The following is a 56,189-nucleotide window of genomic DNA, read 5'->3' on the forward strand; positions in this document are numbered from 1 at the left end:
GGTCAGCGGCTGCGGGAGGTAGCCGTCCTCGAAGAGGTGGTGCTCGGTGAACCAGAGTCCGCCGACACCGCGCCGGTCGGCCTCCTCGCACAGCTCCAGGGTGTGCGCGTAGTGGTCGGCCCAGGGTGGAAGGAGGCGCGCAGATTGCCGGAGCGGTCGGAGACCTGGATGCCGGCGGCGGCCAGCTCGGACCGGCGGAAGCCGAGTCCGGGCACCGAGACGATCGCGGAGCCGGGTGCGGCGACGGGTCGATGACCGAGCGCGGCGAGGCCGGCGCGGAAGCGGTCGGCGAGGGACAGGTCGTGGGCGCCGATCGCCCGCACGCCGAGTTCCTCCACCAGTTCGAGGGAGCGGCGCAGTCCTGCGTAGGTGAACAGGGCGTGGGTCAGGTCGAACCGCCGTGCCGAGTGGGCGAGTTCGGCCACCGGGCCGTAACAGCTGTCCCAGGGCTCCTCGCCGGCGACCCATCCCGCGAGGACCGGTGACAGCCCGCCGAAGTCCTCCGGGACCACCAGGAAGGCCGCACCGTGCGGGCCGAGCAGCCACTTGAAGGAGACGGCGGCGGAGAAGTCGTGGGCGTCGGCGTCGGCCGGGAGCCAGCCGGCGGACTGCGAGAAGTCGACGTAGGTGCGTGCGCCGTGCGTCCGGGCCGCCTCGCGCAGGGCGGCCAGGTCGGCGATCCGGCCGTCGGCGGACTGGGCGGCGCTCACCGCGACCAGCGCGGTGCCGGGGCGGACGGACTCGGCGATCCGCTCCAGCGGGACGGCGCGGACCTTGAGGTCGCCGCGGACGTGGAACGGGTTGAGCACGGAGGTGAAGTCGTCCTCGGCGGTGAGCACTTCCGCGCCCGCGGGGAGCGAGGCGGCGATCACGCCGGTGTGCGCGGCGACCGAGGCGCCCAGCGCCACCCGGGTGACCGGGACGCCGGCCAGCCGGGCGTACGCGGCCCGGCAGGCCTCCACGTCCTCGTACAGCGGGGTCAGCGGCCTGCCCTCGGCCCGCAGCACCGCCGCCTCGTGCAGGGCGGCGACGGTACGGGCAGGCAGCAGGCCGTTGCTCGCCGTGTTCAGGTATGTGGTCTTCGGGGTGAACTCGGCACGGACGAGGCTCTCGAAGGTCTCCATGGGTCCACTGTGGGACCCCGGGAACCCCTCGTCCATTGCCGACTTTTACGTGATTGCGCTAAGGAGCACTTATGGATCGGCTCTCACCTGCGGGTTTCACCGCTGCGGGACCGCGCACCCGTCCGGGCCGCAGGCCTCCGCGCCGCCGTCGTCGATCAGCGTGAGCGGGGAGCGGGCGCCCCAGGCCTGGGTGAGGGCCTGGGTGAAGACCTCGGCAGGCTGGGCCCCGGAGACTCCGTAGGCGCGGTCGAGGACGAAGAAGGGCACGCCGTTCGCGCCGAGCTGAGCGGCCTCGCGCTCGTCGGCGCGGACCTCGTCGGCGTAGCGGGCCGGGTCGGCGAGGACGGCGCGGGCGGCCTCGGCGTCGAGTCCGGCCTCGGCGGCCAATTCCACGAGCCGCTCGTCGCCCTCGGCGAAGACGGACCGCTCCTCGGCGAAGTTCGCCCGGTAGAGGAGCTGGATCAGCTCGTCCTGGCGGCCGTGCTCCTTGGCGAAGTGCAACAGGCGGTGCATGTCGAAGGTGTTGCCGTGGTCGCGGTCCCGGGTGCGGTAGTCGAGTCCCTCGGCGGCGGCCTGGGCGCCCAGGTTCTCCTCGCCGGACTGCGCCTGCGCCTCGCTCATCCCGTACTTCTTGGTGAGCATGGCCAGCACGGGCTGGACGTCACCCTTGGCGCGACCCGGGTCCAGTTCGAAGGATCGGTGCACCACCTCGACCTGGTCACGGTGCGGGAAGGCCTCGAGCGCCTTCTCGAAGCGGGCCTTGCCCACATAGCACCAGGGGCAGGCGATGTCGCTCCAGATCTCGACGCGCATGTCTCGGCTCTCTCCAGGTCGTGCGGCTGGTACGGAACTCCCCCGCGGGAGGTCCGCACGGAGGTTCCCTCCGGCGAGTGCATGAACGTTCAAGCAGGACGTTTCATTCCCCGGTCACCGTGTACCTCAGCCAGAGGTGGTGCTCGCCCTCGGCGGGCGGGTTCTCCGGGTCCGGGCTCCAGCCCTGCCGGGCGTAGAAGGCCTGGGCCCGCCGGTTGTCGACGTGCACGTCCAGCACGGCCGTGCGCCGCCCGTCCGCCCGCCACTGCTCGACGCAGGCCGTGTGCAGGTCCGTACCGATCCCGGAACGCCAGTGGTCGGGGTCGACGTGGAACTGGAACAGCTTGACCGTGTGCACGGGCGCCCCCTCCGGCGTACGGAAGGACGCGAGGCCGACGAGCCGGCCCTGCTCGACGACGCACAGCACATGGCCGTCGGGCCGCTCGATGGCCGTGCGCCAGGCGGCGAGCCAGTCGGTGCCGTCCTGCGGGGTCCCGTCGGGGTAGTACGTCGCCCGGGCGCGCGCGTGCAGCGCGACGACCCGCTCCGCCTCGGCGGGGACGGCGGTGCGGATCACCCGGTTTCCCATGACACGTTCTCCGATCATGCAGGAGAGGACGAGGCGGCCCCCCTCCCCGGTTCCGACCGGCCGGACAGGTTCTAGCTTCCGTCTCGCAGGTCGTCCGGCCACTCGGTCCTGAACTCGAGGTGGTCGTACGTCACGACGCACCCCTCACCCATCGGCGACTGCGTCATGAAGCCGATCAGGGCGGCGCCCGACTCCTTCTCCTCGCCCAGCGTGAACAGGCGGACGAAGATCCACCGACTGCCGTCCCGGGAGGCGTGGAAGGCGAAGGCACGGCCGGTCCGGCTCACCCGGAGCCAGACCGAACTCCCCTCCACGGTGAAGGAGTTGGCGTCGTCGGAGTGCCCTCGGGTGACCACCGTGCAGACGGTGGCCACATCCGGGGAGTACTCCAGGCACAGCTTGGCCCACGCCCGCTCACCGACATGGACGTACAACACCCCAGCGTCGAATGCCTTGTTGAACCCGACGGTGACGCGTGCGATGAGCTGGAAGTCGCCCTCCGGCGCCCCCAGCAGCCGTGGCGCGTCGGCGGCGGGTTCCACCCCGTCCCCGGTGGGCGGCACGAACCGGTCCTGCCGGGCCCCGGCCCACCCGGTGAGCACCCCGTCCTCATGGGACCAGTGCCCGTCGGGCCCGTAAGTACGGAGGGGGAAGGGCAGTTCGGGAAGCGAGACGTCCATGACCTCATCATCTCAGGGGCCCCGCACCCCCAGGGGTGCGGGGCCGCATCGACATGCGGCTCCGCCGCGGGGCGCGACCGGCCACAGGAGACCTGTACCCGACAGTCCACCGCACCCCGACGACGCTCGCTCGGAGCGCTAACGCTCCAGACGCCCGTTGAACCTGCGGGGCAGCCCCAGCTCGTTCTCGTCCCGAAGCTCCACGGGCAGCAGCGCCGCGGGAGCGTTCTGGTAGGCGACCGGCCGCAGCCACCGCTCGATGGCGGTCCCGCCGACGGAGGTCGACGTGGAGGTGGTGGCCGGGTACGGGCCGCCGTGATGCTGGGCCGGCGCGACGGCGACGCCCGTGGGCCAGCCGTTCACCAGCACGCGTCCGGCCAGCGGGGTCAGCTCGGCGAGGATCTCCCCGCCCCGGCCCTCGCCCGCGGCCTCCTCCTCGGACAGCTGGACGGTCGCCGTGAGGTTTCCGGGCAGGCGCGACAGCACCGCCCTGACCTCGCCGTCGTCGTCGTAGCGGGCCACGACGGTGACCGGCCCGAAGCACTCCTCGAGCAGCAGGTCGTGCGCGCCCTCTGCGGTCAGCCGGGAGGCCGGCACGGTCAGGAACCCGGCGCTGACGGTGTGCTCCCCGCCCGCACCGGGCGTCACCGGCGACTCCACGTCGGGCAGCCCGGCCCGCTCGGCGACCCCGGCGATGAAGTTGTCGCGCATCCGGTGGTCGAGCAGCACGCCCGCGTCGGTGTCGCTCACCGCGTCCGTGAGCGACTTGACCAGCCCGTCGCCGGCCGCGCCGGACGGCACCAGCACCAGTCCCGGCTTCACACAGAACTGCCCGACGCCCAGGGTCATGGACCCGGCGAGGCCGGCGCCGATGGCCTCGGCCCGCTCGGCGGCGGCCGCCTCGGTCACCACGACGGGGTTCAGCGAGCCCAGCTCGCCGTGGAACGGGATCGGCACCGGACGGGCCGCCGCCGCGTCGAACAGCGCGCGCCCGCCCCGGATCGACCCGGTGAAACCGGCCGCGGCGACCAGCGGGTGCCTGATCAGCTCGACGCCGGCCTCGAAGCCGTGCACGAGACCCAGCACGCCCGCCGGGATGCCGTGCTCGGCGGCGGCGTTGCGCACCACCTTCGCGACCAGCTCGGACAGGCCCGGGTGGTCGGGGTGGGACTTGACGACGACCGGGTCGCCCGCCGCGAGCGCGCTGGCGGTGTCACCGCCGGCGACGGAGAACGCGAAGGGGAAGTTGGACGCCGAGTACACGGCCACCACCCCGAGCGGCACCTTGTAGCGGCGCAGGTCGGGGATGGGCGGGGTGGCGGTGTCGTCGGGGTGGCTGATGACGACGTCGAGGAACGCGCCCTCGTCGACGATGTCGGCGAACGCGCGCAGCTGGTAGCAGGTGCGGGCGAGCTCGCCGGTCAGCCGGACGGGGCCGAGCGCGGTCTCCGCGTCGGCCACCTCCACGAGCGTGTCCCTGGCCGCCTGGAGCCGGTCGGCGGCGGAACGCAGGAAGGCGGCGCGGACGGTACGGTCGGCGAGGAAGCCGCGCGCCTCATGGGCGGCGCGGACGACGGCGTCGACCTCCTGGGCCGTGGCCTCCACCGCGACCTGTTCACGCTGCTTCCCGGTTCGGGGGTCGACACTCCAGACTGGTGCTGCTGCCACCGCGGGTCCCTCCACGCTTGGTTCTGACCACGTTTGGTACTGGCTCATTCACCAGGGTCGTTCGATATACTGAACGTTGTCTCTGATGATGAATATGCTGTCGGAGCGTATTTCCCGTCGAACGAAGGGGTCAAGGGCGATGTCGGCTGGCGAGACGGGGGGCGGGGCGCAGGTCAAGTCCGCGGTGCGGACGGTTGAGCTGCTGGAATACTTCGCCGGCCGCCCCGGAATGCACTCTCTGGCGTCGGTCCAGGAGGCCGTCGGATATCCCAAGTCCAGTCTCTACATGCTGCTGCGCACGCTGGTGGAGCTGGGCTGGGTGGAGACGGACGCGACGGGCACGCGGTACGGCATCGGGGTGCGGGCACTGCTCGTCGGCACGTCCTACATCGACGGCGACGAGGTGGTCGCGGCCGCCCGCCCCACCCTGGACCGGCTCTCGGACGACACCACCGAGACCATCCACCTGGCCCGGCTCGACGGCACGAACGTCGTGTACCTCGCCACCCGCCAGTCCCAGCACTACCTGCGTCCCTTCACCCGGGTCGGCCGCCGGCTCCCCGCCCACTCCACCTCGCTGGGCAAGGCGCTGCTGAGCACCTGCACCGACGAGCAGGTCCGCAAGCTGCTGCCGGAGACGCTGCCGGCGCTGACCGAGCACACGATCACGGACCGCGAGAAGCTCATCGAGGAGCTGCACCAGATCCGTGAGCAGGGCTTCTCGGTGGACCGCGAGGAGAACACGCTGGGCCTGCGCTGCTTCGGCGTGGCGATCCCGTACCGCACGCCGGCCCGGGACGCGATCAGCTGCTCGGTGCCGGTGGCGAGGCTCACGCCCGCGCACGAGCAGCTGGTGAAAGACGCGCTGTTCGACGCACGCGACCGGCTGACACTGGCCACCCGTAGGCTCTGAGGCATGCTGATCACCCTGCGCCAGGTCCACGACAGCGATCTGCCCGTGTTCTTCCGGCAGCTGAACGACCCCGAGTCCCTCCGGATGGCCGCGTTCACCGCGAAGGACCCGGCCGACCGGAACGCCTTCGACGCCCACTGGGAGAAGATCCGCGCCTCGTCCGCCGTACCGCGCACGATCCTGGCCGACGGGGACGTCGTCGGCAGCGCGGCGGTGTACGGGGAGGCGGGCGAGCGGGAGGTCACGTACTGGGTGGACCGCGCCTACTGGGGCCGGGGCATCGCCACACAGGCGTTGCGGGCGCTGGTGTCCGAGGTCCCGGAACGGCCGTTGTTCGCGCGGGCGGCGGCCGACAACGCCGGTTCCCTGCGCGTCCTGGAGAAGTGCGGCTTCCGGCCCACCGCCCGGGCCACCGGCCACGCGAACGCGCGGAGCGGGGAGATCGAGGAGATCGTGCTCCGCCTGGAGTCCTGACCTGAACCGGCCGCAGATGAACCGGCCGCAGATGAACGGCCGATGAGAAAACGGGGCGGATGGGAACGATTGCCTCCATCCCGTTCGTCTTTCTGTTCGCAATGAACAAGACGATCAGGCGCGCCTCGGTCTTCGCGCTGCTGCTGGTGTTCGCCCTGCTGCTCCGGGCGACCTGGGTGCAGTTCTACGAGGGCCGGGCACTCGCGGACGACAAGCTCAACCGGCGCAACGCGATCGAGACGTACGCGGAGCCGCTCGGGAACATCATCGTGGCCGGAAAGGCGATCACCGGATCGGCCGTCACCACGGGCGGCGACCTCAGATACAAACGCACGTACACGGACGGCGAGCTGTACGCGGCGGTGACGGGCTACGCCTCGCAGAGCTACGCCCCCACGCAGCTGGAAGGCATCTACGCGGACCTGCTCAACGGTACGGACACCCGTCTGAAGACCGCGCTGGACACGGTCACCGACAAACGGGCGGACCCGGGCAACGTGCTCACCACGATCGACCCGGACGTGCAGAAGGCGGCGTACGACGCGCTCGGCGGCAAGAAGGGCGCCGCCGTCGCGATCGACCCGACGACCGGCCAGATCCTCGCGGTGGCGTCGACCCCGTCGTACGACCCGTCGACGCTGACCGACGCCAACACCGCAGGTACGGCCTGGAAGAAGCTCACCGCGGACTCCGACAAGCCGCTCACCAACCGGGCGCTGCGGCAGCCGCTGGCACCGGGCTCGACGTTCAAACTGGTCGTGGCGGCCGCCGCGCTGGAGGACGGGCTGTACTCGTCGGTGGACGAGAAGACCGACAGCCAGGACCCGTACACCCTGCCGGGCACGCGCACGGTCCTGAAGAACGAGAACACGTCCGCGCCCTGCGAGAACGCCACGATCCGGGTCGCGCTGCAGTACTCCTGCAACAACGTGTTCGCGCACATGGCCGTCCAGCTCGGACAGGACAAGCTGCGGGCGACGGCCGAGAAGTTCGGCTTCAACGACGACGGCCAGGACGTGCCGGTGCGGGCGTACCCGAGCGTGTACCCGTCCGACATGGACGAGTCCTCCACCGCCCTGACCGGCATCGGCCAGTTCGACGTGACCGCGACCCCGTTGCAGATGGCCATGGTGTCGGCCGCCATAGCCAACGGCGGCAAGCTCGTCTCGCCGCACATGGTCTCGCAGATCACCGACGGCGGCGGTGACGTCCTCGAGGACTACGACGACGAGGCGTCGAGCACGCGGATCGTCAGCTCCTCCACCGCCGAGCAGCTTCAGTCGGCGATGCAGACGGTCGTCGAGAAGGGCACCGGCACGAACGCGATCATCGATGGTGTCACCGTCGGCGGCAAGACGGGCACGGCCCAGAACGGCGAGAACAACAGCAAGGCGCCGTATGCCTGGTTCACGTCGTACGGGAAGTCCGACTCCTCCGGCAAGCAGGTCGCGGTCGCGGTGGTGGTCGAGCAGTCGGACGCCGCGCGGTCCGAGGTCAGCGGGAACGGGCTGGCCGCCCCGGTCGCGAAGGCGATGATGAAGGCGGCGCTGAAGAGCTGAGGTCGACTGCGCGACCGGCCCGCAGGTCCGCTGTGGCCGGTCGCGCAGTTCCCCGCGTCCCTTCGGGGCGCTCTACTTCACGCCGAGGATCTGCTCGATGGGGTCGATCGCGAAGTAGACCACGAACAGCGCCGAGGCCCCCCACAGCAGCCAGTGGACCTCCTTCGCCTTGCCGAGCACCGTCTTGATGACGACGTACGCGACGAAGCCCGCGCCGATGCCGTTGGTGATCGAGTAGGTGAACGGCATCACGGCGATGGTCAGGAACGCCGGGATCGCGATCTCGTACTTGTCCCAGTCGATGCTCTTGACCTGGGTCATCATCAGGAAGCCGACGGCGACCAGGGCGGGGGCGGCGGCCTGGAGCGGGACGATGGTGAGGAGCGGCGTCAGGAACAGGGCGAGCGCGAACAGTGAGCCGGTGACCAGGTTGGAGAAGCCGGTGCGCGAGCCCTCGCCGACGCCGGCGGCCGACTCGATGTAGGAGGTCGCGGAGGAGGACGAGGCCGCGCCGCCCGCGACCGCCGCCGCGCCGTCGATGAGCAGCACCCGGCCGAGGTGGGGCACGTCGCCCTTCTCGTCCAGCAGTCCGGCCTCCGCGCTGATGCCGACGACGGTGCCCATGGTGTCGAAGAAGTCGGACAGGACCAGGGTGAAGATCAGCAGGACGACGGTGATGACGCCGGTCTCGCCGAAGGCGCCGAACAGGCTGAAGTGACCGATCAGCCCGAAGTCGGGGGTGTCGACGATCTTGTCGGGCCACGAGGGCGTGGTCAGGCCCCAGGACTTGATGTCCGCGACCGAGTTGATGACGATCGCGAGGACCGTCATCGTCACGATGCTGATCAGGATCGCGCCCTTGACCTTGCGGGCCAGCAGACCGATCGTCAGCAGCACGCCGAGGCAGAAGACGAGCACCGGCCAGCCGGTGAGGGTGCCGGTGCCGCCGAGCTGCACGGGGACGGTCGTGTTCGCGACGTCGGGGATGCGGCTGACGAAGCCGGCGTCGACGAAGCCGATGAAGGCGATGAACAGACCGATGCCGACGCTGATCGCCTGCTTCAGCGGTTGCGGGATGGCGTGCATGACGGCCTCGCGCAGACCGGTCACCACCAGCACGCAGATCAGCAGGCCCTCGAGCACGATGAGGCCCATCGCGTCGTCCCAGCTCATCAGCGGGGCGATCTGGAAGGCGACGACCGCGTTCAGGCCGAGGCCCGCCGCGAGGGCGAGGGGCAGGTTGCCGCCGACGCCCATGATGATCGTCATCACCGCGGCCACCAGAGCGGTGGCGGTGCTGAGTTGGACGGCGTCGAGCTGGTGCCCGAACTTGTCCTTGGCGCTGCCCAGGATGATGGGATTCAGGACAAGGATGTAGGCCATGGTGAAGAACGTGGCGAAGCCGCCGCGTATCTCCCGGCCGAAGGTGGACCCCCGCTCGGAGATCCTGAAGTACCGGTCGACGCTGTTCGCCGCGGGTGGCGCGGTACCGGGCCGGTCGGCCGTCGTCTTCGTCTCGGACATGGCTGGTGCTCCTAGGGGCCTGAATGATCTGGGTGCGGATGCTGGCTGGATTGTTCCCGTGTTGAACCGTCTTCAGGTTTTCGCCGTGTTACGGAATCGGACTCCGGACTCGTTCGGCCTGCCACCTGACGTTCGAACCCCCGTACCAAACCGAGTAGTCGATCACTGCTACGCTTCCCGATCTCGCCCCGGCCACCTCCTCGGGGCATCCCCATGTCATTCACATGACACACACAGGCACACCAGTCGTTCCGAGAAGAGGTCAGCCGTGGGCACAGTCGTCGACGACGCCGCCTCCGTGGAATTCCATGCCTTCTTCGACCGCCACTACGCCGAACTGTCCCGTCTCGCCCACCTGCTGACCGGTGAGGCGGACGCCGCCGACGATCTCGCGGCGGACGCGCTGCTCGCGCTGTGGAACCGCTGGGACCGGGTGCGCGCGGCCGACCATCCGGTGGCGTACGCCCGTGGCGTCGTCGCCAACCTCGCCCGCACCCGCATCCGCAGCGCCGTCCGGGAGCGCCGCAGGATCGCGCTGTTCTGGTCGCAGCGCGAGGAGAAGACCGAGAACCCCGACATCGCGGGCGTGGTGGACGTCCAGTCGGCGCTGCGTAGACTTCCGTTCCGCAAACGGGCCTGTGTGGTGCTGCGGCACGCCTTCGATCTCTCGGAGAAGGACACTGCGCTCGCCCTGGGGGTTTCCGTGGGTACGGTGAAGAGCCAGACCTCGAAGGGGATGGCCGAGCTCCAGAAGCTGCTCGGCGCCAAGGGAGCTCCGCTCAAGGTGCCCGCGATGGTGCGCACCGGCGAGGCCTCGGCCTCAGGAAGGGACCGATGACGATGCAGCGGGACGTGCACGGCGAGCTGCGCGCCCGGCTGCACGAGGCGGCCGAGGCACACGAACCCGACCGGGCGTACATCCTGGCCCGCGTCGAGCGCGGCATGGCGGGACAGGCACAGGGGCCGGAGCGGTCCGACCACCGGGCGAGCCGCCCGCTCCTGTGGGGCTGGGCACGGATCGTGGGCGCCACGGCCGCGGTCGCGGGCATGCTCGCGGTCGGCGGCTACGCGGTGGCGTCCGCCGTGAAGGACGACACCCCGGCGCAGCAGACGGTCTCCGTCTCCTCGCCGCCGGTCGAGTCCCCGGACGCGACGAGCCGGCCGCCTGCCTCGCCGAAGGCCACGCCGAGCTCGGGCGGCGGCGCGAAGGACCCGGCGAAGCCGAGCGCCTCCCCGTCGAAGAGCTCCGCGGCGAAGCCCTCCACGCCCGCGGCCACGCTGCTGCCGGCGACGACCGACACCGAGGACGGCCCGCTGTGGTCGGACGGTTCGGTCGACCCGCACAGCAACGACTTCTGGGCGCAGAGCAACATCACGATCAAGACGTCCGAGGCGCTCACCGGACTGACCGTGCAGTTGAAGGTCGCTCAGACCGGCGGGGTCTCGTCGGCGGGCGCCTGGCGCTCCCTGCCCGAGGGCGACTTCACGTTCTCGGTGGCCGAGCGGGACGGCTTCCTGGTCTACACCTGGGTGCTCAAGGAGGGCCGTACGGTCGCCAAGGGCGAGTGGGTGTTCGCCGGGCAGTACGACCATGACCGCGGCGGCCGTGACGCCAAGGACGACACCTACGCGGTCACGGGCCGCTCGGACGGGCAACAGGGTTCCGTGGGCGGCGACTTCGCCTCCCACGAGGACGACGAGGGCGACTCCTGACCCCCAGGGACCGGCCTAGTTCATCGTCGAGCCGATGAGGGTCGAGCCGGTGGTCAGGAAGGTCGTCGCGGGCAGCGAGCCGTCCGGCTTGCGGGCGCCGTACGCCGTCGTCGCGTCCGTCGAGGTGAACGCCGGCGTGGACACCCCGCCGTCCCAGCTGTTCGCCGCGGAGACGGCCGACGAACCCAGCTTGTCCGCCCCGCCCTTGTTGCCGACCGCGAGATTCCTGGCGAGCCGGGCCTTGCCGGTGGCGAAGTAGAACCCGGCCTCGGTGTTGGCGTAGGCGGTGTTGCGGTTCAGCACGATCGCCCCGGTGTTGGAGTTCTCGGTGAACCCGTTCAGCGTGTTGTCCCAGGCCGCGTCGTTGTTGACGACATGCGCGACGGCCACGCCTCCGCCGCCCAGTTTGAAGCCGTTGCCGTTGCCCTCGAACGCGGAGTCGCTCCACCGGTTCTTTCCGTTGCCGAAGGCCCACGAGTGCTCGATGGTGACCGCGGTGGAGAACTGCCACAGGTCGAGGCCGTCATCGGAGTTGTTGTACAGCCGGGCGCCGGTGATCCTGTTGCCCGTCCCGGAGCCGAACTTGACGGCGATGCCGTCCGCGTTCTGGCCGTGGCCCGCGGCGTCGTAGTTGCCGTGACTGTCCAGGTTCTGCACGAGGTTGTTCACCGTGTTGTCGCCGCGCAGCGTGAAGCCGGAGTCGCCGTTGTTCGCGGTGACGAGGTTCCTGAAGATGCCTGCGGTCGACGAGGTGACGACGAAGCCCTGGGCCGGGGAGGACTGGAAGGTGAGGTTCTGCACGGTCCAGTAGCTGCCGTAGATCCCGGCGAGCCAGGAGCCGGCGGGCAGCTTGGATCCGTCGATCCTCACCTTCTCGGTGCCGTACGCCTGGAGCGTGATCCGGGCCGAACTGGTGCCGCTCGCGGTCGACTTGAGGGTGGCTGTGGGGTAGTACGTGCCGCCGCGGACCTGGATGACGGTGCCGGCGACGGCGTTCCGCACGGCTGTCTCCAGCTGGGCGGTGGTGGAGACGGTGACCGTCGACGAGGCGGCTTCGGCGCCGCCGTCGGACAGACCGAGGTAGACGCCGCCCGCCCCCGCCGAGACCGCCACCGCGGCGGCGATCGAGAGGGTGCGGGTCCTGCGGTGGCGTCCGGTGCTCATGCGCACGGGGCGTTCCTTCCGGTGAGGCGGCGAGGGAGGAATCGGGCCGGAGGGGTCGCCCCGGCCCGATTCCGCACCTCAGTCGTCACCGTGACCGCAGCAGGTTGCCGCGCCACCGAAAGAGATCGAGAAAGTTGCGTCAGCCGACGTAGTACGTCGGGTTCGGCAGCTTGTACGTCCGGTCGGCGTAGCCGCCGTCGAGGTCGGAGTACTGGTCGCCGAAGTTGGCGATGATCTCGTAGCCGAGGTCGTGCTCGATGTGCTTGCGGGTGCCGGACTTGTACTGGACGGTCGTGCAGGTCCAGGCGCCCGGGGTGGCGCAGCCGCTCAGGTACGACGGCGGGGTGGCCGCGTTCTTGAGGAACATGTGGTCGGCGTCGAGGTTGAGGTCGGCGCCGACCTTCTTCAGGTTCTCCACTGCGGCGGAGCGCTGCGCCTCGGCGAGGCCCGAGTTGTAGAAGACCTCGACGCCCTTCTTCTCGGCGTACTGCACGAGTTCGGGGCTGCCGAACACCGCCGGGCGGTCGGCCTTGTTCACGTACGCCGCCCAAGTGGCGGAGCTGTACGTGTAGTTGTACCGCTTCTCGTAGTCGAGGCTGAGCAGCAGCGTGTCGTCGATGTCGAAGACGACCGCGGGCTTCTCGCCCTTCTTCACCGCCTTGCGGGCGGCCTGGTCGATGTACTTCTTCGCGGCCTTGTCGATGCTCGCGAGGTCCTTGGCGTACGGGCTGGCCGGCGACGCCTGGTACACGCCGTTCGCGTCCGGCGCGGTGCCGTAGTAGGTGTCGATGTCCTTCACCAGGAGCCCGATGTTGTAGGGCTCGTGGGTGGAGTTGGCCGTGGACTGGCCGGCCGTGGCCGCGCCGGCGCCGTAGAGGGCGGCGCCGGCGACGGCGCAGGCCGCGGCGACGGCCGCGATGCGCAGTGGCTTATGCATGACACGTTTTCTACGCGCGTCACACGGCTGAGCGCGAGACCCGTTGCCCGATCGATACCCGTCCACGGGCAAAAAACGGGTCAAGCGATCGAGGCAGACGATCGGGCTGGGCGCCCGGACTGACCGGCGAGGGCCCCGCCGGTCAGTCCATGGTCGCTCCGATGGTCGTCGAACCCGTGGTCAGGAACGTGGTCGTGGGCAGGGTGCCGCTCGAACTGCGCGCGTTGTACGTGGAGCTCGCGTCGGTGGACCTGAAGGCGGGTGTGGAGATGCCGGAGTCCCAGTTGTTGCCGGCCGAGGTGACCGACGACCCCTTGCTCACCGAGCCACCGCCGTTGCTGACGGCCAGGTTCTTGCCGAGCTTGGCGGAGCCGGTGGCGAAGTAGTAGCCCCACTTGCTGTTGGCGTAGGCGGTGGTGCGGTTGATGACGATGGCACCGGTGTTGGAGTTCTCGGTGAAACCGTTTCCGGCGTTGCCCCAGGCGGCCGAGTTGTTGACGACGTGCGCGACCACCTCTCCGTCGCCGCCCAGTTTGTAGCCGTTGCCGTCGCCCGCGAACGCCGAGTCGGACCAGCGGTTGACGCCGTTGCCGAAGGACCAGGTGTGCTCGATGGTCACGGGCGAGGAGAAGGACCAGAAGTCGATCCCGTCGTCCGAGTTGTTGTAGAGGCGGGCGCCGGTGATGAGGTTGCCGGTGCCGGATCCGTACTTCACGGCCACGCCGTCGGCGTTCTCGCCGTGGTTCGCGGCGTCGTAGTGGCCGTAGGAGTCGATGTTCCTGACGGTGTTGTTGACCGTGCCGTCCCCGGTGAGCGTGAAGCCGGAGTCGCCGCCGTTGATGGTCTTGATGTTGTTCCAGTTGGTGCCGGTGCAGGACTGGCAGACGACAGCGCTGTCCGGGGAGTTCTGGAAGGTGATGTTGGAGACGTTCCAGTAGTCGGCGGTGAGTTTGAAGATCCAGTCCCCGTCGGGCAGCGACGAGCCGTCGATCTTCACGGTCTCCGAGCCGTACGCCGTGAGGGTGACGGGCGACGAGGAGGTGCCGTTGGCCGTGGACTGGAGGGTGGCCGTCGGGTAGTAGGTGCCCGCGCGGACCTGGATGACCGTGCCGGCGGTGGCGTTCTTGATGGCGTTGGACAGGTCGGTGGAGTTGCTGACCACCACGGTGGCGGCCTGCGCCTGGGTGGGCAGGACGGCGAGTCCGGCGCCCAGGGTGAGGGCGGCGACGGCCGTGAGAGCGGTACGACGAGACATGGAGTGCGGGTCCTTTCCGTCGTTCAGCGGGATGGGGCAACGGGTTGGGTCAACGGGACGGGTCGGGCAAAGCGGCGCACAGGACGGTGTCGAGCCAGTCGAAGACCTCGTCCTGCATCCGGTCGACGAAGACATGGCCGAGGTCGGGCCAGCTCTTCAGGTGCAACCGCTCCTCGGCGTGACGGGAACGCCAGACGCTGCGCAGCCGGTCGTGGGCCGCGCGGACGCCGTCGGCGGGGAAACAGCGGGTCGAGCCCGCCGTCGAAGAACAGCATCGGCCTGGGTGCGGCGATGCTCGCCACGTCGGGGAAGTCGAGGTACCGGGGGAGCCCGGGGTGGAGCATGCAGCACGAGGACTGCCCTCGCGGGGTGTTGTTGCCGGGCACCATCATTTCCTTCGGGCCGGTCATCCAGCAGACGGCCGCCGCTGCGGCGAGGTCGTCGCTGAGCGCGGCCGCCTGCCAGGCGCGGAAGGCGCCCATGGAGAACCCGACGGCCGCGACCCGGCGCCGGTCGACCCGGTCGAGGCCGGCCAGGAATCCGGCCGCCCGGGCGTCCTCGCGGGCCATGACGAACGCACGCCGCCCCACCGCCGGGTCACGGGCGCCCATACGGCCTCCAGTCTCCGAGGTACGTCCGCCGGGTGTGGGCGGCCGCCTCCTCGGTGGTCAGCTGCGGCCGGTTCTCCGGCACCGAGATCACCGCGCCGGGGCCGGAGTTGGCGTGTTCGCGAAAGCGCATGGTCTGCCAGGGGTAGGCGTCGCGCATGTTGGTGTACGGGGTCACCGCGTCGATGCCGGGGCCGATCCAGGTGTCCCGTACGACCAGTGCGGGCCAGGCGGTCGTCTCGTACGTCGGCACCCAGGGCCGGGCGATCTTGTACGCCGCGTTCTCGGCGCCGGAGGTGATCCGGCCGCGCAGGGCGAGGAAGCCGTAGGGGTTCGCCCGGGCGGTGGCGGGGGCGAAGACCATGCCTTTGGGGGCGAAGTTCACGTCCCGCTGGAGGGTGTGGAAGTGACAGGCGTCGAAGACGGCCCGGCCCCGCCCGAAGACGAAGTCGACGTCGCCCTCGACGTAGCAGCGGTGGAAGTACTGCCGGTCGAAGGCGTCCAGCGCGGTGGTGTCGGCGAACAGGGTGTCCTGGTGGGCCAGGAGGCGCACGTTGTCGAAGTGCGTGCGGTCGCCGGTGACGTGGGCGGCCACCGCCTGGGTGCCGGTGATCTCCGGGTGGTCGGCGCGCAGCCAGTCGTTGGCGAGGGTGAGGTCGCGGACGGTGAGGCCGGGCGCGGCCGAGGTGAAGGTGGCGGAGCCCGCGGTGCCGTAGGTTCCGGACCCGTCTGGCTTCGGCGTGCCGTTGGCGTTGTCGAAGACGAGGACGACGGCACGCGGGTCGCGGGAGGCGCCGCGAATCGTCAACTCGCCCTTGTCGGAGGACACGTTGACGACCTCCCGGTACGTGCCCGGGTGTACGACGATCGTCCGGCCGGGCCCGTCGACGGCGTCCACGGCGGCCTGAAGGGAGTCGCCGGGGCGGACGTGCAGGATGCGGCGGGACTGCGCGTGAGCGGGAGTCGTGGCCGTGGCGGCCAGGCCGCTCACGAGTCCCGTGAGCCCCGCGAGGAGGGTGCGCCGGTGCAGCATCTCAGCACTCCCCCTTCCAGGGCTCCCAGTCACCCAGGCAGGCCGCACGGGTCGCCGACTCGGCCTGTCCGGCCGTGAGTTGGGGGCGGTTCTCCGGGACCGTGATCCGGGCTCCCGGCCCGGTGTCGCGGTACTCGGCGAACCGCTGGTTCTGCCACGGGAAGGAGGCCGACATGTTGGTGTAGGGCGCGACCGCGTCGATCCCGGCGTCCAGGCGGGTGTCGCGGACGGTGAGCATCGGACGGGCGGTGGTGTCGGAGCTGGGGACCCAGGGGCGGGCCAGTTTGTAGGCGGCGTCGGGCGCCTCGCTGCTGATCCGGCCCCGGACGACCAGGTACCCGAGTGGGTTGGGACCCGCCGTCGAGGGGGCGAAGACGAAGCCGTAGGGGGCGGCGGCCAGGTCGGTGCGGTTCAGGGTGCGGAAGTGGCACTGCTCGTAGACGGCTGTCGCCCGGCCGAAGACGAAGTCGACGTCTCCCTCGACGTAGCAGTGCGCGTAGTACTGCCGGGCGAAGGTGGCGAGGGCGGGGGAGTCGGCGTACAGGGTGTCCTGGTGGCCGAGGAAACGGCAGTGGTGGAAGGCGGAGCGGTCGCCCTGGACCTTGATGGCGACGGCCTGGGTGCCGGTGATGTCGGGGTGGTCGGCGCGCAGCCAGTCGTTGGCGAAGGTGATCCAGCGGGCGGTGAAGCCGTCGGCCTGCACGGTGGTGGTGGCCGACCCTGTGGTGCCGTAGGTGCCCCCGCCGGGCTTGGCGGTGCCGGCCGCGTTGTCGTAGACGATCACGACGTCGCGGGGGTCCTCGGAGGCGCCGATCCAGGTGGCCTCGGTACGGGTGACGTCGAGGGCGACGGTCTCCCGGTAGGTGCCGGGGGCGAGGACCAGGGTCCAGCCGCTGCCGGTGGTGGCGGCGACGGCGTCCCGGACGCCGGTGAAGTCGCCCCGGCCCAGCGGGTCGACGTACAGGGTCCGCGGGGTGAGGCGGGCGGCCGGCGAGCCGTGGCGGCCGAACGGGCCGCGTCGCGCGGTGGCGGCCCGCGCGGGTGCGGCGGCGAGGCCGAGGGCGGCGGCCGTACCGGCGGTCGCCGTCAGGAATCCCCTTCTGGAGAGCGGGGGTCGCCAGGATCGGGCGTCCTGGGATGCCCGCAGTTCTCGGGGGTGTAGGGGCTTGGGCATGCGGCGGCTCCTTGGCAGTGCGGCTCTGCTGAGGGGGCCGGGGCGGCGACGGGCGCCGCCCGCCCCGGCCGTCGTGGGAGGGGTCAGCCCAGGCCTCCGGCGCCCGCGCCGCAGCCGACGATCCGGGGGACCGCCTTCGCCGGGTCGACCTTGGTGCGCAGGGTCGGCGTCCAGCCAGCGCCGGACTCCAGGACCTCGGCCGGGATCTCCGCGTTGTGCACGGCGATCAGATCGGTGAGCGTGCCGTTGACGTAGTTGTCGTCGGCGGTCAGCGGCGACACGGTCCACCGCTTCAGCACCTTGGCCGCGCTGACCCCTGCCGGCAGCGTGAACGCGTTGTGCTGGGCGACGAGCCGGGACTCCTTGCCGATGCCGAAGCTGTAGGCGAAGGAGTCGTCGGCGACGAAGTGGTTGTTGTAGGAGTCGACCTGTCCGAAGCGGACCCGGGGTGCGCGCTCGACCAGGTTCGAGAACTGGTTGTGGTGGAAGGTCACCTTCAGGTGCCCCCGGTCGCCGACGGCCGTCGACTCGCTGTCGCTGTTGCCGACGAGGATCGTCTTGTCGTGGTCGGTGAAGACGTTCCAGGAGGCGGTGACGTAGTCGGCGCCCCGTACGATGTCCAGCTCGCCGTCGTGCTGCTGGTACAGCATGCCGAAGTAGGTCGGCGCGGCGCTGTCCGGGTGCGATCCGTCGGTGAACGTGTTGTGGTCCAGCCACACGTGCGTCGAGCCGTAGACGACGGCCGTGTCGTACTCGGAGTTCCAGTTGCCGTTCGTGCCGTCGGTCGGGTCCCACTGCGGGAAGCAGTCGATGGGCGACTCGAAGGCCAGGTTCCGGATGATCACGTTGTCGACGGCCTTGATCTGCAGGCTGACGCCCTTGAAGCCGGCGTTCTTCCCGATGCCGACGATGGTGGTGTTGGCGGGGACGTTCGCCTTGATGGCCGTGTCCTGGGCGGCGGCGGAAGCGCGCCGCAGCCCCTCCGGGCTGCCGTCGGGCTCGGCGCTCAGGTCGGTGTCCAGGCCCCAGGTCTCGGGCGCGTAGGCGGCGAGGTAGGCGTCGAAGTCGTAGCCGGGCGCGGCGAAGGCGTCGCATCCCTCGGCGACGGCGTCGATGACGCCCTTCACCTTGATGATCTTCGGCGCGCTGCCGCCGGCGGCGAGGGCGGCCTTGAATCCGGCCCAGGTGGTGACGGTGTACACATGGTCGGCGTCGGCGGCCGACCCGCCGGTGGTTCCCGTCCCGTAGGAGGCCCAGCCATCGTTCGCGGCCAGGACCTGCCGGCCGAGGTCGCGGGACGCGGAGCGGGGGTGGGCATCGGCCTGGGCGGACGCCGTGCCGGTGACGGACAGCACCAGCGCGGTGCACCCCACCAGGACACCAATGACGCGGCCATGACATATCTGTGTACGCACTGTACGGGTCTCCTCTTGTGACGAAAGGCGTGCGGGTCCCGCGCGAGCGGTGCGGCCCTACGCGAGCGGTGCGGGCCAGGTGATCCAGGACGTGGGGATCTCGTCGTGCAGCCGGACGACGTCACGCGGCCCGAGCACCCGGGTCCGCAGCAACTCCCGCACGACGAGCCGCGCCACGGCGATCGCACCCGGCGGATTGAAGTGCGTGTTGTCCTGCTCGGTGTCGGTCCAGTTGAAGTACGTCTTCGTCTCCTCGACGCCGAGTTCCTGCCACAACGCGAGCGACAGCGCCTGGAGGTCGAGCAGCGCCACCCGCTCCTCCTCGGCCAGCGCGCGCATGGCGGCCGGATACTCGCCGTGCGTCGGCACGGCGTTCCCCGCGGCGTCGAACCTGCGCCGCTCGACAGGCGTGGCGAACACCGGCCGCGCGCCCTTCGCACGGGCGCCGTCCACGTACATCCGCAGGTAGTCCTGGTAGGTGGTCCAGGGCTCGGTGTAGCGGGTCGGATCGGTGGTCTTCTCGTCGTTGTGCGCGAACTGGACGAGGAGCAGGTCCCCCGGCCGGATCGCGGCGAGGACGGCGTCGAGCCGCCCCTCGTCGATGAAGCTCTTCGAACTGCGGCCGTTCACCGCGTGGTTGGCGACGGGCCGGTCCTTGTGCAGGAAGAAGGGGAGCGCCATCCCCCACCCGGTCTCGGGAGCGGCGTCGGAGTACTTCTGGGCGGCGGTGGAATCACCGGCGATGTAGATCGTCCGCTTGCGTCCCTCGGCGTGGGCGACACCGCCCGCCGCTACGCCGAGGGGGATGGCGGCCAGTGCCGCCGCGGTGACCTGCCTGCGGGTAAGTGACACGAACGTGCACCTCTCGTCCTTGAGGGGCGCGGGGAACTGCGCGACCAGCCACGGCGGGCCGGCAGTCCCCCACGACCGCAACCACCTGGGCAGTTATCCGTGGTTCTTCTTCCAGTCGGCCTGAGCCGTGTTCAGCTGCTCGGCCAGCGTGTCCAGGAAGTCCTTCGCGCTCAGCTTCCCGAGCAGCACCTTCTGGAAGTTCGGCTCGTTGTCCGCCTTGGAGATGGTGTTCCAGTCGGGCAGGTAGTAGGGCAGCTGCACGATCTTGGTGCTGGTGCCCGCCAGCGCCTCGGCGGCCAGCTTCGTCGGCTCCGACGACTGCACCCAGCTGTCCTTCGCCGCCTCCGTGTTCGCCGGGATCGACCCCGCAGACTCGTTCCACTTGCTGTTCGACTGATGCGAGGCGGCGAACTCGATGAACTTCCAGGCGGCGGTCTTGTTCTTGCTCGCCTTGAACAGCCCGAGCCCGTCGACGGGGTTGGACACCTGCACCCGCGTGCCGTCGTCCTGCGTGGGCGCCGGGATGCCCTTGAACTTGCCGGCCAGCGCCTTCTGGTGGTCGCCGTAGGAGCCCAGGTTGTGGCTCAGCATGCCGATGGTGCCGGAGTCCCACTGGGCGACCATCTTGGTGAAGTCGTTGTTGACGTCGGCGGACGGGGTGTCCTTCTTGAACAGGCCGACGTACTTCTCCAGCGCGGCCACGTTCCTCGGGTCGTTGACCGTGGCCTTGTCACCGTTCCAGAACTCGGTGACACCGCTCTGCCCGTAGGTGGCGTCCAGCGCCTGGGCGATGGACCCCGCGCCGCCGCGGATGGTGTACCCGAACGCGTTCTTCTTCTTGTTCGTGAGCTTGTCGGCGGCCTCGTAGAACTTCGTCCAGGTCGTCGGGGCGTCGAGACCGGCCTGCTGGAACAGGTCGGTGCGGTACCAGAGGGTGCCGTTGTTCGCGGAGGTCGGCACCGAGTAGGTCTTGCCGTCGATGCCCGCCGCCTTGACGCCGTCCAGGAACTTCTGGTTGAGCTTGCCGTTCAGCGTGCTCTCGGAGATCCGGCTGTCCAGCGGTTCGAGGGCGCCCTGCGCGGCGACCTCGGCGAGCATCGCGGTGCCCACGCCACCGACGTCGGGCAGACCGCCGCCCTGGATGGCGGTGTCGTACTTGGACTGGACGCTGTCGGCCGGCACACCGACGTAGTTGACCTTGATGTCGGGGTTCGCCTTCTCGAAGTCGGCGATGATCTCCTTCCAGACGTCGGTACGCACACCGCCGTTGTTGTCCCAGAAGGTGATCTCCCCCTTTCCGGAGCCCTCGCCTCCCTTGTCCCCCGCGCCGCCGCTGCCGTCGTCGCCGCAGGCGGTGGCGGTCAGCGCGAGCACGGAGCCCAGGGCGACGGCCAGGGCGGCGCGCCTGCTTCTGCGGATGCTGCTCTTCATGTGTTCGGCTCTCTTCTTCTGGATCCCGACGGAGGTGTGAAGTTGTGGGGGGAGTCAGTTGTGGGGGGAGTCAGTGGGTGGCGCCGGCACGGCCGTACGGTTCCCAGCCGTCCGTGCCCCTGAGGTAGTCGGCGACGGTGTGCGCCTCGGCGTCGGCGTCGCTCAGCTGCGGCCGGTCGGCCGAGGCCACCGCTCCCGGACCGTGGTTGCGGTACTCCGCGAACCGTGCGTCCCGCCACGAGAAGCCGCTCATGTCGGTCCACGGCGAGGACTTGACCGCCGCCGGCAGCTCGGTGTCCCGGATGAGCACCTGGGCGACCGCGGCCGGCTCCCCGCCCGGGTGCCACGGCCGCCCCAGGTGGAAGGACTGCTCCGGCGCGTCGCTGACGACCTTCGACCGGGTGATCAGGAACCCGCGCGGATTGCCCGTCCACGTCGAAGCGGCCGTCAGATAGCCGTTGTTGGAGGTCGACCCCCGGCTCAGCAACCGGATCACCGACCGCTCGATCACGGTCGTGGCCCGTCCGTAGACGAAGTCGACGTCGCCCTCGATGTAGGAGTCACGGACGTACACCCGGCTGACGGTCGTCAGCTTGGGGCTGTCGGTCATCAGCGTGTCCTGGTTGCCCAGGAAGGCGGTGTTCTCGAAGACGATGCGGTCGCCGGTCGTCTTCATGGCGAGGGCCTGCTCACCCTTGAGTTCGACCGCGGCCTCGTCGAAGTCGTTGCTGAAGGTCAGGTTGCGGGCGGTGACGTCGTTCGCGGCGATCCGGACGGTGGCGCTCCCCGTCGAACCCCCGTACTCGGCGGGCGTGTCGTAGACGATGACGGTGTCCGAGCGGTCGCGTCCGGTCCCCCGGAGCACGATGTTCGGCTTGGTGGCGGGGATCAGGACCTTCTCGCGGTACGTGCCCGGCGCGACGGCGACGGTGACGTCGCCGGAGTTGCCGTCGGGCACGGCGTCGACGGCGGCCTGGACGGTCGGGTAGTCGCCCGGGACGTACAGCGTGACCGCGTCACCGATCCGCTTCTGCGGCCCGGAGAACCGGGTGACCAGGGCGGGAACGGCGGCCGCGGGGTCCAGGCGGTACGCGTAGAACGCGCGCGGGTCGAAGGCCGCGCCCCACTCGTCGGTCCGTCCGCTCGTGTTGCGCAGGATCGACCCGCGCTGCACCAGCTCGGCGGTGGCGTCGGCCTGGTAGGGGTGCTGGATCCCGTCGAAGTAACTGTTCTCGATGACCATCTTCGTGTGGCCGCGCGACCAGTTCCCGTACGTCCACACCGGGTCCCCGTCGGCCACCTGCGCCGAGAGGTAGTTGTTGTAGAGGTGCGCGTACGCGCAGTTGTCCGCGGACGGGTTGCGCTGCTTGGTGCCCGTGAACCAGTTGTGGTCGATGGTGATCTGGGTCAGGACGTCGGTCGTCCAGCCGATGCCGAACGCCTTGTTGTGGGTGTCGAACCGGTTGGCGGAGACGGTGACGTACTGGCTGTTCCTGCGGATGTCGAGCAGTCCGTCGCCCATGTGCGTGAAACGGTTGTGGTCGATCCACACGTGGTCGGCGGTGTCCATCTGGATGGCGTCGAAGTCGGTGGTCTTGCCGTCCCAGTCGCCCTCGACGTACGAGTCGCGGATCGTCAGGTTGCGGATGATCACGTTGTGCGTGCCGGGGTCCAGGTGAAGTTCCCCGTGCACGATCTCACCGGTGTCGCCGACTCCGATGATCGTCTTGTTCGAGGTCACGACGATGCCGGAGCCGAAGGGCTGGACGGCCACCGCGCCCTCGACCCGGATGACGTACGGCTCCTCGGCGGCCGCGTACCTCGCGAGCGAGGCCTGGTCGGTGACGGTGACGACCTTGCCGCCGGCGCCTCCGGTGGTGCCGCCGGCGAGGGAGGCGAAACCGTGGGCACGGTCGGTCCAGCGGGGTGACGAAGGGGCCGGGCCGAGGGCCGTCCGCGGCGTGTCGGCGGCCCTCGCCTGCCCGACGGCACCGAGGCCGAGCGCCGCCAGCAGGACGACGACGGCCGCCAGGACCGTACCCGGCCCCGGCAAGCGCTTGCTATGGAAGTGCGTCATTGCGGCTCCCAAGAGGCGTACAGAACAGGTGGGTTAGAGCGGGCTGATCCGGAACTCGCTGAACGTGGCCGCTCCCGCGTGCCCGGTTCCGGCGGGCGCGAGGGCGAAGAGGCCGAGCAGGGCACCGACCCAGCGCCAGGGCGTGGCGGCGAACACGGGACCCGAGCAGCGCAGGCCGTCGCCGGTGTCGTACGCGAAACGGCAACGCGCTCCGGTGCCGATCTCGATCCGCAGGCGCGCCCGTCCCCGGGGGGCGAGCCTCGGGTGGGCCGCGTCCCGTTCGCTCTCGGCGACCGCTTCGGCGAACCGGTGCACGAGGTGGACCGCCCCGTCGGTACCCCGCTGGAGCCCGATCCAGCCGAAGGCGTCCCCGAGGACCGCGAGTCCGGCGCGTGCTCCCGGCTCCTCGCTGAGCAGCTCCAGTTCCACCTCCACGACGGACGGGAGCCCGGGCAGCCGTTGTGTGAGGACGCTCGGCAGCCTGCGCAGGTCGTGTGCGTCCGCCGTGCGCACGCAGGTCAGCCGCAGTCCGTCCGCGGAGTGCTGGGTGGCGAGGCCGTCATGGGGGTCCCCCCGCTCGAGCGAGGACGAGAGTGGGGGAGGGTTGGCGGTCCACGACCACTGGCGGCCGAAGCGTCCGCCGGGGAAGTCGTCGTCGGTGGCGGGTGCGGCCGGCGGTCCCGCGGGCAGGCCGGGCCGCCGGTGCTCGAGCACGGGGGCGCCCTCGTCGCCGATCACCGGCCAGCCCGCCGCACTCCCGGATTCGCCCCAGCGCATCGGCTGGAGATGGACGACACGGCCGTACGCGCCGCGCTGCTGGAAGTGCAGGAACCAGTCCTCGCCGGACCGGGTGCGCACCCAGCCGCCCTGGTGGGGGCCGTTGACCTCGGTGTCCTTCTGCTCCAGGACGATCCGCTCCTCGTACGGGCCGAAGAAGTCCCGGGCCCGGAAGGCGCCCTGCCAGCCGGTCTCCACTCCCCCGGCGGGCGCGAGGATCCAGAACCAGCCGTCGTGCCGGTAGAGCTTCGGCCCTTCGAGGGTGAACCAGCCGGGGATCCGGTCCCCGTCGACGATCACCTTGCCCTCGTCGAGGACGGCCGTCCCCTCGGGGTGCATCCGGTGACCGGTGAGCCGGTTCTTCACCCCGGCACGGGACTTGGCCCAGGCGTGGACCAGATAGGCCTCGCCCGTCTCGTCGTCCCAGAGGGGACAGGGATCGATGAGCCCCCTGCCCTCCTTGACCAGCTGCGGCCGGGACCAGGGCCCCCTGATCTGAGGGGCGTTGACCTGGAAGATGCCCTGGTCGGGGTCGCCCCAGAAGATCCAGAAACGGTCGTCGTGGTGCCTCAGCGACGGCGCCCACACCCCGCAGTCGTGCCGCGGAGACCTGAACTCGTCGGCCGGTTCCAGGCGTTCGAGGGCGTGGCCGACCAGTGTCCAGTTGACCAGATCGCGCGAGTGCAGCAGGGGCAGGCCGGGGGCGCGGCCGAAGCTGGAGGCGGTGAGGTAGAAGTCGTCGCCGACCCGCACGACGTCCGGGTCGGACCAGTCTGCGTTCAGGACGGGGTTGGTGTACGTCTCGTACGTCACTGGCTGACCGCCTTCCGTACCAGTGCCGCCGCCTCGTCCCGGTCCAGGCGGCCGTCGGCGACGACGGTGACGATCCGGCGTACGGCCGTCTCGCCGGGCGGGACCGCCAGCCTCGCCTCCGAAGCCAGCGAGGAGCCGACGCCCGGGTACTCGGCGGTGCGGACGAACCAGGGGTCGCGGCGGGTGGCGGCGGTCGCCCCGGCGAAGACGAGGGTCCAGTGCGCGCCGGCCAGGGCGAGCCAGTCGGCGCGGGCTCCGTGGACGGATGCCTCGCCCTCCGTGCCGGCGGTGAAGACCTCGGGGGCCGCGTCCTCCTTCCGGGCCCGCCAGAAGAAGCCGCCGTAGGCCGCTCCGGGGCGCCCGTTCGTCGCCGGGCTGCCGAGGGACAACGGGCCGGAGGTGACGTTGGTCAGGGAGAAGGTGAAGTCCAGCGCCCAGGCGGAGTCGGTGAGTTCGGTGGCCGCGACCGTACGGCGCTCACGCAGCAGCTCCGTTCCCGAGGCGACCCAGCGCAGCTCCTCCACGAAACCGTCCGGGTCGCGGAGCTGGAAGGAACTGTGCCGCTGGGCGCCGTGGTTGTCGAGCTCGGCCGGACCCCGGCCGCGGACGTAGGTGCGTCCGCCCCAGAAGTTGTGCCCCTCGACGTCGGGTACGGCTACACCGACGCCGAGGTGGTGTGCGTGGTCGGCCGGGCTCAGTTCGGTGACCGCCGTGCCCGCCAGGGTGGTGACGGGGTGCAGATAGGGGCGCGGGGAGAGCCCGGCGGGCAGTTCGGGCCGGGTCACGTAGCGGGCGACCGGGCGGCCGGCGACACGCAGGACGACCGGTGCGTCGGGTGCGGCTGCGGTCATCAGGGGCTCACCTCTTTCGGATGCGCGGTCGTGAACGCCCAGGGGGCGCCCAGTTCGGAGTAGAGGGCGAGAGTGTCGGCGGCGGCCGCGACGAGGCCGTCGACGCCGGGGACGACCCGACGCTCCTCGCCGGGCAGCAGGCGCCAGTCGTCGTCGGGCACCTGCACCGGGTCCGGGGCGACCCGGATCGCCTCGACGACCCGCATGAACGACTCGGTCACGTCGGGCGGGACCAGCAGTTCCGTTCCGTCGGCGAGGTGCTCGACGAGGTTCTCCAGCAGGTCGGTGCGGCCGTACTCGAACTCCTCGGGGCCGTGGCCGGCCCGCTGGAGCAGGACGCGGTCCTGCTTGTACCAGTACGTGATCCGGCCGCGGCTGCCGTGCACGATGACGTACGGGTCGTCGGGGTCCTCGGCGCACAGCGTGGCCGCGACGACGATCTCGCGGCCGTCGGCCGTGGTGACGCGGACGCAGGAGGTGTCGTCGGACTCGATGGCGTTGGCGTGCGCCAGCTCGGTCTCGATGCCCGTCACGTCGGTGGCGCGGGTCGCGCCGGCCAGCGCGAGGGCGGTGGCGACGGCGTGCGCGAGCGGGTTGGTGAGCGCCCCGTCGATCACGTCGACGCCGTTCATCCGCCGCTTGCCCGCCCAGGGCGCCCGTCGGTAGTACGCCTCGGGCCGGGCCCAGGCCCCGGCGCCGCCGACCCCGGTGACCTCGCCGACCACCCCGTCCTCGATCAGCGCGCGGATCGCGGGCACGGCGTGCGAGCCCAGCGACTGGAAGCCGATCTGGCAGACCACGCCCGCCTCGGCGACCCCGTCCGCCATCCGGCGGAACTCGGCGTAGGAGGGCGCGGGCGGCTTCTCCAGGAGCAGGTGCACCCCCTTGCGCGCCGCGATCAGGGCCAGGTCGGTGTGGGTGGGGATCGGGGTGCAGACGACGGCGATCCGGGCGCCGGTCGTGTCCAGCAGCGTGCCGAAGTCGGCGCACTGCTCGGGCGTGCCGAGGCCCTCGGGGATCTCCGCCGGGGTCAGCGGGGTCAGCTCACAGACGCCCGCCAGGCGGACGATGCCCTTGTCCTGGAGCCGGCGGATGTTGTCCAGGTGCCAGCGGCCGTGGCCGCGCGCGCCCGCGAGGACAATCGGTACAGCGGTGCTCGAAGTGCTCATGGGATCCTCCCTGCGCCCGCGCCGCGTGCCACCTCGCGGTCGGCCACCGCGGCGCTGTCGATCTTTCCGTGCAGGGTAGGCGTCCAGCCGACGTCCGCCGTGAGGTCGCGCTCGCTGCCGCTGTTGTAGGCGTTGTAAATCGCGAGGAGGTCCACGGGCCGGCCATTGAACAAAGTGCCGCTCTGGTGCAGGGCGGTGCCGTTCCAGCTCTTGACCAGGTCGGCGACCTCCACGTGGCCGGGGGTGTGGAAGGCGTTGTTCTCGGCGTAGAGGGCCGACTCGGTCGACACGCCGAGCGAGTAGCGGTACTCGGCGCCCTCGGGGACGACGTACCGGTTGTCGTAGAGGTGCACCTGCCCGAAGCGGACGCGCGGTGCGCGCTGTACGACGGACTCGAACTGGTTGTGGTGCAGGGTGACCCGGAGCTTTCCGCGGTCGCCGGTGGCCGTGTCGCCGCTGCCGATGAGCATCGCCTTGTCGTGGTCTGCGAACCGGCTCCAGGAGACGGTGACCAGGTCGGAGCCGTTGGTGATGTCGAGCAGGCCGTCGTGGCGCAGGTAGTTGCGGGCGAAGTAGGTGGGCTCGGCGGAGTCGGGCCGGCCCTGGTCGGAGGCGGTGACGTGGTCGACCCAGACGTGGGTCGCGCCGGTCAGCCAGATGTTGTCGTACGCCGTCTTCCAGTCGCCGAGGCCGCCGGTGTTGGGCTGCCAGACGGGGAAGCAGTCGTAGGCGTCGCGCAGGTCGAGATTGCGGAGGATGACGTTGTCCGCGTTCCTCACCTGGAGACTGGCGCCCTTGAGGACGGCTCCGTCGCCGAGGCCGATGATGGTGGTGTGGGAGCCGACGGGCAGCACGATCCGCTCGGCCTGCGCGGCGGCCGATGCCTGGCGGGCCTCCTCCTGCGCGCCGCTCGGCTTGGCGGAGCCCCAGGTGCGCGGGTCGTAGGCGGTCAGGTACCGCTTCAGGCGGTAGCCGTCGGTGGCGTAGTCGGCGCAGTCCAGGTGGTCGCCGTCGTCGTCGGTGTTGGCGTCGATCGTCCCGGCGATCCTGATGATCTTCGGGGTGTCGCTGCCGCCGTCGAGGGCGCGGACCAGTCCGGCGCGGTCGGTGACGGTGTGGACGTGGGCGTCGTCGGCGGCCGCGCCTCCGGTGGTGCCGGTGCCGTACGCGGCCCAGCCGTCGTCGGTGGCGAGGGTGTCACGGGAGGCGTCCCGGGCCTCCGCCTGCGCGGGGACGCAGAGCAGCCCCAACGCCGCTGCCAACAACGTGATCTGACGGATCCTCACCCCTTCACCGCCCCCGCGCTGAAGCCGGTGATCAGCCACTTCTGGATGAAGGCGAAGACGAGCACCACGGGTACGGCGGCGATGATGCCGCCCGCGGCCAGCGCGCCCAGGTCGACGCTGTCCGCGCTCATCAGGGTGTTGAGGCCGACGGGGATCGTCTGCTTGGTCTGGTCGGACAGGAACATCAGGGCGAACAGGAAGTGGTTCCAGGCGTGCACGAAGGCGAAGGAACCGACGGCGATCAGCCCGGGCCGCAGCAGGGGAAGGACGACGATCCGGAAGGCGGTGAGCCGGTTGCACCCGTCGACCCAGGCGGCCTCCTCCAGGGAGTACGGCACGTTCCGGATGAAGCCGCTGATCAGGATCATCGACAGGGGCAGCTGGAAGACCGTCTCGGCGAGGATGACACTGCCGAGCGAGTTGATCATCTTGAGCTCGGCGAAGATCTGGAAGAGCGGCACGAGGAGCAGCGCGCCCGGCACGAACTGGGTGCACAGCAGGGCGAGCATGAAGCCGCGCTTGATCCTGAAGTCGAAGCGGGCGAGGGCGTAGCCGCCGGCCAGGGCCACGCCGGTGGTGAGCAGCAGGGTCGCCACGCCGGTGAGCACGCTGTTCTGGAAGTAGACGGCGAAGTCCCGCTCGTTCCAGACCTTCTCGAAGTGGTCGAAGGTCATCGGCCAGGGCACGAGCGAGGTCGAGCCGGCCGGGCGGAGCGCGAAGAGGAGGATCCAGTAGAAGGGGACCAGGGTGAAGACCAGGTAGATCCCGAGGGGGAGATAGATCTGCCAGCGGGGGGCCTCGTCCCAGGCACGCCTGTGCCGGGACGGGCGCCGTTCGGGCGCGCCGGTCACGCGCACGGGGACGGGTGTGACCTCGGTGGCCTCCTTGGTGATCACTTGTCGCCTCCTCCGAACTTGCTCAGCCGCAGATAGACCATCGAGCAGAAGAGCAGGATCACGAACGCGACCGTGGTGAGGGCGGACGCGTAGCCGAAGTTGTGTGCGTCGACGCTGGTGTTGGCGATGTAGAGCGGGAGGGTGGTGGTCTCCCCCGCCGGGCCGCCGCCGGTGAGCGTGTAGAGCAGGTCGACGTTGTTGAACTCCCACACCGCGCGCAGCAGCGTGGACAGGACGATGGCGTCCTTCAGGTGGGGCAGGGTGATGTGCCAGAACTGCTTGATCCGGCTCGCGCCGTCGACCTCGGCGGCCTCGTACAGGTCCTTGGAGACGGACTGGAGGTCGGCGAGGATGAGGATCGCGAAGAAGGGGACGCCTCGCCACAGGTCGGCGATGATCGCCGCCGGGAAGACGGTGGAGGTGTCCGACAGCCAGCTGGTGCCGTACTCGCCGATCCCCATGTCCGCGAGGTAACGGGTGATGCCGGTCTGGGAGTTGTAGAGCAGCACCCAGATCGCGGAGGTCAGCACGCCGGACACGGCCCACGGGGAGAAGACCAGCGCCCGGCCGAGCGAGCGCCCCACGAAGGTCTGGTTGACGATCAGCGCGAGTGCCAGACCGAACAGCAGCTGGAGTCCGACCTCGACGAAGACCCACTTGGCGCTGAAGGTCAGCGTGTCCCAGAACTGGGGGTCGTCGGTGAAGGCGTGGACGAAGTTGTCGAAGCCCGCGAAGCCGTTGCGCCACGGTTTGGTGGGGTTGAAGTTCTGGAGGCTGTAGTAGAAGACGCTGATGACCGGGTAGGCGATGAAGCCCAGCATCAGCAGGGCCGCCGGCGCGATCAGCAGGTACGGCAGTCTGCGGGGCGTGGCGGAGGCACGGCGCCGCCGGGGTGGCGCGGGCGGCTTCGCCACGGCTGCGGCTTGGGCCATGACTGTTCTCCGTTCTCAGTGCGTCTCTCGGTGCGTTGTGCGTTCGTGTGGGTCGTGCTCTCGGTGCGTCGTGCGTTCGTGTGCGTCGTGCTCTCGGTGCGTCGTGCGTTCGTGTGCGTCGTGCTCTCGGTGCGTCGTGCTGCGTGTGCGTGCTTCGCGCTTCGCGCGGGTTAAGCGCTTTCTCCGTGCACATGCGTGGGCCGGGTCGTGCTGCTGTGGTTCAGCCCGCGTACGGGTCCGCGACCTTGCCGGGGCGGGCCAGGAACTCGAAGTCGCAGCCGGTGTCGGCCTGGGTGATCTGCTCGTTGTAGAGCGCGCCGTAGCCGCGCTCGTACCGGGCGGGCGGCGGTGTCCACTGCGCCCGGCGCCGCTCCAGCTCCTCGTCGTCCACGTTGAGCCGGAGGGAGCGGGCCTCGACGTCGAGGGTGATCGAGTCCCCCGTGCGCACCAGGGCGAGCGGCCCGCCGACGTACGACTCGGGCGCCACGTGCAGGACGCACGCGCCGTAACTCGTCCCGCTCATCCGGGCGTCGGAGATCCGCACCATGTCCCGCACACCCTGCTTGAGCAGGTGGTCGGGGATGGGCAGCATGCCGTACTCGGGCATGCCCGGGCCGCCCTTGGGGCCGGAGCCCCGCAGCACCAGGACGGTGTCGGCGGTGATCCCCAGCCCGGGGTCGTTGATGGTGCGTTGCATGGTCCGGTAGTCGTCGAAGACGACCGCGGGACCGGTGTGCTCGAGCAGGTGGCGCTCGGCGGAGATGTGCTTGATGACGGCGCCGTCCGGGCAGAGGTTGCCGCGCAGGACGGCGACCCCGCCCTCGCTCGCGACCGGGTCGTCCCGGCGGCGGATGACGTCCTCGTCGTGCACCTGGGCGCCGGCGAGCTGCTCGCGCAGCGTGTCGTACGAGACGGTCGGGCGGTCCAGGTGGAGCAGGTCCGGGATCCGGGAGAGGAAGCCGGGGAGCCCGCCCGCGAAATGGAAGTCCTCCATGAGGTACTTCTGGCCGCCGGGCCGCACGTTGGCGAGCACCGGGACGGTCCGGGCGACGCGGTCGAAGTCGTCGAGGGTGAGCTTGACGCCCGCCCGGCCGGCCATGGCGATGAGATGGATCACGGCGTTCGTCGAGCCGCCGAGACCGAGGACGGTCGTCACCGCGTCCTCGAACGCGTCCCGGGTGAGGATCTCGCTCAGTCTGCGGTCCCGGTGGACCAGTTCGACGATGCGCAGACCCGCGGCGGCGGCCATCCGGTCGTGCCCGGAGTCCACGGCCGGGATGCTCGACGCGCCCGGGACCGTCACGCCCAGCGCCTCCGCGGCGGCCGTCAGCGTGGACGCCGTACCCATCGTCATGCAGTGGCCCGGCGAGCGCGCGAGGCCGCTCTCCAGCTCGGCCAGCTCGCAGTCGCCGATGAGGCCGGCCCGCTTGTCGTCCCAGTACTTCCACATGTCGGTGCCCGAGCCGAGGACCTCGTCGCGCCAGTGCCCCGGCAGCATCGGCCCGGCCGGCACGAACACCGTCGGCAGGTCGACGCTGGCCGCGCCCATGAGCAGCGCCGGTGTCGTCTTGTCGCAGCCGCCCATCAGCACGGCCCCGTCCACGGGATAGGAGCGCAGCAGCTCCTCGGTCTCCATCGCGAGCAGGTTGCGGTAGAGCATCGGGGTCGGCTTCTGGAAGGTCTCGCTGAGCGTGGAGACCGGGAACTCCAGCGGGAAGCCGCCCGCCTGCCACACGCCCCGCTTCACGGCCTGCGCGCGGTCGCGCAGGTGGACGTGGCAGGGGTTGATGTCCGACCAGGTGTTGAGGACGGCGATGACCGGCTTGCCGAGGTGCTCCTCGGGGAGGTAGCCGAGCTGGCGGGTGCGGGCGCGGTGGCTGAAGGAGCGCAGGCCCTCGGCGCCGTACCACTGGTGGCTTCTGAGGTCCTCCGGACGTTTGCGGGCTTGATCGTCGAAGCGCTTCATATGGACCATCCGGCAGCTATGGCGGCGACCTCGGCGCGCTCGTCCTCGGGCAGCGGCCGGCTCGGCGGGCGGACCTCACGACGGCACAGGCCAAGGGAGGAAAGGGCCTCCTTGACCACGGTGACGTTGTTGGCGGAACCGTTGGCGGCGCGCAGTTCCTCGAAGCGTCTGATCTGTTCCCACACCTTCATCGCGGCCGGGTAGTCCCCTGATCGAAGCGCTTCGATCATGTTCAGCGAAACGGCGGGGGCGACGTTCACGAGCCCGGAGGTGAAGCCGGTGGCGCCCGCGGAGAAGTAGGAGGGGGCGTACGGCTCGGCGAGACCGGCCACCCAGACGAAGCGCTCCAGACCCGCGTCCCGCGCGAACGCGGCGAAGCGCGAGGCGTCCGGGACGGCGTACTTGACGCCGATGACGTTCGGACAGGCGTCGGCGAGTTCGGCGAGACGTTCGCCGCGCAGCTGCGCGTTGCGGATGTACGGGACGACGCCCAGCTCGGGCACCGCCGCCGCGATCTCCCGGTGGTAGTCGACCCAGCCGCTCTGCGACACGTACGGATGGACGGGCTGATGGACCATCACCATCTGCGCGCCCAGCTCTCGGGCGTGCCGGGCGGAGGCGACGGCGGTCGGCACGTCGTGTCCGACCCCGACCAGGATCGCCGCCCGTCCGCCGGCCACCTCGATGGTCAGCTCCGTGACCAGGCGGCGCTCCTCGGGGGTCAGTGCGTAGAACTCGCCGGTGTTGCCGTTCGGGGTGAGGGTGGTGATCCCGCCGTCGAGCAGCCGGCGCAGCAGGGCCCGGTGGACTTCGCCGTCGACGGAGCCGTCCTCGGCGAACGGGGTCACCGGGATGGCCACCACGTCGGCCAAAGCCGCACGCTGGGTCTCGAACGCCACGCTGCTCATTCCTGACCTTTCTCTGCCCGGGGCCCTTCCGGGGCCTCCTGGGCGGTCTCGGGGAACGCCCGGTGCACGAACGACGCGATGTGGGCGTGCAGGGCGCGGGCCGCTCCGTCGGAGTCGCCGGCCAGGGCGAGCCGCAGGATCTCGCGGTGCTCGCCGGCCTCCCGTTCCCAGGAGGGCGAGGCGGCCCAGGCGACGGCGGACACCAGGGCGGCCTGGTCGCGCACCTCGTCGAGCATCCGGCCGAGCAGCGGGTTGCCGCACGGCAGGTACAGGGCACGGTGGAACGCACGGTTGGCCAGAGACCGTTCGGCGGTGTCGGTCGCCCGGTCGGCCCTGGTCAGCGCCTCGCGGGCGGCGTCAAGGGAGGCACCCAGCCGCACAGCCCGCTTGAGCGCCTCGGGCTCGAGCAGCAGGCGTACGTCGTAGACCTCGCGCGCCATGTCCGCGTCCACCATGCGCACCGTGACGCCCTTGTACTGGCTCATGACGACCAGTCCGGTGCCGGCCAGGGTCTTGAGCGCCTCGCGCACCGGGGTCTTGGAGACCCCGAACTGCGCGGCGAGCTCGGTCTCGACCAGGGCCTGGCCGGGCGTCAGCCGCCCGGTGAGGATGCGGCGTTTGATCTCCTCCAGCACGTACTGCGTGCGGGACGGGATCGGCGTGGGCACAGAGGTCATGCGCGCCTCTCGGGTGTCGCGTGTCTGATCGCGGATCTCGTGTATCGCGTCTCATATATGACGTACGAAGTACGACGCGTTGAAGGTAGGAGCGGCCCTGTGTTTCGTCAATGCTTCTGACAAAGGAAGTTGAGGTTGCGGGACGAGACCGCCGGGGCAGAGCGCCCCGAGTGGGGTCAGAAGGGGAGGGTCTCGCCCTCGCGGGCGGTGCGGGCGGGGGCTCCGAAGGCGACGGTGGCCCGGGCGGTCGCGGCCTCCCGGGTCAGCGTGGGCCCGACGTGGGTGATGTACAGCTCGCGCACCCCTGCCCTGCGGGCGGCGTCGCCCGCTTCCTCCGGCGTGAGATGAACCTGCCGTTCCCGTTCGCCTTCGCGATGACTGTCGATGTCCGCCTCGCACAGGAACAGATCGGCGCCGGAGGCGAGTTCGGTGAGGGCCTCGCACGGCCCGGTGTCGCCCGAGTACGCGAGGACGCTCCCCTGGCACTCGGCCCGCAGCCCGTACGCCTCGGTGTCGTGCACCACCGCACGGGAGGTGAGACGCAGGTTCCAGTGCCGCACGGTGTGCCCGTCGAACAGGGCCCTGAAGTCGAAGACCCCGCTCAGGAACCGTACGTCCGGCCGGCCGAAGAAGCCGGCGAGACGCCGGGCGCAGTCGAGCGGCGCATAGACCGGGATCGGGGCCGGCGGGGTCATCCCGCCGTAGGCGAGGGCGTAGGCGGCGGCGAGGAGGTCGGCGCTGTGGTCGGCGTGGAGGTGGGAGATCCAGATCGCGGTGAGCCGGTCGGGATCCGTGTGCCGCTGCAACTCCGCGAACGTCCCGGGCCCCGCGTCCACCCACACCTCCGCCCCCGCGCCGCGCAGCAGGTAGCCGGAGCAGGGGCGGCCCGGCCCCGGGTGCGGAGAGGCGGTACCGAGGACGGTGAGGCTCAGGGGCATGGTGGGGAGCGTACGTTTCGCTTCCGCGGGACGCGCCCTGATTGCGTGCGTCTACGGCAACCACGGGTGGCCGTCCACGTCCCGGCTAGCGGGTCCACGCCGGGTCGCGCCCGCTCAGTCCGACCGCCCGGTCGAGCAGCGGGGCGTCGTCCGGGACGGGGACCACGGGGCCGAACACCCCGCTCCCGGGCTCACCCTGGGCCGCGGCGGCGGCGAGGAACCCGTACGCCGCCGACAGCGCGGCCGGGTCGGGCGTGTACTCCTGGCCCGTGGCCCGGGCCAGGTCCCAGCCGTGGATCACCAGCTCGTCGGCGGCGACGGCGCCCGCGACCGCGCCGGGCAGGTCCACGCCGCCCGCGCGGGTCATGCCGGTCCAGGCGGCCGGGTCGCGCCAGGCGTCGGCGAGCGCGTCGAGCGCCTTGGCGAGTTCCTCGCGCCGGCCGGGGCCGATCTCCGGCGCCGCGGCGTCCGGCGGGGTGTCCGTCGTGGGGCCCAGGTCCTTGCGGGCGGCGTCCCGGAAGGCGACGGCGAGGCCGGTGAGGTGCCCGAGCATGTTGCGGACGGCGCAGCCCGGGCAGGGCGTCCCGTCCGCGAGCTGCTCGTCGCGGACGCCCTCCGCGAGCCGAGCCAGAATCAGGGTCTGCGGGCCGAGGTCGAGGGTGCTTGTCGTGTCGGTCATGAAGGGTGGACCGGTCACGTCCCCGAAACTCATCGCATCCCGGCCGGTGACGGTTCTGCCGCTGCTGCGCGGCTCTCAGCGGGCGGCCAGCGCCTCGCGTACGGCCGCCAGGTCCCCGTCCGACGCCAATCCCGCGTGATACAGCCGCAGTTCGGTCGCCCCGAGCTCGCGCGCCCGCGCGAGGTCGGCGGTGAGTGTCCCCGGGCTGCCGCCCATGCCGGAGACGACGCCGAAGTTGGCGGCGACGACCGCGCCGCCCCGGCCCTGCCCGGCGAAGGGGGCCAGCAGGCCGGGCCCGTCCGCGCAGGGCACGACGACCCCGTCCGCGACGGACAGGATGTGCCCGGGGTCGACGCCCGGGTTGGCGCCGACGTGGTAGCTCACGGGGTCGGCGTGCAGCAGGATCTGGAAGCCGTCGGGCGCGGCGTCCCGTACCGCCCGCACGGCTGTCTCCTGGAGCGTGCGGGCCCTGTCGTCGCGCCACGCGCGCGTGGCCGCCGCCGTCTCCTGCCCGAGCAGCTTCTCCACCCCGGTCCAGCCTCCCTCGCCGTCCGGCGCCCCCCGCCACAGCGGCTCAAGCGCCTCCCGTACGGCGACGGCGAGCGCGTCGGCGTCCAGGCCCTGTTCGCCGTAGCCGGCCCGGCAGGCGGGGCAGAAGCAGAGCGCCATCAGGTACTGGCCGGCGTCCCCGAGGCCGACGCCGCCGGTCTTGTCGTGGGCGTGCAGGTGCTGGAGCCCGTACCAGCCGAGGGACTCCAGTTCGGTGCCGCCCGCGCCCGGGCGTACGGCGGCCTCGGCGGCGAGGTCGACGAGGTACGCGCGCGTGTCGGGCTGGGCGATGCAGGGGGCCCACGGGTAGCGGTCGCCGTAGGCGTTGACGACCGAGGTGTCCGGATGGTCGGCGCCCAGCCGGGAGTTGTGCGCGAGGACCACCCAGGTGTGCACGTCGAGCCCGGCCCGCGCGAGCGCTTCGGCGGCTTCGCCGTAGGCGTCGCCGGGGGCCCAGTCACCAGCCGGGTACGGGCGCAGGGCGCGGCCCTTCCAGCGGTCGCCGGCCGGATCGGTCGGGTACAGCACGGCCGCGTGCTCGGCGGTGACGATGCGGTGGCGCGGGTGGCGGGGGGTGAGGGCGCGGGTGGAGTGGTAGGCGGCGGCGAGGGTCACCTGTTCCACGCCGAGCGCGGCGATCCGGGCCGGCGCCTCGGGATCGCCGGTGACGTCCCAGGGATAGACGAATGTCGACGCCCTCACTTACCTGTCCTCCTCCAGCAGCGCGTAGCCGCGTTCGATCACCTGGGCGAGCTGCTTGACGTGATCCTCGCTCGGTTCGTGCAGCGGCGGGCGCACTTCGCCCACGTCGAGGCCGCGCAGCCGGACCCCGGCCTTGACGAGGGAGACGGCGTAACCGCGGCCCTGGGCCCGCAGTTCGACGAACGGCCGGTAGAAGCCGTCGAGGAGGCGGTGGGCGGTGGTGTCGTCGCCGGTGGTGAGGGCCCGGTGGAAGGCGAGGGCGATCTCGGGGGCGAAGCAGAACACGGCCGAGGAGTAGAGGGTGACGCCGAGTGCCCGGTAGGCGAGCTGGGTCTGTTCGGCGGTGGGCAGGCCGTTGAAGTAGAGGAAGTCGCCGGGGACCTCGGTGCGGACGGCGCTGATGGTCCGCTGCATCAGGTCGAGGTCGCCGAGGCCGTCCTTGAGGCCGATGATCCCCTCGGTGCGGGCGAGTTCGACGACGGTCCGCGGGGTGAAGACGGCGTTGTCGCGCTGGTAGACGACGACCGGGAGGGCCGTCGCGGCCGCCACCTCCCGGTAGTGGCGCAGCAGTCCCTCCTGGGCGGCGACGACGAGGTAGGGCGGCATGGCGAGCAGGCCGTCCGCCCCGGCCGACTCGGCCAGTCTCGCGTAGCGCACGGCGAGCGCGGTCCCGTAGCCGGCGCCCGCGACGACCGGCACCCGCCCGGCGGTCTCGGCCACGGCCGCCCGCACACAGGCCTCGAACTCCTCCGGGGCGAGCGCGTGGAACTCCCCGGTCCCGCAGGCCGCGAAGACGGCGGCGGCACCCGCCTCGACGCCGCGGCGGACGTGCGCGCGGTAGGTGTCGAGGTCGAGGGAGCCGTCGGGGCCGTAGGCGGTGACGGGGAAGAACAGCGGTCCGCTGGGAACGCGGAGGCGGTCGGCGAGCGGGGCTGACGTCACGGGCTCTCCCGGGTCCATAACGGGTCCATATCCTTGAGCGGCGTCCATATTCCTGAACAACCTCACGCTAGGGTGCCCGATCGAGCCGGGTCAAGCGTGCAATCCCCCGAGACACCAGCACTTTTGCCACACGCGCGGGACACTTGACGGGTGCGGCCGCCGCTCCATAGCGTGTCCATGAATGTGAACTACGGCCACACATGCGTCCGCCCTACAGTGATCCCCTCTCACCGCGATCCAAGGAGACCCGAGGATGCCCGCTCCGCGCACCGTCCTGCTCACCGGCGCCGCCGGCGGCCTCGGCACCCTGATGCGGGAGCTGCTGCCCGCCTACGGCTACGAGCTGCGTCTGCTCGACCTGCGTCCGGTCGGCGACGCGCCGGAGGCGATCGTCGCGGACCTGGCCGACCGGGAGGCGGTCCGCGAGGCGGTGCGGGGCGTGGACGCGATCATCCACCTCGCGGGCATCTCCCTGGAAGCCCCCTTCGAGAAGATCCTCGCCGCGAACATCGCGGGGACGTACAACCTGTACGAGGCCGCCCGCGAGGAGGGTGTGCGGCGCGTCGTCTTCGCCTCCTCCAACCACGCGGTCGGCTTCACCCCCCGCCCGAGGGGCGGCGCACCGCACGACGCGGGCGAACTGATCCCGATCGACACCCCGCACCGCCCGGACACCTTCTACGGCCTGTCCAAGTCCTTCGGCGAGGACCTCGCCCAGCTCTACTGGGACAAGCACGGCCTGGAGAGCGTGTCGGTGCGCATCGGCTCCTGCTTCGCCGAGCCGACCAGTGTGCGCATGCTGTCGGTGTGGATGAGCCCGGCCGACGGCGCCCGCCTGTTCCACGCGGCCCTGACCGCCGAGAACGTCGGCCACACCGTCGCCTACGGCTCCTCCGACAACACCCGGCTGTGGTGGGACCTGAGCACCGCGCGGGCGCTCGGCTACGACCCGCAGGACGACTCCGAGCCGTACGCCGAGAAGCTGATCGCCGAGCAGGGCGAGCTGGACCCCGAGAACATCGCCCACGCCTACCTGGGCGGCCACTTCGTCAGCGACCCGCCGATCTGGCCGTACTGACCGGAAGGCGGACCTCGCGAACGGCGGGCGGGCACCGAACGGGCCCACCGCCGCCGTATCCGGGCACCCGCCCTGCCCGATCCCACCCGCCACCCGGCTGCTCCCCAGGTCCGAGCCGGGCGGACCGCGCCGGAAACGGGCCCACCCGGGCAGCATCGGGCCCGCAACAGGCCTGGTCAGTGCCGCGCGCCCGCTGTAGAACTTCCCCCATGGGTCCCACCGGGCCCGAACGGGCAGGACAGCGGGAGAGCGAGGTGACGGCATGAGCCAGAGGACGGCGGAGGAGCGCCAGCGCGAGATCGTGCGCACCGCGCGCGCCACCGGCTCGGTCGACGTCGCCACGCTCGCCGCCGAACTGGGCGTGGCCAGGGAGACCGTACGGCGGGATCTGCGCGCCCTGGAGGACCACGGCCTGGTGCGCCGCACGCACGGCGGCGCCTATCCCGTGGAGAGCGCGGGCTTCGAGACGACGCTGGCCTTCCGCGCCACCAGCCATGTACCCGAGAAGCGCCGGATCGCCGCCGCGGCGGCCGGGCTGCTCGGGGACGCCGAGACGGTCTTCGTCGACGAGGGCTTCACCCCGCAGCTCATCGCCGAGGCGCTGCCCAGGGACCGGCCGCTGACCGTGGTCACCGCGTCCCTGCCGGTCGCGGGCGCGCTCGCCGAGACCGAGAACGTGTCCGTGCTGCTGCTCGGCGGCCGGGTCCGCTCCGGCACCCTGGCCACCGTCGACCACTGGACGACGAAGATGCTGGCCGGCTTCGTCGTCGACCTCGCCTACATCGGCGCCAACGGCATCTCCCGCGAACACGGTCTGACCACCCCGGACCCGGCCGTCGGCGAGGTCAAGGCGCAGGCCGTGCGGGCTGCCCGGCGAGTGGTCTTCACCGGCGTGCACTCCAAGTTCGGGGCGGTCGGCTTCTGCCGGTTCGCCGAGGTGGGCACGCTGGAGGCGATCGTGACGAGCACGCTGCTGCCGACGGCCGAGGCCCACCGGTACGCACTGCTGGGGCCTCAGGTCATCCGGGTCTGAATCCCCCGAACCACCCATTCCCGAGGGCACCGCCACGCCTCGGGGCGCCCGATACATCCCACTACGCCCAGGAGCGGTCCATGCGCACCCAGAGCCGACGGAGGCCGCGAGCCACGCTCGCCGCGGTCGCCGCAGGGACGCTGCTCGCCCCGTTGCTCTCCGGCTGCTGGGCCGGAGCCGGCGGGGCGGGTTCCGGCGGCGACTCCCTCAACGTCCTCATGGTCAACAACCCCCAGATGGCCGAGTTGCAGAAGCTCACCGCCGACCACTTCACCAAGGAGACCGGCATCAAGGTCAGCTTCACCCTGCTGCCGGAGAACGACGTCCGCGACAAGATCAGCCAGGACTTCGCCAACCAGGCGGGCCAGTACGACGTGGCGACCCTGTCGAACTACGAGATACCGATCTACGCCCGCAACGGCTGGCTGCACGCGATGGACCCGTACGTGGCGGCGGACCCCGCCTACGACGAGCAGGACGTCCTGAAACCCATGCGCGAGTCCCTCACCGGAGACGACGGAAAGCTCTACGGCCAGCCCTTCTACGGCGAGTCGTCCTTCCTGATGTACCGCAAGGACGTGTTCGCCGCGCAGGGCCTGACGATGCCCGCACACCCCACCTGGCAGCAGGTGGCCGACCTCGCGGCGAAGACGGACGGGGCCGAGCCCGGCATGAAGGGCATCTGCCTGCGCGGGCTGCCCGGCTGGGGCGAGGTGATGGCGCCCCTGACGACCGTCGTGAACACCTTCGGCGGCACCTGGTTCGACCAGGACTGGACGGCGCAGCTCGATTCGCCCGCCTTCGAGAAGGCGACGAAGTTCTATGTCGACCTGGTCCGTGACCACGGCGAGTCCGGAGCCGCTCAGTCCGGCTTCGCCGAGTGCCTCAACAACATGACCCAGGGCAAGGTCGCCATGTGGTACGACGCCACCTCCGCGGCCGGTTCCCTGGAGGCGGCGAAGTCCCCGGTCAAGGGCAAGGTGGGCTACGCCCCGGCCCCCGTGGAGCGGACCGGCGCGTCCGGCTGGCTCTACACCTGGGCCTGGGGCATCCAGAAGGCCTCCCGCAACGCCGACAAGGCCTGGAAGTTCGTCTCCTGGGCGTCGGGCAAGAGTTACGAGCAGCTGGTCGGCGAGAAGACCGGCTGGTCGAACGTGCCGGCCGGCAAGCGCGCGTCGACCTACGAGAACGCGGCCTACCGCGAGGAGGCGGCCGCCTTCCAGGACATGACGAAGCAGGCCATCGAGGCGGCGAAACCCAACGACCCGGGAGTGCAGCCGCGGCCCGCGCCCGGCATCCAGTTCGTCGGCATCCCCGAGTTCACCGACCTCGGCACCAAGGTCTCCCAGGAGATCAGCGCGGCCATCGCCGGACGCCAGTCCGTCGAGTCGGCCCTGAAGAAGTCCCAGCAGCTCGCCGAGCGGATCTCCGAGGAGTACGAGGGACGATGACCGCGACGACGACGGCCCCCGTGACCGCACCCACCGTACGCACCCCGCGCGGGCCCTCCACCCGCCTGCGCGCCTGGGCGACCCGGGCCCCGCTGCTCCCCGCCCTGGTCTTCATGATCGTGGTGACCCAGCTCCCGTTCGTGGCCACGGTGGTGATCTCCTTCTTCGACTGGAACGCCCTCTACCCCAAGGCCCGCCGCTTCACCGGGCTCGACAACTACCACCAGGTCCTGACCGACGCCGACCTTCGCCACTCCGTGTGGACGACCGTCCTGCTCACGGCGACCGTGGTGCTGGTCAGCCTGCTGCTGGGACTGGCCCTGGCCCTGCTGCTGGACCGTCGGTTCCGGGGCCGGGGCGTGGTCCGCACGCTGCTGATCGCGCCCTTCCTGGTGGTGCCGGTGGCGGCCGCCCTGCTCTGGAAGCACGTCCTCTACAACCCCGAATACGGCCTGCTCAACGGCCTGTCGCACTACGTGGGCGGCCCCCAGCCGGACTGGATCTCCGACACCCCGCTGCTCGCCGTGGAGGCCTCCCTCGTCTGGCAGTGGACGCCGTTCATGATGCTGATCCTGCTGGCCGGCCTCCAGAGCCGGGACCAGCAGCAGATCGAGGCCGCACGGGTGGACGGCGCGAGCGACTGGCAGATCTTCCGCCATCTGACCCTCCCCCACCTGCGCCGCTACCTGGAGCTGGGCGCCCTGCTCGGCTCGATCTACATCGTCCAGAACTTCGACGCGGTCTTCACCATCACCTCGGGAGGCCTCGGCACGGCGAACCTCCCCTACACCGTCTACCAGAGCTTCTACCAGGCCCATGAGAACGGCCTCGCGTCGGCCGCGGGCGTCCTGGTGGTCATCGGCTCGATCGTCATCGCGACCTTCGCCCTGCGGGTCGTCTCGTCCCTGTTCCGCGAGGAGGTGTCCCGCGCATGAACGTCGTACGCCGACGCGGCCTCGGGCTGTTGGCCTGGGTGACCGGCATCGTGTTCTTCCTGCCCGTCGCCTGGATGGCCCTGACGTCCTTCCACTCGGAGCAGGACGCGGCGACCAACCCGCCGTCCTTCGCCGCGTCGCTCACCCTCGACGGCTACCGCGAGTTCTTCGGCACAGGCGGCGGCGCGAGCCCCTGGCCCGCGCTGGTCAACTCGACGGTGGCGTCCCTCGCGTCGACCCTGTTCGTCCTGCTCCTCGCCCTCCCGGCGGCCTACGCGCTGTCGATCCGGCCGGTGAAGAAGTGGACGGACGTCCTGTTCTTCTTCCTGTCGACCAAGATGCTGCCGGTGGTGGCGGGCCTGCTGCCGATCTACCTGTTCGCGAAGAACGCGGGGCTGCTGGACAACATCTGGCTGCTGGTCGCCCTCTACACCTCCATGAACCTGCCGATCGCGGTGTGGATGATGCAGTCGTTCCTGGCCGAGGTCCCGGTGGCGGTCATCGAGGCCGCGCGGGTGGACGGGGCACGGCTGCCGACGATCCTCGCGCGCGTGGTCGCCCCGATCGCCCTGCCCGGGATCGCGGCGACGGCCCTGATCTGCTTCATCTTCAGCTGGAACGAGCTGCTCTTCGCGCGGGTGCTCACGGGTGTGGTCGCGGAGACCGCCCCCGTCTTCCTGACCGGCTTCATCACCAGCCAGGGCCTGTTCCTGGCGAAGGTGTGCGCCGCCTCGCTCGTCGTCTCCCTGCCGGTGCTCGCCGCGGGGTTCGCCGCCCAGGACAAACTGGTCCAGGGCCTGTCCCTGGGAGCCGTGAAATGAAGGCCGCCGTCATCGAGTCCGTGGGCCACGCCGTCGTCACCGAGGTCCCCGACCCGACGCCAGGGCCGCGCGAGGTGGTCGTGGAGGTCGCCGCCTGCGGTCTGTGCGGCACCGATCTGCACATCCTCCAGGGCGAGTTCGCGCCGAAGCTGCCCCTCGTGCCGGGGCACGAGTTCGCGGGCGCGGTCGTGGGGGTCGGCACGCAGGTCACCGAGGTGTCCGTGGGCGACCGGGTGGCGGTGGACCCGTCGCTGTACTGCCACGAGTGCCGCTACTGCCGCACCGGCCACGACAACCTCTGCGAACGGTGGGCCGCGATCGGCGTCACCACGGCGGGAGGCGCGGCCCAGTACGCGGTGGCGCCGGTGGCCAACTGCGTACGGCTGCCCGAGCACGTCCGCACCCAGGACGCGGCGCTGATCGAGCCGCTGTCGTGCGCGGTGCGCGGCTACGACGTGCTCCGGTCGCGGCTGGGCGCGCATGTGCTGATCTACGGCTCCGGGACGATGGGACTGATGATGCTGGAGCTGGCCAAGCGCACGGGCGCCGCGAGCGTGGACGTGGTGGACCTGAATCCGGCGCGGCTGGAGACCGCCCGCCGGCTGGGCGTCTCCGGGACGGCGGCGAACGCGGACGAGCTGGAGCGGCCGCGCGGCTGGGACCTGGTCGTGGACGCGACGGGCAACGCGGCGGCGATCCAGGACGGTCTGGGGCGGGTGGCGAAGGCGGGAACGTTCCTCCAGTTCGGCGTCGCCGACTACGCGACCCGGGTCACCGTCGACCCGTACCGGATCTACAACCAGGAGATCACCATCACCGGTTCGATGGCCGTCCTGCACAGCTTCGAGCGGGCCGCCGAACTCTTCGCGAACGGGGTGCTGGACCCGGAGGTCTTCATCAGCGACCGGATGCCTCTGGAGGAGTACCCGCGGGCGCTGGAACAGTTCGCGGCGGGGGTCGGCCGCAAGATCGTGGTGGTGCCGTAGGCCCGCGCACCTGCCATGTCCCTGCCCGGGCCCGTTCGGGTCCGGGTAAGGGAACGGCAAAGTGGTCTCGCTCGTTCACCCGGCATGACAGCTATGACCCCCGGCTCGAACATCCCTCTCCCCACCGCGCGCGTGACGGTGGACGTCGCCGCTCCGGTGCGGCTCGACGTTTCGGGCCTGCTGCTCACCGCCGACGGCAAGGTGCGCTCCGACGACGACTTCATCTTCTACAACCAGGCGAGCGGTCCCGGCGTGACCTACCGCTCCGGCGGCGGCACGGCCCCCGACGCGATCATCGTCGACACGGCCGCCGTCCCGCCGGGCATCGAGAAGATCGTCGTCACCGCCAGCCCGGACGCCGCGGGACAGACGTTCCAGGGCGTGGAACCGACGGCGACGATCCGCAGCGCGGACGACAACGGCGTGCTGGCCACGTTCACGCCCCCGCAGCTCGGCTCGGAGACGGCCCTGGTCGTCGTGGAGATCTACCTCCGCAACGGCGCCTGGAAGGCCCGCGCGGTCGGCCAGGGGTATTCCAACGGCCTGGCCGGCATCGCCACCGACTTCGGGGTGACGGTGGAGGAGCCGGCACCGGCCGCTCCCCCGCAGCAGGTCGCCCCGCCGCCCGTGCGGCAGTCCCCGGTGACCCCGGCGGCCCCGCCGATGCCCCCGGCGCCGCCCGCCGCGCCGCCCGCCGCGACGGGGAAGATCAACCTGGACAAGGGCCGGGTCAGTCTCCAGAAGAACCAGACCGTCTCCCTCGTCAAGGGCGGCCGCCCGCTGCTCTCGCAGGTCAAGATGGGCCTGGGCTGGGAGCCGGCGTTCCGCGGCAAGGACATCGACCTGGACGCCTCGGTCATCGCCTACGGCCCCCAGCGCAACCACATCGACAGCTGCTACTTCGGCAAGCTCTCCATCGTGAACGGCGCGATCAAGCACTCCGGCGACAACCTCACCGGCGAGGGCGGCGGGGACGACGAGGTGATCGTCGTCGACCTCGGCCGTATCCCGCAGGAGGTGTCCGGTCTGGTCTTCACGGTGAACTCCTTCTCCGGCCAGAAGTTCACGGAGGTCGCCAAGGCCTACTGCCGTCTCCTGGACGCCGCGACCGGCGAGGAGCTCGTCCGCTTCGACCTCACCGGCGCCGAACCGCAGACGGGCGTGCTGATGGCCAAGCTGATCCGGCAGTTCTCCGGCGAGTGGGAGATGACGGCCATGGGGGACTTCGTGAAGGCCCGCACCGTACGGAACATGGTGAAGCCGGGCGCCCAGGCCCTGTAGCCGCGTCCGGCCCCGGCCCGCAGTCGCTCAGCCAAGGGCGCCCGCCGCCACGGGGGCGCCCGCTGTCGTCACCGCGCGGGCCGCAGCCCCTCCGTCAGCAGCGACACATACCGGCGGATGGCGCTGCGGTCCCCCTTCGCCAGCTCCGACGCCGTCGCCACCCCGTGCGCGAGGCGCAGGACGTCGATCGGCTCGACGTCCGCCCGCAGGGTGCCCTCCCGCTGCGCCGCCTCCACCAGCCGGGCCGCCGCTTCCTTCATGTTCGTGCCGCAGGCGGTGACCGCGGCCGCGCTGCCGTCCGTGACGGCTGAGCCGAGCAGGGACTTCATACCGCGGACCTGGATCGTGCCGACGCACAGCTCGTTGAGCCACTCCACCAGCGCCTCGCCCGGCGGGAGTTCCCCGCCGAGCTCGTCGGCCCGCACGGCCAGCGCCTCGATCCGGTCGACGTAGGCCGCCTCCAACAGCGCCTGCCGCGTGGGGAAGTGCCGGTACAGCGTGCCGGATCCGACGCCCGCCCGCTTGGCGATGTCGTCGAGGGAGGCGCCCTCCCCATGCTCGGCGAAGGCCTCCGCCGCCACCTTCAGCAAGCGCTCGTAGTTGCGGCGAGCGTCCGCACGCATGGGCCTGACCTGCGTCATCCAGTTACTCCTTGCGAACCGGGGACTCTCTCCGTATTTTGGCAGACACTAAACGGAGAGGGTCCCCGCTTAGTGCTCTCGTCTCCGCGGGTCCACGACCAGGGTCTATTCGTGCTGCCCGCATGTTCCACCACATCACGCGGGGACACCAGACAGGGAGCACCCCATGTCCACGCCGTCCCCTTCCGCCTCGCCTGCCGACGCCTCGGCCACTGACGCCTCGACCGCTTCTTCCCTTCCACCCGCGCCACCCGGACCGGCCGCCCGGCCGCGCCCGGGCGGGCGGCGTCCCGGCGCGGCCGCCGGCCAGGACGTGGACGACGGCCTCGGACCGGAACCGGAACGGGAACGGGAACGGGAACCGGAACGGGAACGGGAACGGGAACGGCGCCAGGTCCTCAGAACAGCGCGCTGTACGCGTTCAGTGCCGGCTGCCCGCCCAGGTGCGCGTACAGCACGGTGGAGTCGCGGCCGATCTCGCCGCGCGCGACCAGGTCGATGAGCCCGGCCATCGACTTCCCCTCGTAGACGGGGTCGGTGACCATGCCCTCGGTGCGCGCGGCGAGCCGCATCGCCTCCAGGGTCGTCTCGTCCGGGACGCCGTAGACGCCGGCGTGGTACCGCTCGTCCAACTCGACGTCCTCGACGGTCAACTCGCGCTTGACACCGATGAGTTGGCCGGTGCCGTGGGCGATGCGGGCGATCTGCTCACGGGTCTCGGTGGGCTTGGCCGAGGCGTCGATCCCGATGACACGCCGGGACCGCCCGCCCGCCTCCTCCAGCGCGGCGAACCCGGCGACCATGCCGGCCTGGGTCGATCCGGTCACGGAACAGACGATCACGGTGTCGAAGAACATGCCCGACTCCCGCTCCTGCTCGGCGACTTCGCACGCCCACCCGGCGAAACCGAGTCCGCCGAGCGGATGGTCGGAGGCCCCGGCCGGGATGGCGTACGGCTTCCCGCCCGACTCCTCGACCTCCCTGAGGGCCAGTTCCCAGCTCTCCTTGAAGCCGATCCCGAACCCGGCCCGCACCAGGCGCACATCGGCCCCGGCCAGCCGGCTGATCAGGATGTTGCCGACCTTGTCGTACACCGAGTCGGGCCACTCCACCCAACTCTCCTGCACCAGAACGCACTTGAGTCCCGCGCGGGCGGCGACGGCCGCGACCTGACGCGTGTGGTTGGACTGCACCCCGCCGATCGACACGAGCGTGTCACAGCCCTGCGCGAGCGCGTCGGCGACCAGGTACTCCAGCTTGCGGGTCTTGTTCCCGCCGTACGCGATGCCGGAGTTGCAGTCCTCCCGCTTCGCCCAGAGGGCGGTTCCGCCGAGGTGGGCGGTGAGCCGTTCCAGCGGGTGGACCGGGGACGGGCCGAAGAGGAGGGGGTAACGCTCGTACGAGGAGAGGGACATGGGGCCTCCTGGAGCAGTGGGCCGCCTGGGGCGGTGGGCCGCCTGGAGCAGTGGGCGGGTCGGTCGGTCACTCGGCCACCGGTCACTCGGCCGCTCGTTCCTCGGAGTCGGCGAGATCCGCGAGGGTGCGCCAGATCTCCGCCGTGACGCGGACGGCCTCGTCCACGTCGCCTTCGGCGCAGGCCTCGATCAGCCGGCCGTGCAGTCCGGCCGAGCGGCAGGTGCCGCCCTCGCCGAAGCGCCGTCGTTCCAGCCGCCGGATGAGGGGGGTGTAGCGGGCGATGGTGGCGGCGGCCGCGCGGTTGCCGGCGGCCCGGACGAGGATGTCGTGCAGTGCGTCGTCGGCGCGCAGGGCGGCGTCCACGTCCCCGGCCCGTACGGCGGTGGCGAACCGTTCGTTGGCCGCGCGCATCCTCTCCACGTCCGCCGCGAAGAGCCGGGGCACCGCCACCCGGGTGGCCAGCTCGTGCATCGCGCCCACCACGGCCGCCGCGTCCCGTACCTCTGCGGCCACCACCGGGGTCACCCGCGTGTAGCTCTGCGGCTTGCTCTCCAGCAGCCCCTCGTCGACCAGCCGGGCGAACGCCTCCCGTACCGGCGCCCGGGACAGCCCGAGCCGCTCGGCGAGATCGGCGTCGCGCACCACCGCGCCGGGGGCGATGTCCCCGGCCACGATGGCGTCCCGGATGGCCGCGTAGGCGCGGTCCCTGAGCAGCGTGCGTGGTACAGCCTCCATGAACTGACATGTTAGATATCAGTTCGCGTCGCAGGCAAGGGCCGACCGGCACCGGGCGAGCAGACGCACGACTTCCTCGCCGCGCCGCACCCGGTCGGCCGGATGGTCGAGCAGAGCGACATCGTCGACGCGGTCGTCTACTTGGAGAACGCCCCGTTCGTCACCGGCGAGATCCTCCGCGTCGACGGCGGCATGAGCGCCGGCCACTGACCGGCGGACAGGAGCACAGCCATGAGCAGCGGTACGACGGACGACGAGGTGATCCTGCGCGGTGTCCTGGACCGGTGGAAGGCCGCCGTCGACGCGCACGAACCCGGGCGGGTCGCCGCCCTCTTCACTCAGGACGCGATCTTCCAGGGCCTGCACCCCTACAGCACGGGGAGGCCGGGAGTCGCGGACTACTACGACTCCCAGCCCCTCGGCATGACGGCCGACTACCGGTTCCTCGAGACCAGACGCCTCGCCGACGACCTCGTCCTCGGCTACCTGAACGTGGAGTTCTCGTTCACCGACCGGCCCACGATCGCCGTGTACCTCGGCGTTCTGGTGAGACGCGAGGAGGACGACTGGCACATCGGCCACTACCAGGTCTCACGGCTGGGCTAGCTTGCGCCGGCTCTCAGGCCGCCCACGGCCACCGCGTGTCGTCGGCGGCCTCGAGCAGCGGCACCATCCGGAAGGCCGCGTCCGAGAGTCCGCCGAAGGTGTGCCGGTTCCCCTTGCCCGACGGACCGTGGCCCGCGCGGTGGCCGGCCAGGTTCCAGGTGTAGACCGGCACGTTCGCCGGGACCTGGTCGGTCGGGTCGCCGTGGCGGCTCGCGGCGAACTGCTCGTCGGTGACGATCAGCACCCGGTCGTGCGCGCGGTAGTGCCGGCGCACGGCCTCGGTGGTGTCCGTACCACCGAGGTCACCGAAACGCTCCAGAATCTTCAACATGGACTCCCCCTTACGGAACTTGATCGTGTTGCTGCTGGTCCCGAACTCGACGAGGTCGGCGTCGGCCGCCCGCAGCGCGAGCGCCGTGCCGAAGATCGCCGCCGCGTCGGCCCGGTTGAGCTCGGAACGGTCCGACAGCCGTGCGTAGAACATCGAGCCCGAGCGGTCGACGAGCACCAGCGTCCGGCCGGGCAGCGCGGGCACGTTGGCCAGCGAGTGGCCGAGCGCCCGCTCCAGCGGGTACGCCCAGCGCAGCGAGGGCGCGTGCTGGTAGGCGGCGAGGTACCGGAAGGGGAACTGCCGCGAGCGCGTCACCTCCGCCGGGTCGCTGATCTTCGCCGCCACCCGCGCCGCGACCTCGTCGCAGACACCCGCCTCGTCGAAGTTGCGCAGGTTGCGGGTCGCGGCCATGGCCCCCATGGAGGGGATGACCGCCTCCCAGGCCGCCTTGTCCATCGGCCCCTGGAGCCAGCCCGCCAGCGCCTCCCACGTCATCCCCGCCGTCGCGAGCCGCTCGGCCCCGGCCTGCGAGGTGACCACCGCACGCCGGTCCGCCACGGGCAACGCCATCAGCTCGCGGTGCGCGGTCAGCACGCGGTTCGAGGCGGGCGGCACGGCGGTGTCCGGGTGGTGCCGGCGGTCCAGGGCGTACCGGAACAGCTCGCCCTGCCACGGCTTGTCCGGGTCGGGCGCCGCGTGCACCAGGTTGAGGACGTCACCGAAGCGGTAGCCCTTGGACGCGGTGTCGTACTTCAGCAGCGACCTGCCGCTGTACAGCCGTCGTACGGCGTCGGCGATCCCCCGCTTGACGGGCTTGGGGATGTTGCGGCCGTACGTCGCCGTCCAGTACGCGAGCAGCTCGCCGGGCTCGTCGGGCCGCTGGAGCACGGAGTCCACGACCTGCCGGTTCGACGGGCCTTCGGTCACGCCCGCCGCCAGGCGCGCGTGTACGTACTCGGCGGCGCCGACGACCGCGGCGGTACGGAGGTTGCCCTCGCCGCGCAGCCAGCCGAGCAGGCCGGCCGTCCAGGACGGGTCGCCGACGGCGAGTTCGCGCACCAGCTTCGTGAAGCGGTCGTCGCGGGCGGCGCCGCTCTCGTAGAAGGTCTGCTGGGAGACGAAGTCGGCCACCGCCAGCAGAAAGAGCTCGGAGCGGGCGTCCCGCTCGTGTCCTTCGCCGCCCTGGTGGGTGCGGAGCGTACGGCCCGTGGTGGTCACGGGCGAGGTGGGCCGCGTTTTCCGGGCACGGACATTGAAGCGCGCCATCGTGAATTCCCCCGAATTCAATGCTGATTGAGTCGTGTATCGGGGAGTGGCGCAGCATAGGGAGGGTGCCCGAGATCAGGAGTCGGCGACGGACTTAGCCAGATGCTCTGACCGACTGAGCTACATCGACCTGAAGTCGATGACGGGACTCGAACCCGCGACCGTCCGATCCAATGAAGTAACCGTTGCCTGCGCACCGGGCACCCACCGCATGCTGCGCCTCCCGAGATCGAGTCGGCGGCGGCGTCGATTTCTGTTGCAAAGAAGTAGCCGCAGCCTGCGCACCGGGAGGTGCGTTGTCGTGATCTCAATCTAGGAGACGCAGCACGGAAGTCGCGAGCGAATTAAGCGGTGCCGGTGAATTACCGCTGCTGGCGCTTCCAGGGCCCGGTGATCGCCAGCATGATGCCCGGGGTCTGGATGTTGGCGAAGAGGGTGTGACCGTCGGGCGAGAACGTGACGCCGGTGAACTCGCTGTACTCCGGCTCGTCCGCGGTGCCGATGTTCAGTTCGTTGCGGGCGATGGGGTAGGTGCGGCCGCTGTCGGTCGCGCCGAACAGGTGCTGGACGCCCTCGCCGTCCTCGGCGATGACGAGACCGCCGTACGGGGAGACGGTGATGTTGTCGGGGCCGTCGAAGGCGCCGTCGACGGACGGGTCGGGGTTCACGCCGAGCAGGACCTTCAGGGTCAGGGTGCGGCGCTTGGGGTCGTAGAACCAGACGGCGCCGTCGTGCTGGACGGGGCTCTCGTCACGGGCGTAGGAGGAGACGATGTAGGTGCCGCCGTCGCTCCACCACATGCCCTCCAGCTTGCGGGCGCGGGTGACCTGGCCTTCGGTGAACTGCTTGCGGACGGACACCGTCCTGGCGTCGCGGTCGGGGACGTCGATCCAGTCGACGCCGTAGACCGTGCCGATCTTCGTGGCGCGGGAGAGGTCGTCGACGAACTTGCCGCCGGAGTCGAAGCACTTGAACGCCTGGAGGACGCCGGCGTCGTCGGCGAGGGTGCGCAGCTTGCCGCGGCCGTGCCGGAAGCCCGCCGGCGGGGTCCAGCGGAAGAGCAGGCCGTTGGGGCCGGAGGCGTCCTCGGTGAGGTAGGCGTGACCGCGCTTGGGGTCGATGACGACCGCCTCGTGGGCGTACCGGCCGAACGCCTTGACGGGCCTCGGGTCGCGGTTGGCGCGGCGGTCCTCGGGGTCCACCTCGAAGATGTAGCCGTGGTCCTTGGTCATGCCGTTCTGGCCCGCCTTGTCCTCGGTCTCCTCGCCGGTGAGCCAGGTGTCCCAAGGGGTGGTGCCGCCCGCGCAGTTGGTTGAGGTGCCGGCGATGCCGACCCACTCGGCGACATGGCCGCCGGGGCGCACCTCGACGACCGTGCAGCCGCCGGCCGCCGCCGGGTCGTAGACCAGGCCCTCGGTGAGCGGGACCGGGTACGCCCAGCTCGCGCGCGGGCCCTTCAGCTCGTGGTTGTTGACGAGCAGGGTCGCGCCGCGCGGGCCGCAGAAGGTGGCGGTGCCGTCGTGGTTGGACGGGGTGGTCTCGCCGGACTCCAGCTTCGTCCTGCCGCTGTAGGTGATGACGCGGTACTTGAAGCCGGCGGGCAACGCGAGGATGCCCGCGGGGTCGGACAGCAGTGGCCCGTAGCCGACCCCGTGGTGGCCGGCCGCCGACTTCCGCGTCGCGTCCGCGGTGTCCGGCGCGGACTCGGTCTCCGTGGACGCGAGGGCGTTGGGCGCGGTGGCGAGGGCGCCTACGCTGCCCGCCAGCGCGACCCCGGCACCGGTGATCGCGGATTGTCGGGCGAAGTCCCTGCGGGTGAGCGACATGGTGTCTCCTGAGACGCGGTGAAGGTGCCGTGGAGGGTGGCGGACCTCGGTTCGGCGACACCGTCCCGCCCGTGCCTGAACAGGAGTTGAACGGGGGGCGACTTCAGGGGACCCCCTTCCGTGAATCCGTACGGATCAGGCCACGGGAGACCAAAGAGGCCCGCGCCACGGAAGCCTCATCCGCCCTGCTGGGACCGCGCCTTGAAGGCCGCCTTGCGTGCTTCCTTCGCGATGCGCTTGTCCGGATGCAGGCGTCCCATCGCCTCCAGGACGTCCGGGGTCGCCGGGTGGTCGACGCGCCAGGCCGCCGAGAAGAATCCGCCGTGCTGCTGGGCCAGCCCCTCGACGAGGGCCTGGAGCTCCTCGGAGTTGCCCTCCGCGGCGAGCTGCGCCGCCACCGTGTCGATGGTGAGCCAGAAGACCAGCTCCTCGGAGGGCGCCGGGACGTCCGTCGCGCCGAGCTCGCTGAGCCAGACGCGGGCGAGGCCGCCGAGTTCGGCGTCGTCGAGGACCTCGCGGACGGCGGGTTCGGCCTGGCCGCCGACGAGGGAGAGGGCCTGCTGGCAGCGCAGTCGGCGCAGCGGGGCGCCCGGGTCCGAGCCCCGGGCGGCGGCCAGCAACTCCCGTGCGGCGTCGAGGGGTTCGCGACGCACCAGCCATTGCTCGGTCTCGGCGAGGGCGGCGCGCGAGCCGTAGTCGGCGCTGCCGTCGAGGAGGACGTCGGCGCCCTTGTCGGCGAGGTCGCCGACGGCCGGGGCCTGGAAGCCGGCCTCCAGCAGCCGGGCCCGCAGCCCGTACACGCCGAGCGGGGTGAGCCGGACCATGCCGTAGCGGGAGACGTCGGTGTCGTCGGCTTGGGCGGCGGGCTCCTCCTCGGGGTCCGCCATCAGGTTCTCGTCGACGGGCCGGTAGGCGACGATCCCGATCGGCTCCAGCAGCCGGAACTGGTCGTCGAGCCGCATCATCGCGTCGGAGACCTGTTCCAGGACGTCGTTGGTGGGCTCTTCCATGTCACCGGGGATGATCATCGACGCGGCGAGGGCGGGCAGCGGGACCGGGGCGTCGCCGGGGCCGTCCTCGCCGGCGGTGAGCAGGTAGAGGTTGCCGAGGACGCCGTCGAGGAACTCGGCCTCGGCCTCGGGGTTCCAGTCGAGCCGGGAGAAGTCGACCTCGCCGCCCTCGTCCATCGCCTCCATCAGCTCGTCCAGGTCGGGGACGGCCGCGTCGGCGAGCACGGTCTCCAGGGCGCCGAGCCAGACGGCGAGGATGTCGTGCGGGGAACCGCCGGTCAGCAGCGCCAGGTCCTCGCCGGCCGAGACGGTGCCGGCCTCCTCGTCGGCGACCTCCACGAGCCCGGCGTCCACGGCGACCCGCCAGGCCTCGCTCGCGCAGGCGGCGGCGTCGTCCCCGGTCAGTCCCAGTACCTCGGCGGCGGGTGCCAGCTGGTCCTCGACGAGTCCGCCCCCGGCGTCGACCCGGGTGCCGGGACCGGCCCAGCGGGCGAGCAGGGCGGCCCGGGAGAGCAACGGCGTGGACAGCGCGTCGCGCGCCAGCTCCGCTTCGGGGTGCAGCCGCACCGGCGGGAGGGGGGAGCTGTCTGACATCGGCTGGTTCTCCTAGGGCGCGTGGTGCCACCGGCCCGCTGGGGGCACTGGGCCACTCAGCCTAGACGGGTATGGACCCATGCCGCCCGGTTCATCTCCCCGCCGGGCGGCGTACATGGCTGAAACCTTGACAAGTGGCGTGACCAGGCAGGAGATTGACGCGCGTAGAAATCCGATGGACATCTGTTCACTGTATTTTCTACGCGCGTCGCGTCCGCCCCGCGGATCGCGGCCCCACGTTCCACCCTCGTCCCGGCGCTCATGTACGTCCCCGGAGGGATTTCCGTTGCCGAGCAAGAAGTCCGCGCGTCTCGCCGCGCTCACCGTCGCCGCCGTCTGTTCCGCGGCCTCCACCGTCGCCCTGTCCGCGCCCGCGCACGCGGAGACGGTGGCCATCCACGACATTCAGGGCACGACCCGGCTGTCGCCGTACGCCGGCCAGGCGGTCACGGGTGTGGCCGGAATCGTCACCGGCGTGCGCACCTACGGCTCGTCCAGAGGCTTCTGGATCCAGGATCCGAACCCGGACGCCGCCCCGGCCACCAGTGAGGGCGTATTCGTCTTCACCAGCTCCGTCCCGAAGGTCGCCGTCGGCGACTCCGTCACGGTCACCGGCACGGTCTCGGAGTTCGTCCCGGGCGGCGCCTCGACCGGCAACCAGACGATCACGGAGATCACCAAGCCGACGGTGACCGTCGTCTCGAGCGGCAACGCGGTCCCGGCCGCGACGGCCGTGAACGCGAAGTCGGTCCCGGCCGCGTACACCCCGGCCGGCGACACAGCCGCGAGCAACTCGGTCAACGCTCTCACCCTGCGGCCCGGCACGTACGCCCTGGACTACTACGAGTCCCTCGAGGGCATGAACGTCCAGGTCGCCGACGCCCGCGTGGTCACCGCCACCGACCCGTACACCGAGCTGTGGGTCACGGTGAAGCCGCGCGAGAACACCAGCCGCCGCGGGGGCGCGCTGTACGGCTCCTACACCTCGCAGAACACCGGCCGGCTCCAGATCCAGTCGCTCGGCGCGACGGCCGACTTCCCCGTCGCGAACGTCGGCGACACCCTCACCGGCGTCACCCAGGGCCCGCTGGACTACAACCAGTTCGGCGGCTACACCCTCGTCGCCGGTCAGCTCGGCACGCTGAAGAGCGGTGGCCTGGAGCGGGAGACGACGCAGAAGCAGAAGAAGGGCGAGCTGGCGGTCGCGACGTACAACGTCGAGAACCTCGACCCGTCCGACGCCACGTTCGAGGAGCACGCCTCCGCGATCGTGAACAACCTGAAGTCGCCCGACATCGTGTCCCTGGAGGAGATCCAGGACAACAACGGCGCGACCAACGACGGCACGGTCGCCGCCGATGTGACGGTCGGCAAGCTGATCGACGCGATCGTGGCCGCGGGCGGCCCGACGTACGACTGGCGCTCGATCGACCCGGCGAACAACACCGACGGCGGCGAGCCGGGCGGGAACATCCGTCAGGTGTTCCTGTTCAACCCGGAGCGGGTCTCCTTCACCGACCGCGCGGGCGGCGACGCCGGCACGGCCGTCGGTGTCACCAAGGTGCGCGGCAAGGCCCAGCTCACCGCCTCCCCCGGCCGCATCGACCCGGCCGACGCGGCCTGGGCGAGCAGCCGCAAGCCGCTGGCCGGCGAGTTCGTCTTCCGTGGCCGCACGGTCTTCGTGATCGCCAACCACTTCAACTCCAAGGGCGGCGACCAGGGCCTGACCGCGCAGTACCAGCCGGTGGTGCGCAGCTCGGAGACCCAGCGCCACCAGCAGGCGACGCTGGTCAACGCGTTCGTCAAGGACATCCTCGACACGCAGAAGAACGCGGACGTCATCGCGCTGGGCGACATCAACGACTTCGAGTTCTCCGGCACCGCGCAGCTCCTCGAGGGTGAGGGCGAGCTGTGGTCGGCGATCAAATCGCTCCCCAGGAGCGAGCGTTACACCTACGACTACCAGGGCAACCAGCAGGTCCTGGACCAGATCCTGGTGAGCCCGTCGATCCGGCGCGGCTGCGGCCTCGAGTACGACAGCGTGCACATCAACTCGGAGTTCCACGACCAGATCAGCGACCACGACCCGCAGGTGCTGCGCTTCGAGCCGTAGCACCTGCGGCCGCCGTCACCGGGGCCGGCTGAACACTCCGTTCAGCCAGCCCTGCCAGGCGGTCTCGTTCGCCGCGGCGTCGGCGTCCGGTGCGAAGTCGTGGACGCTGACGCCGACCGGGTAGCCCCAGTGGTTGCGGCCGAAGAAGCGGACGAGAGCGCTGTCGCCGCGCAGCCCGACGAAGTACGGGTCGCGGAAGTCGACCACGGCATCGAGGAGCCGTCCCCCGGGGCCGCCGGCCTGGACGCGCGCGCCTTCGGCCGTGTCGTCCGCGAGGCCCAGCGCCCGTGCCACGGCGGTGAGGGCGTCGGGCGCCTTGGACGCGTCGGGCCCGTCGAAGGTGACGAAGGCGACCGGGCGGCCGTCGAAGTGCGTCAGGTACTCGCGCAGTGTGTGCAGGTAGAAGTCGGTGTGCCGGCCCGCCGCGTCGTACTGGTTGTCCCAGTCGTCGACGAAGATGCCGCTGTGCACATAGCGCACCCACGCGCGCCGGCCTTCGTCGCGCGGCTCGACGGTGTAGTCGAGCTGGTTGACGGTCTGCTCGGAGATGCCGTCGACGTTCTCGACCCGGTTGGTGTAGCGGTGCGGCGGGTCCCAGACGGTGACCGTCGAGCCGAAGGGGCCCTTGCCGCCCTCGCGCGGCTCCGGCTCCTCCATCGGCCACAGCCAGCCGCCGGTCCCCGCGGTGAAGGCGTCCCACACCTGCTGCGGCGTGGCGTCGACCTCGAACTCGCGGGCGATCTCGAATTCCTTGGACATGGCTGGCTCCTGATTACTGACTGTCTGGTTCCCGGGTCCGGATCTGGGCCTGGGCCTGACTCCGGGGCTGCGCCTGGGTCTTGACCGTGGGATGGACGGCCACGACGATCCGGTGGTCCCGGCCGCTCTCGGCGTCGGGGGCGTCGTACTTGCGGATGAGCGCGCCGACGCCCGCCGTCAGCTCCTGGATGAACGCGGCCCGGTCCGCGGCCGAGGCGA

General features: G+C 71.1%; 50 protein-coding genes and 2 pseudogenes (1 of these 52 running past the window's edge). 15 read left to right on the forward strand and 37 right to left on the reverse strand.

Annotated features, from left to right (window positions below; all coding sequences use genetic code 11):
- Positions 1-2 precede the first annotated feature (2 nt).
- From ACFWBD_RS32335 to ACFWBD_RS32355, 5 genes are all read right to left on the reverse strand, one after another.
- The gene (locus ACFWBD_RS32335) at positions 3-1,124 is read right to left on the reverse strand and encodes an aminotransferase class V-fold PLP-dependent enzyme (RefSeq protein ID WP_385674661.1); all 1,122 of its coding nucleotides are present in this window, start codon (positions 1,122-1,124) and stop codon (positions 3-5) included.
- Positions 1,125-1,220: 96 nt separating this feature from the next.
- Positions 1,221-1,937, reverse strand: coding sequence for a DsbA family oxidoreductase (locus ACFWBD_RS32340; protein ID WP_385674664.1), 717 nt, complete (start codon positions 1,935-1,937; stop codon positions 1,221-1,223).
- 103 nt (positions 1,938-2,040) lie between these two features.
- Positions 2,041-2,544: a GNAT family N-acetyltransferase gene (locus ACFWBD_RS32345; RefSeq protein WP_385674666.1), complete on the reverse strand. Its 504-nt coding sequence runs from the start codon at positions 2,542-2,544 to the stop codon at positions 2,041-2,043.
- Positions 2,545-2,597: 53 nt separating this feature from the next.
- Complete coding sequence (locus ACFWBD_RS32350) at positions 2,598-3,206, reverse strand: DUF1349 domain-containing protein (RefSeq protein WP_385674669.1); 609 nt, start codon at positions 3,204-3,206, stop codon at positions 2,598-2,600.
- Positions 3,207-3,344: 138 nt separating this feature from the next.
- Positions 3,345-4,874, reverse strand: coding sequence for an aldehyde dehydrogenase (NADP(+)) (locus ACFWBD_RS32355; RefSeq protein ID WP_385674672.1), 1,530 nt, complete (start codon positions 4,872-4,874; stop codon positions 3,345-3,347).
- A gap of 139 nt (positions 4,875-5,013) precedes the next feature.
- On the opposite strand from ACFWBD_RS32355, the gene ACFWBD_RS32360 reads away from it, so the two are divergent.
- The 3 genes from ACFWBD_RS32360 to ACFWBD_RS32370 all read left to right on the forward strand — a co-directional run bounded on the left by ACFWBD_RS32360 (position 5,014) and on the right by ACFWBD_RS32370 (position 7,820).
- On the forward strand, positions 5,014-5,787 hold the full coding sequence (locus tag ACFWBD_RS32360) for an IclR family transcriptional regulator (protein ID WP_314222449.1): 774 nt from the start codon (positions 5,014-5,016) through the stop codon (positions 5,785-5,787).
- A 3-nt stretch (positions 5,788-5,790) separates the two neighbouring features.
- The gene (locus ACFWBD_RS32365; protein WP_385674675.1) at positions 5,791-6,261 is read left to right on the forward strand and encodes a GNAT family N-acetyltransferase; all 471 of its coding nucleotides are present in this window, start codon (positions 5,791-5,793) and stop codon (positions 6,259-6,261) included.
- A 101-nt stretch (positions 6,262-6,362) separates the two neighbouring features.
- Positions 6,363-7,820, forward strand: a complete 1,458-nt coding sequence (locus ACFWBD_RS32370; protein ID WP_385674678.1) for a peptidoglycan D,D-transpeptidase FtsI family protein — start codon at positions 6,363-6,365, stop codon at positions 7,818-7,820.
- Between the two features lie 72 nt (positions 7,821-7,892).
- Here the strand turns inward: ACFWBD_RS32370 and ACFWBD_RS32375 are convergent, their stop codons facing one another.
- Positions 7,893-9,344 carry an NCS2 family permease gene (locus ACFWBD_RS32375; RefSeq protein ID WP_385674681.1) on the reverse strand — a complete coding sequence of 484 codons (1,452 nt, stop codon included), beginning with the start codon at positions 9,342-9,344 and terminating at the stop codon, positions 7,893-7,895.
- Between the two features lie 268 nt (positions 9,345-9,612).
- Here ACFWBD_RS32375 and ACFWBD_RS32380 point away from each other — a divergent pair, with 268 nt between their 5' ends.
- Entirely contained in the window at positions 9,613-10,182 is a 570-nt protein-coding gene (locus ACFWBD_RS32380) for a SigE family RNA polymerase sigma factor (RefSeq protein WP_355703884.1), read from the forward strand.
- A complete protein-coding gene (locus ACFWBD_RS32385; RefSeq protein ID WP_385674684.1) occupies positions 10,179-11,057 on the forward strand; it encodes a hypothetical protein in 879 nt (292 codons plus the stop codon). Before ACFWBD_RS32380 ends, ACFWBD_RS32385 begins: the two co-directional genes overlap by 4 nt.
- A gap of 15 nt (positions 11,058-11,072) precedes the next feature.
- Here ACFWBD_RS32385 and ACFWBD_RS32390 read toward each other — a convergent pair whose 3' ends face one another.
- From ACFWBD_RS32390 to ACFWBD_RS32500, 23 genes and pseudogenes are all read right to left on the reverse strand, one after another.
- The gene (locus tag ACFWBD_RS32390) at positions 11,073-12,227 is read right to left on the reverse strand and encodes a right-handed parallel beta-helix repeat-containing protein (RefSeq protein ID WP_385674687.1); all 1,155 of its coding nucleotides are present in this window, start codon (positions 12,225-12,227) and stop codon (positions 11,073-11,075) included.
- A gap of 133 nt (positions 12,228-12,360) precedes the next feature.
- Entirely contained in the window at positions 12,361-13,158 is a 798-nt protein-coding gene (locus ACFWBD_RS32395) for an HAD family acid phosphatase (protein WP_385674690.1), read from the reverse strand.
- Between the two features lie 142 nt (positions 13,159-13,300).
- Entirely contained in the window at positions 13,301-14,413 is a 1,113-nt protein-coding gene (locus ACFWBD_RS32400) for a chondroitinase-B domain-containing protein (protein ID WP_385674693.1), read from the reverse strand.
- A 49-nt stretch (positions 14,414-14,462) separates the two neighbouring features.
- Positions 14,463-14,991 (reverse strand): annotated as a pseudogene (locus tag ACFWBD_RS32405) (dienelactone hydrolase family protein); the annotation flags it as partial.
- A 19-nt stretch (positions 14,992-15,010) separates the two neighbouring features.
- Positions 15,011-16,051: a pectinesterase family protein gene (locus tag ACFWBD_RS32410; protein WP_385674823.1), complete on the reverse strand. Its 1,041-nt coding sequence runs from the start codon at positions 16,049-16,051 to the stop codon at positions 15,011-15,013.
- 4 nt (positions 16,052-16,055) lie between these two features.
- Positions 16,056-17,228, reverse strand: a complete 1,173-nt coding sequence (locus ACFWBD_RS32415; protein ID WP_385674696.1) for a pectinesterase family protein — start codon at positions 17,226-17,228, stop codon at positions 16,056-16,058.
- Positions 17,229-17,311: 83 nt separating this feature from the next.
- Entirely contained in the window at positions 17,312-18,643 is a 1,332-nt protein-coding gene (locus ACFWBD_RS32420; RefSeq protein WP_385674699.1) for a polysaccharide lyase family 1 protein, read from the reverse strand.
- A 57-nt stretch (positions 18,644-18,700) separates the two neighbouring features.
- Positions 18,701-19,495 carry a rhamnogalacturonan acetylesterase gene (locus ACFWBD_RS32425; RefSeq protein ID WP_385674702.1) on the reverse strand — a complete coding sequence of 265 codons (795 nt, stop codon included), beginning with the start codon at positions 19,493-19,495 and terminating at the stop codon, positions 18,701-18,703.
- Between the two features lie 93 nt (positions 19,496-19,588).
- A complete protein-coding gene (locus ACFWBD_RS32430) occupies positions 19,589-20,926 on the reverse strand; it encodes an ABC transporter substrate-binding protein (protein WP_385674705.1) in 1,338 nt (445 codons plus the stop codon).
- A 70-nt stretch (positions 20,927-20,996) separates the two neighbouring features.
- Entirely contained in the window at positions 20,997-23,003 is a 2,007-nt protein-coding gene (locus tag ACFWBD_RS32435) for a pectinesterase family protein (protein WP_385674708.1), read from the reverse strand.
- A 33-nt stretch (positions 23,004-23,036) separates the two neighbouring features.
- Positions 23,037-24,593 carry a family 43 glycosylhydrolase gene (locus ACFWBD_RS32440; RefSeq protein ID WP_385674711.1) on the reverse strand — a complete coding sequence of 519 codons (1,557 nt, stop codon included), beginning with the start codon at positions 24,591-24,593 and terminating at the stop codon, positions 23,037-23,039.
- Positions 24,590-25,444, reverse strand: a complete 855-nt coding sequence (locus tag ACFWBD_RS32445) for a PmoA family protein (protein ID WP_385674714.1) — start codon at positions 25,442-25,444, stop codon at positions 24,590-24,592. Before ACFWBD_RS32445 ends, ACFWBD_RS32440 begins: the two co-directional genes overlap by 4 nt.
- Positions 25,444-26,613 carry a Gfo/Idh/MocA family protein gene (locus ACFWBD_RS32450; RefSeq protein ID WP_385674717.1) on the reverse strand — a complete coding sequence of 390 codons (1,170 nt, stop codon included), beginning with the start codon at positions 26,611-26,613 and terminating at the stop codon, positions 25,444-25,446. Before ACFWBD_RS32450 ends, ACFWBD_RS32445 begins: the two co-directional genes overlap by 1 nt.
- Positions 26,610-27,875, reverse strand: coding sequence for a polysaccharide lyase family 1 protein (locus tag ACFWBD_RS32455; RefSeq protein ID WP_385674720.1), 1,266 nt, complete (start codon positions 27,873-27,875; stop codon positions 26,610-26,612). Before ACFWBD_RS32455 ends, ACFWBD_RS32450 begins: the two co-directional genes overlap by 4 nt.
- 20 nt (positions 27,876-27,895) lie before the next feature.
- Complete coding sequence (locus ACFWBD_RS32460; RefSeq protein ID WP_385674722.1) at positions 27,896-28,795, reverse strand: carbohydrate ABC transporter permease; 900 nt, start codon at positions 28,793-28,795, stop codon at positions 27,896-27,898.
- The gene (locus ACFWBD_RS32465; protein ID WP_385674725.1) at positions 28,792-29,727 is read right to left on the reverse strand and encodes a carbohydrate ABC transporter permease; all 936 of its coding nucleotides are present in this window, start codon (positions 29,725-29,727) and stop codon (positions 28,792-28,794) included. Before ACFWBD_RS32465 ends, ACFWBD_RS32460 begins: the two co-directional genes overlap by 4 nt.
- Before the next feature lie 220 nt (positions 29,728-29,947).
- Positions 29,948-31,693: an L-arabinonate dehydratase gene (araD, locus tag ACFWBD_RS32470; RefSeq protein ID WP_385674728.1), complete on the reverse strand. Its 1,746-nt coding sequence runs from the start codon at positions 31,691-31,693 to the stop codon at positions 29,948-29,950.
- Complete coding sequence (locus ACFWBD_RS32475; protein ID WP_385674731.1) at positions 31,690-32,601, reverse strand: dihydrodipicolinate synthase family protein; 912 nt, start codon at positions 32,599-32,601, stop codon at positions 31,690-31,692. The genes araD and ACFWBD_RS32475 overlap by 4 nt, the downstream gene beginning before the upstream one ends.
- Positions 32,598-33,278: a GntR family transcriptional regulator gene (locus ACFWBD_RS32480; RefSeq protein WP_385674734.1), complete on the reverse strand. Its 681-nt coding sequence runs from the start codon at positions 33,276-33,278 to the stop codon at positions 32,598-32,600. The genes ACFWBD_RS32475 and ACFWBD_RS32480 overlap by 4 nt, the downstream gene beginning before the upstream one ends.
- Positions 33,279-33,454: 176 nt before the next feature.
- Complete coding sequence (locus ACFWBD_RS32485; RefSeq protein WP_385674737.1) at positions 33,455-34,216, reverse strand: MBL fold metallo-hydrolase; 762 nt, start codon at positions 34,214-34,216, stop codon at positions 33,455-33,457.
- An 85-nt stretch (positions 34,217-34,301) separates the two neighbouring features.
- Positions 34,302-34,895 (reverse strand): TIGR03086 family metal-binding protein, encoded by a 594-nt coding sequence (locus ACFWBD_RS32490; protein ID WP_385674740.1) that lies wholly within the window; start codon positions 34,893-34,895, stop codon positions 34,302-34,304.
- A gap of 75 nt (positions 34,896-34,970) precedes the next feature.
- A complete protein-coding gene (locus tag ACFWBD_RS32495; protein ID WP_385674743.1) occupies positions 34,971-36,146 on the reverse strand; it encodes a hypothetical protein in 1,176 nt (391 codons plus the stop codon).
- Positions 36,147-37,088: a 5-dehydro-4-deoxyglucarate dehydratase gene (locus ACFWBD_RS32500; protein WP_385674746.1), complete on the reverse strand. Its 942-nt coding sequence runs from the start codon at positions 37,086-37,088 to the stop codon at positions 36,147-36,149. It abuts the gene before it with no gap.
- A gap of 253 nt (positions 37,089-37,341) precedes the next feature.
- Between ACFWBD_RS32500 and ACFWBD_RS32505 the strand changes: the two genes are divergently transcribed.
- From ACFWBD_RS32505 to ACFWBD_RS32535, 7 genes are all read left to right on the forward strand, one after another.
- On the forward strand, positions 37,342-38,166 hold the full coding sequence (locus ACFWBD_RS32505; protein ID WP_385674749.1) for an NAD-dependent epimerase/dehydratase family protein: 825 nt from the start codon (positions 37,342-37,344) through the stop codon (positions 38,164-38,166).
- A 262-nt stretch (positions 38,167-38,428) separates the two neighbouring features.
- Positions 38,429-39,199, forward strand: a complete 771-nt coding sequence (locus ACFWBD_RS32510) for a DeoR/GlpR family DNA-binding transcription regulator (RefSeq protein WP_385674752.1) — start codon at positions 38,429-38,431, stop codon at positions 39,197-39,199.
- Positions 39,200-39,279: 80 nt separating this feature from the next.
- Positions 39,280-40,650 carry an ABC transporter substrate-binding protein gene (locus tag ACFWBD_RS32515; RefSeq protein WP_385674755.1) on the forward strand — a complete coding sequence of 457 codons (1,371 nt, stop codon included), beginning with the start codon at positions 39,280-39,282 and terminating at the stop codon, positions 40,648-40,650.
- Positions 40,647-41,585 carry a carbohydrate ABC transporter permease gene (locus tag ACFWBD_RS32520; RefSeq protein ID WP_385674758.1) on the forward strand — a complete coding sequence of 313 codons (939 nt, stop codon included), beginning with the start codon at positions 40,647-40,649 and terminating at the stop codon, positions 41,583-41,585. The genes ACFWBD_RS32515 and ACFWBD_RS32520 overlap by 4 nt, the downstream gene beginning before the upstream one ends.
- Complete coding sequence (locus tag ACFWBD_RS32525; protein WP_385674761.1) at positions 41,582-42,406, forward strand: carbohydrate ABC transporter permease; 825 nt, start codon at positions 41,582-41,584, stop codon at positions 42,404-42,406. Before ACFWBD_RS32520 ends, ACFWBD_RS32525 begins: the two co-directional genes overlap by 4 nt.
- The gene (locus tag ACFWBD_RS32530; RefSeq protein ID WP_385674763.1) at positions 42,403-43,392 is read left to right on the forward strand and encodes a zinc-dependent alcohol dehydrogenase family protein; all 990 of its coding nucleotides are present in this window, start codon (positions 42,403-42,405) and stop codon (positions 43,390-43,392) included. Before ACFWBD_RS32525 ends, ACFWBD_RS32530 begins: the two co-directional genes overlap by 4 nt.
- 93 nt (positions 43,393-43,485) lie before the next feature.
- On the forward strand, positions 43,486-44,673 hold the full coding sequence (locus ACFWBD_RS32535) for a TerD family protein (RefSeq protein WP_385674826.1): 1,188 nt from the start codon (positions 43,486-43,488) through the stop codon (positions 44,671-44,673).
- 68 nt (positions 44,674-44,741) lie between these two features.
- On the opposite strand, the gene ACFWBD_RS32540 is transcribed toward ACFWBD_RS32535, so the two are convergent.
- The 3 genes from ACFWBD_RS32540 to ACFWBD_RS32550 all read right to left on the reverse strand — a co-directional run bounded on the left by ACFWBD_RS32540 (position 44,742) and on the right by ACFWBD_RS32550 (position 47,465).
- The gene (locus ACFWBD_RS32540; RefSeq protein ID WP_385674766.1) at positions 44,742-45,314 is read right to left on the reverse strand and encodes a TetR/AcrR family transcriptional regulator; all 573 of its coding nucleotides are present in this window, start codon (positions 45,312-45,314) and stop codon (positions 44,742-44,744) included.
- Between the two features lie 398 nt (positions 45,315-45,712).
- Positions 45,713-46,729 carry a 1-aminocyclopropane-1-carboxylate deaminase gene (locus ACFWBD_RS32545; RefSeq protein WP_385674769.1) on the reverse strand — a complete coding sequence of 339 codons (1,017 nt, stop codon included), beginning with the start codon at positions 46,727-46,729 and terminating at the stop codon, positions 45,713-45,715.
- Between the two features lie 82 nt (positions 46,730-46,811).
- On the reverse strand, positions 46,812-47,465 hold the full coding sequence (locus ACFWBD_RS32550; protein WP_385674772.1) for a GntR family transcriptional regulator: 654 nt from the start codon (positions 47,463-47,465) through the stop codon (positions 46,812-46,814).
- A gap of 63 nt (positions 47,466-47,528) precedes the next feature.
- On the opposite strand from ACFWBD_RS32550, the pseudogene ACFWBD_RS32555 reads away from it, so the two are divergent.
- Positions 47,529-47,675 (forward strand): annotated as a pseudogene (locus ACFWBD_RS32555) (SDR family oxidoreductase); the annotation flags it as partial.
- 21 nt (positions 47,676-47,696) lie between these two features.
- Complete coding sequence (locus ACFWBD_RS32560; protein ID WP_385674775.1) at positions 47,697-48,071, forward strand: YybH family protein; 375 nt, start codon at positions 47,697-47,699, stop codon at positions 48,069-48,071.
- Between the two features lie 13 nt (positions 48,072-48,084).
- On the opposite strand, the gene ACFWBD_RS32565 is transcribed toward ACFWBD_RS32560, so the two are convergent.
- The 3 genes from ACFWBD_RS32565 to ACFWBD_RS32575 all read right to left on the reverse strand — a co-directional run bounded on the left by ACFWBD_RS32565 (position 48,085) and on the right by ACFWBD_RS32575 (position 53,098).
- Positions 48,085-49,668, reverse strand: a complete 1,584-nt coding sequence (locus ACFWBD_RS32565) for a TROVE domain-containing protein (protein ID WP_385674778.1) — start codon at positions 49,666-49,668, stop codon at positions 48,085-48,087.
- 362 nt (positions 49,669-50,030) lie between these two features.
- The gene (locus ACFWBD_RS32570; protein WP_385674781.1) at positions 50,031-51,494 is read right to left on the reverse strand and encodes an alkaline phosphatase PhoX; all 1,464 of its coding nucleotides are present in this window, start codon (positions 51,492-51,494) and stop codon (positions 50,031-50,033) included.
- Positions 51,495-51,670: 176 nt separating this feature from the next.
- On the reverse strand, positions 51,671-53,098 hold the full coding sequence (locus ACFWBD_RS32575; protein ID WP_385674784.1) for a hypothetical protein: 1,428 nt from the start codon (positions 53,096-53,098) through the stop codon (positions 51,671-51,673).
- Between the two features lie 286 nt (positions 53,099-53,384).
- On the opposite strand from ACFWBD_RS32575, the gene ACFWBD_RS32580 reads away from it, so the two are divergent.
- The gene (locus ACFWBD_RS32580) at positions 53,385-55,211 is read left to right on the forward strand and encodes an endonuclease/exonuclease/phosphatase family protein (RefSeq protein WP_385674787.1); all 1,827 of its coding nucleotides are present in this window, start codon (positions 53,385-53,387) and stop codon (positions 55,209-55,211) included.
- A gap of 15 nt (positions 55,212-55,226) precedes the next feature.
- Here ACFWBD_RS32580 and ACFWBD_RS32585 read toward each other — a convergent pair whose 3' ends face one another.
- Both ACFWBD_RS32585 and ACFWBD_RS32590 read right to left on the reverse strand, forming a co-directional pair.
- Complete coding sequence (locus tag ACFWBD_RS32585) at positions 55,227-55,970, reverse strand: SRPBCC domain-containing protein (RefSeq protein ID WP_385674790.1); 744 nt, start codon at positions 55,968-55,970, stop codon at positions 55,227-55,229.
- A gap of 13 nt (positions 55,971-55,983) precedes the next feature.
- Positions 55,984-56,189: the final stretch of an ArsR/SmtB family transcription factor gene (locus tag ACFWBD_RS32590; RefSeq protein ID WP_385674793.1), read on the reverse strand. 439 nt of this gene lie beyond the right edge of the window; only the last 206 of its 645 coding nucleotides appear in the window; the start codon falls outside the window, past its right edge; the stop codon is at positions 55,984-55,986.

This window comes from Streptomyces sp. NPDC060002 (assembly GCF_042737245.1).
GTDB lineage: Bacteria > Actinomycetota > Actinomycetes > Streptomycetales > Streptomycetaceae > Streptomyces.

Bases quoted from the DNA above. Each gene is read 5' to 3' on its own strand.
- ACFWBD_RS32560 (WP_385674775.1), top strand. From the start codon at position 47,697: ATGAGCAGCGGTACGACGGACGACGAGGTGATCCTGCGCGGTGTCCTG.
- ACFWBD_RS32490 (WP_385674740.1), bottom strand. From the start codon at position 34,895: ATGACCGACACGACAAGCACCCTCGACCTCGGCCCGCAGACCCTGATT.
- ACFWBD_RS32570 (WP_385674781.1), bottom strand. From the start codon at position 51,494: ATGTCGCTCACCCGCAGGGACTTCGCCCGACAATCCGCGATCACCGGT.
- ACFWBD_RS32525 (WP_385674761.1), top strand. From the start codon at position 41,582: ATGAACGTCGTACGCCGACGCGGCCTCGGGCTGTTGGCCTGGGTGACC.
- ACFWBD_RS32400 (WP_385674693.1), bottom strand. From the start codon at position 14,413: ATGTCTCGTCGTACCGCTCTCACGGCCGTCGCCGCCCTCACCCTGGGC.
- ACFWBD_RS32585 (WP_385674790.1), bottom strand. From the start codon at position 55,970: ATGTCCAAGGAATTCGAGATCGCCCGCGAGTTCGAGGTCGACGCCACG.
- ACFWBD_RS32430 (WP_385674705.1), bottom strand. From the start codon at position 20,926: ATGAAGAGCAGCATCCGCAGAAGCAGGCGCGCCGCCCTGGCCGTCGCC.
- ACFWBD_RS32435 (WP_385674708.1), bottom strand. From the start codon at position 23,003: ATGACGCACTTCCATAGCAAGCGCTTGCCGGGGCCGGGTACGGTCCTG.
- ACFWBD_RS32385 (WP_385674684.1), top strand. From the start codon at position 10,179: ATGACGATGCAGCGGGACGTGCACGGCGAGCTGCGCGCCCGGCTGCAC.
- ACFWBD_RS32550 (WP_385674772.1), bottom strand. From the start codon at position 47,465: ATGGAGGCTGTACCACGCACGCTGCTCAGGGACCGCGCCTACGCGGCC.
- ACFWBD_RS32545 (WP_385674769.1), bottom strand. From the start codon at position 46,729: ATGTCCCTCTCCTCGTACGAGCGTTACCCCCTCCTCTTCGGCCCGTCC.
- ACFWBD_RS32505 (WP_385674749.1), top strand. From the start codon at position 37,342: ATGCCCGCTCCGCGCACCGTCCTGCTCACCGGCGCCGCCGGCGGCCTC.
- ACFWBD_RS32565 (WP_385674778.1), bottom strand. From the start codon at position 49,668: ATGGCGCGCTTCAATGTCCGTGCCCGGAAAACGCGGCCCACCTCGCCC.
- ACFWBD_RS32575 (WP_385674784.1), bottom strand. From the start codon at position 53,098: ATGTCAGACAGCTCCCCCCTCCCGCCGGTGCGGCTGCACCCCGAAGCG.
- ACFWBD_RS32535 (WP_385674826.1), top strand. From the start codon at position 43,486: ATGACCCCCGGCTCGAACATCCCTCTCCCCACCGCGCGCGTGACGGTG.
- ACFWBD_RS32360 (WP_314222449.1), top strand. From the start codon at position 5,014: ATGTCGGCTGGCGAGACGGGGGGCGGGGCGCAGGTCAAGTCCGCGGTG.
- ACFWBD_RS32485 (WP_385674737.1), bottom strand. From the start codon at position 34,216: ATGCCCCTGAGCCTCACCGTCCTCGGTACCGCCTCTCCGCACCCGGGG.
- ACFWBD_RS32365 (WP_385674675.1), top strand. From the start codon at position 5,791: ATGCTGATCACCCTGCGCCAGGTCCACGACAGCGATCTGCCCGTGTTC.
- ACFWBD_RS32395 (WP_385674690.1), bottom strand. From the start codon at position 13,158: ATGCATAAGCCACTGCGCATCGCGGCCGTCGCCGCGGCCTGCGCCGTC.
- ACFWBD_RS32540 (WP_385674766.1), bottom strand. From the start codon at position 45,314: ATGACGCAGGTCAGGCCCATGCGTGCGGACGCTCGCCGCAACTACGAG.
- ACFWBD_RS32515 (WP_385674755.1), top strand. From the start codon at position 39,280: ATGCGCACCCAGAGCCGACGGAGGCCGCGAGCCACGCTCGCCGCGGTC.
- ACFWBD_RS32445 (WP_385674714.1), bottom strand. From the start codon at position 25,444: ATGACCGCAGCCGCACCCGACGCACCGGTCGTCCTGCGTGTCGCCGGC.
- ACFWBD_RS32465 (WP_385674725.1), bottom strand. From the start codon at position 29,727: ATGGCCCAAGCCGCAGCCGTGGCGAAGCCGCCCGCGCCACCCCGGCGG.
- ACFWBD_RS32350 (WP_385674669.1), bottom strand. From the start codon at position 3,206: ATGGACGTCTCGCTTCCCGAACTGCCCTTCCCCCTCCGTACTTACGGG.
- ACFWBD_RS32335 (WP_385674661.1), bottom strand. From the start codon at position 1,124: ATGGAGACCTTCGAGAGCCTCGTCCGTGCCGAGTTCACCCCGAAGACC.
- ACFWBD_RS32370 (WP_385674678.1), top strand. From the start codon at position 6,363: ATGAACAAGACGATCAGGCGCGCCTCGGTCTTCGCGCTGCTGCTGGTG.
- ACFWBD_RS32530 (WP_385674763.1), top strand. From the start codon at position 42,403: ATGAAGGCCGCCGTCATCGAGTCCGTGGGCCACGCCGTCGTCACCGAG.
- ACFWBD_RS32520 (WP_385674758.1), top strand. From the start codon at position 40,647: ATGACCGCGACGACGACGGCCCCCGTGACCGCACCCACCGTACGCACC.
- ACFWBD_RS32475 (WP_385674731.1), bottom strand. From the start codon at position 32,601: ATGAGCAGCGTGGCGTTCGAGACCCAGCGTGCGGCTTTGGCCGACGTG.
- ACFWBD_RS32450 (WP_385674717.1), bottom strand. From the start codon at position 26,613: ATGAGCACTTCGAGCACCGCTGTACCGATTGTCCTCGCGGGCGCGCGC.
- ACFWBD_RS32345 (WP_385674666.1), bottom strand. From the start codon at position 2,544: ATGATCGGAGAACGTGTCATGGGAAACCGGGTGATCCGCACCGCCGTC.
- ACFWBD_RS32375 (WP_385674681.1), bottom strand. From the start codon at position 9,344: ATGTCCGAGACGAAGACGACGGCCGACCGGCCCGGTACCGCGCCACCC.
- ACFWBD_RS32510 (WP_385674752.1), top strand. From the start codon at position 38,429: ATGAGCCAGAGGACGGCGGAGGAGCGCCAGCGCGAGATCGTGCGCACC.
- ACFWBD_RS32480 (WP_385674734.1), bottom strand. From the start codon at position 33,278: ATGACCTCTGTGCCCACGCCGATCCCGTCCCGCACGCAGTACGTGCTG.
- araD (WP_385674728.1), bottom strand. From the start codon at position 31,693: ATGAAGCGCTTCGACGATCAAGCCCGCAAACGTCCGGAGGACCTCAGA.
- ACFWBD_RS32415 (WP_385674696.1), bottom strand. From the start codon at position 17,228: ATGCCCAAGCCCCTACACCCCCGAGAACTGCGGGCATCCCAGGACGCC.
- ACFWBD_RS32340 (WP_385674664.1), bottom strand. From the start codon at position 1,937: ATGCGCGTCGAGATCTGGAGCGACATCGCCTGCCCCTGGTGCTATGTG.